51 protein-coding genes, 1 tRNA gene and 4 pseudogenes (2 of these 56 running past the window's edge) are annotated in these 56,910 nt (G+C 73.6%); 23 read left to right on the top strand and 33 right to left on the bottom strand.

Annotation, left to right across the window (positions count from 1 at the left end):
• Together ACWCHM_RS02900 and ACWCHM_RS02895 are read right to left on the bottom strand one after the other, a co-directional pair.
• A protein-coding gene (locus tag ACWCHM_RS02900) for a hypothetical protein (protein ID WP_454221422.1) crosses the window boundary here: on the bottom strand, positions 1-128 show its 5' end (the start). Its footprint begins 622 nt before the window's first position; 128 of the gene's 750 nt are visible here — the first part of the coding sequence; the start codon lies at positions 126-128; its stop codon lies off the left edge, out of view.
• On the bottom strand, positions 125-622 hold the full coding sequence (locus tag ACWCHM_RS02895) for a SigE family RNA polymerase sigma factor (protein ID WP_204958122.1): 498 nt from the start codon (positions 620-622) through the stop codon (positions 125-127). The genes ACWCHM_RS02900 and ACWCHM_RS02895 overlap by 4 nt, the downstream gene beginning before the upstream one ends.
• Positions 623-813: 191 nt before the next feature.
• On the opposite strand from ACWCHM_RS02895, the gene ACWCHM_RS02890 reads away from it, so the two are divergent.
• A complete protein-coding gene (locus ACWCHM_RS02890; RefSeq protein WP_454221421.1) occupies positions 814-1,605 on the top strand; it encodes a DUF3152 domain-containing protein in 792 nt (263 codons plus the stop codon).
• 97 nt (positions 1,606-1,702) lie between these two features.
• Entirely contained in the window at positions 1,703-4,669 is a 2,967-nt protein-coding gene (locus ACWCHM_RS02885) for an Hsp70 family protein (RefSeq protein WP_454221420.1), read from the top strand.
• Between the two features lie 91 nt (positions 4,670-4,760).
• Here the strand turns inward: ACWCHM_RS02885 and ACWCHM_RS02880 are convergent, their stop codons facing one another.
• Positions 4,761-5,558, bottom strand: a complete 798-nt coding sequence (locus ACWCHM_RS02880; RefSeq protein WP_454221419.1) for a S1 family peptidase — start codon at positions 5,556-5,558, stop codon at positions 4,761-4,763.
• A gap of 284 nt (positions 5,559-5,842) precedes the next feature.
• Positions 5,843-6,382, bottom strand: a complete 540-nt coding sequence (locus ACWCHM_RS02875) for a hypothetical protein (RefSeq protein ID WP_204958118.1) — start codon at positions 6,380-6,382, stop codon at positions 5,843-5,845.
• A gap of 123 nt (positions 6,383-6,505) precedes the next feature.
• Here ACWCHM_RS02875 and ACWCHM_RS02870 point away from each other — a divergent pair, with 123 nt between their 5' ends.
• Positions 6,506-6,835: a hypothetical protein gene (locus ACWCHM_RS02870; RefSeq protein ID WP_204958117.1), complete on the top strand. Its 330-nt coding sequence runs from the start codon at positions 6,506-6,508 to the stop codon at positions 6,833-6,835.
• Positions 6,836-6,884: 49 nt separating this feature from the next.
• Here ACWCHM_RS02870 and ACWCHM_RS02865 read toward each other — a convergent pair whose 3' ends face one another.
• The 3 genes from ACWCHM_RS02865 to ACWCHM_RS02855 all read right to left on the bottom strand — a co-directional run bounded on the left by ACWCHM_RS02865 (position 6,885) and on the right by ACWCHM_RS02855 (position 9,390).
• Entirely contained in the window at positions 6,885-7,370 is a 486-nt protein-coding gene (locus ACWCHM_RS02865; protein WP_281894895.1) for a ribose-5-phosphate isomerase, read from the bottom strand.
• 73 nt (positions 7,371-7,443) lie between these two features.
• Positions 7,444-8,646: a DUF1015 family protein gene (locus ACWCHM_RS02860; RefSeq protein WP_454221418.1), complete on the bottom strand. Its 1,203-nt coding sequence runs from the start codon at positions 8,644-8,646 to the stop codon at positions 7,444-7,446.
• Positions 8,647-8,766: 120 nt separating this feature from the next.
• On the bottom strand, positions 8,767-9,390 hold the full coding sequence (locus ACWCHM_RS02855; RefSeq protein ID WP_204958114.1) for a mycothiol-dependent nitroreductase Rv2466c family protein: 624 nt from the start codon (positions 9,388-9,390) through the stop codon (positions 8,767-8,769).
• Between the two features lie 223 nt (positions 9,391-9,613).
• Here ACWCHM_RS02855 and pepN point away from each other — a divergent pair, with 223 nt between their 5' ends.
• Entirely contained in the window at positions 9,614-12,160 is a 2,547-nt protein-coding gene (gene pepN / locus ACWCHM_RS02850; protein ID WP_421490528.1) for an aminopeptidase N, read from the top strand.
• A gap of 177 nt (positions 12,161-12,337) precedes the next feature.
• On the opposite strand, the gene ACWCHM_RS02845 is transcribed toward pepN, so the two are convergent.
• Both ACWCHM_RS02845 and ctaJ read right to left on the bottom strand, forming a co-directional pair.
• A complete protein-coding gene (locus ACWCHM_RS02845; protein WP_204958113.1) occupies positions 12,338-12,751 on the bottom strand; it encodes a DUF5130 family protein in 414 nt (137 codons plus the stop codon).
• A complete protein-coding gene (gene ctaJ, locus ACWCHM_RS02840; RefSeq protein ID WP_435872827.1) occupies positions 12,738-13,040 on the bottom strand; it encodes an aa3-type cytochrome oxidase subunit CtaJ in 303 nt (100 codons plus the stop codon). The genes ACWCHM_RS02845 and ctaJ overlap by 14 nt, the downstream gene beginning before the upstream one ends.
• 389 nt (positions 13,041-13,429) lie before the next feature.
• Between ctaJ and ACWCHM_RS02835 the strand changes: the two genes are divergently transcribed.
• The gene (locus ACWCHM_RS02835; protein WP_454223003.1) at positions 13,430-14,365 is read left to right on the top strand and encodes a poly(ethylene terephthalate) hydrolase family protein; all 936 of its coding nucleotides are present in this window, start codon (positions 13,430-13,432) and stop codon (positions 14,363-14,365) included.
• Positions 14,366-14,429: 64 nt separating this feature from the next.
• Here ACWCHM_RS02835 and ACWCHM_RS02830 read toward each other — a convergent pair whose 3' ends face one another.
• Genes ACWCHM_RS02830 through ACWCHM_RS02820 form a run of 3 tightly spaced genes read right to left on the bottom strand, consistent with a single transcriptional unit; the run spans position 14,430 to position 16,033 of the window.
• Positions 14,430-14,858, bottom strand: coding sequence for a PIN domain-containing protein (locus ACWCHM_RS02830; protein WP_421490327.1), 429 nt, complete (start codon positions 14,856-14,858; stop codon positions 14,430-14,432).
• Positions 14,855-15,073 carry a type II toxin-antitoxin system VapB family antitoxin gene (locus ACWCHM_RS02825; protein WP_088646603.1) on the bottom strand — a complete coding sequence of 73 codons (219 nt, stop codon included), beginning with the start codon at positions 15,071-15,073 and terminating at the stop codon, positions 14,855-14,857. Before ACWCHM_RS02825 ends, ACWCHM_RS02830 begins: the two co-directional genes overlap by 4 nt.
• 57 nt (positions 15,074-15,130) lie before the next feature.
• On the bottom strand, positions 15,131-16,033 hold the full coding sequence (locus ACWCHM_RS02820) for a tryptophan 2,3-dioxygenase (RefSeq protein ID WP_204958112.1): 903 nt from the start codon (positions 16,031-16,033) through the stop codon (positions 15,131-15,133).
• A 146-nt stretch (positions 16,034-16,179) separates the two neighbouring features.
• On the opposite strand from ACWCHM_RS02820, the gene ACWCHM_RS02815 reads away from it, so the two are divergent.
• The 3 genes from ACWCHM_RS02815 to ACWCHM_RS02805 all read left to right on the top strand — a co-directional run bounded on the left by ACWCHM_RS02815 (position 16,180) and on the right by ACWCHM_RS02805 (position 18,126).
• Complete coding sequence (locus ACWCHM_RS02815; protein ID WP_204958111.1) at positions 16,180-16,641, top strand: Lrp/AsnC family transcriptional regulator; 462 nt, start codon at positions 16,180-16,182, stop codon at positions 16,639-16,641.
• Between the two features lie 87 nt (positions 16,642-16,728).
• Positions 16,729-17,253, top strand: coding sequence for a hypothetical protein (locus ACWCHM_RS02810; protein ID WP_204958110.1), 525 nt, complete (start codon positions 16,729-16,731; stop codon positions 17,251-17,253).
• A gap of 48 nt (positions 17,254-17,301) precedes the next feature.
• On the top strand, positions 17,302-18,126 hold the full coding sequence (locus ACWCHM_RS02805) for a class F sortase (protein ID WP_454223001.1): 825 nt from the start codon (positions 17,302-17,304) through the stop codon (positions 18,124-18,126).
• An 87-nt stretch (positions 18,127-18,213) separates the two neighbouring features.
• Here ACWCHM_RS02805 and ACWCHM_RS02800 read toward each other — a convergent pair whose 3' ends face one another.
• Positions 18,214-18,759: an HNH endonuclease gene (locus ACWCHM_RS02800; RefSeq protein ID WP_204958108.1), complete on the bottom strand. Its 546-nt coding sequence runs from the start codon at positions 18,757-18,759 to the stop codon at positions 18,214-18,216.
• Between the two features lie 248 nt (positions 18,760-19,007).
• Here ACWCHM_RS02800 and ACWCHM_RS02795 point away from each other — a divergent pair.
• The 3 genes and pseudogenes from ACWCHM_RS02795 to ACWCHM_RS02785 all read left to right on the top strand — a co-directional run.
• Positions 19,008-20,096: pseudogene (locus ACWCHM_RS02795) on the top strand (mechanosensitive ion channel family protein); the annotation flags it as partial.
• A 444-nt stretch (positions 20,097-20,540) separates the two neighbouring features.
• Complete coding sequence (locus tag ACWCHM_RS02790; protein ID WP_204958107.1) at positions 20,541-21,908, top strand: MFS transporter; 1,368 nt, start codon at positions 20,541-20,543, stop codon at positions 21,906-21,908.
• Between the two features lie 51 nt (positions 21,909-21,959).
• A complete protein-coding gene (locus tag ACWCHM_RS02785) occupies positions 21,960-22,382 on the top strand; it encodes a globin (protein WP_281894887.1) in 423 nt (140 codons plus the stop codon).
• 40 nt (positions 22,383-22,422) lie between these two features.
• Here the strand turns inward: ACWCHM_RS02785 and ACWCHM_RS02780 are convergent, their stop codons facing one another.
• From ACWCHM_RS02780 to ettA, 4 genes are all read right to left on the bottom strand, one after another.
• Positions 22,423-23,004: a type III secretion system chaperone family protein gene (locus ACWCHM_RS02780; RefSeq protein WP_204958105.1), complete on the bottom strand. Its 582-nt coding sequence runs from the start codon at positions 23,002-23,004 to the stop codon at positions 22,423-22,425.
• A 131-nt stretch (positions 23,005-23,135) separates the two neighbouring features.
• Positions 23,136-23,831: a hypothetical protein gene (locus ACWCHM_RS02775; protein WP_454221417.1), complete on the bottom strand. Its 696-nt coding sequence runs from the start codon at positions 23,829-23,831 to the stop codon at positions 23,136-23,138.
• On the bottom strand, positions 23,828-24,274 hold the full coding sequence (locus ACWCHM_RS02770; protein WP_088646587.1) for an acyl-CoA thioesterase: 447 nt from the start codon (positions 24,272-24,274) through the stop codon (positions 23,828-23,830). Before ACWCHM_RS02770 ends, ACWCHM_RS02775 begins: the two co-directional genes overlap by 4 nt.
• 2 nt (positions 24,275-24,276) lie before the next feature.
• A complete protein-coding gene (gene ettA, locus ACWCHM_RS02765) occupies positions 24,277-25,953 on the bottom strand; it encodes an energy-dependent translational throttle protein EttA (RefSeq protein WP_204958103.1) in 1,677 nt (558 codons plus the stop codon).
• A 326-nt stretch (positions 25,954-26,279) separates the two neighbouring features.
• Here ettA and ACWCHM_RS02760 point away from each other — a divergent pair, with 326 nt between their 5' ends.
• Complete coding sequence (locus ACWCHM_RS02760) at positions 26,280-27,680, top strand: alpha,alpha-trehalose-phosphate synthase (UDP-forming) (RefSeq protein ID WP_204958102.1); 1,401 nt, start codon at positions 26,280-26,282, stop codon at positions 27,678-27,680.
• 41 nt (positions 27,681-27,721) lie between these two features.
• Positions 27,722-30,283 carry a trehalose-phosphatase gene (otsB, locus tag ACWCHM_RS02755; RefSeq protein ID WP_204958232.1) on the top strand — a complete coding sequence of 854 codons (2,562 nt, stop codon included), beginning with the start codon at positions 27,722-27,724 and terminating at the stop codon, positions 30,281-30,283.
• 157 nt (positions 30,284-30,440) lie between these two features.
• On the opposite strand, the gene cobA is transcribed toward otsB, so the two are convergent.
• From cobA to cobC, 4 genes and pseudogenes are all read right to left on the bottom strand, one after another.
• Complete coding sequence (gene cobA, locus ACWCHM_RS02750; RefSeq protein WP_204958101.1) at positions 30,441-31,745, bottom strand: uroporphyrinogen-III C-methyltransferase; 1,305 nt, start codon at positions 31,743-31,745, stop codon at positions 30,441-30,443.
• Positions 31,742-32,461: pseudogene (locus ACWCHM_RS02745) on the bottom strand (nicotinate-nucleotide--dimethylbenzimidazole phosphoribosyltransferase); the annotation flags it as partial. The pseudogene ACWCHM_RS02745 and the gene cobA, both read right to left, overlap by 4 nt.
• Positions 32,462-32,617: 156 nt before the next feature.
• Positions 32,618-32,989 (bottom strand): annotated as a pseudogene (locus tag ACWCHM_RS02740) (nicotinate-nucleotide--dimethylbenzimidazole phosphoribosyltransferase); the annotation flags it as partial.
• Positions 32,989-34,125, bottom strand: coding sequence for an Rv2231c family pyridoxal phosphate-dependent protein CobC (gene cobC / locus ACWCHM_RS02735; RefSeq protein WP_204958100.1), 1,137 nt, complete (start codon positions 34,123-34,125; stop codon positions 32,989-32,991). The pseudogene ACWCHM_RS02740 and the gene cobC, both read right to left, overlap by 1 nt.
• A gap of 166 nt (positions 34,126-34,291) precedes the next feature.
• On the opposite strand from cobC, the gene ACWCHM_RS02730 reads away from it, so the two are divergent.
• Positions 34,292-36,424 (top strand): transglycosylase domain-containing protein, encoded by a 2,133-nt coding sequence (locus tag ACWCHM_RS02730; protein ID WP_204958099.1) that lies wholly within the window; start codon positions 34,292-34,294, stop codon positions 36,422-36,424.
• A gap of 40 nt (positions 36,425-36,464) precedes the next feature.
• Here ACWCHM_RS02730 and ACWCHM_RS02725 read toward each other — a convergent pair whose 3' ends face one another.
• Positions 36,465-38,036, bottom strand: a complete 1,572-nt coding sequence (locus tag ACWCHM_RS02725) for a cobyrinate a,c-diamide synthase (protein ID WP_454221416.1) — start codon at positions 38,034-38,036, stop codon at positions 36,465-36,467.
• Between the two features lie 17 nt (positions 38,037-38,053).
• Between ACWCHM_RS02725 and ACWCHM_RS02720 the strand changes: the two genes are divergently transcribed.
• Positions 38,054-38,869 (top strand): SURF1 family cytochrome oxidase biogenesis protein, encoded by an 816-nt coding sequence (locus tag ACWCHM_RS02720; RefSeq protein WP_454221415.1) that lies wholly within the window; start codon positions 38,054-38,056, stop codon positions 38,867-38,869.
• Between the two features lie 455 nt (positions 38,870-39,324).
• Positions 39,325-40,029 (top strand): hypothetical protein, encoded by a 705-nt coding sequence (locus ACWCHM_RS02715; protein ID WP_454221414.1) that lies wholly within the window; start codon positions 39,325-39,327, stop codon positions 40,027-40,029.
• Positions 40,030-40,051: 22 nt separating this feature from the next.
• Here ACWCHM_RS02715 and ACWCHM_RS02710 read toward each other — a convergent pair whose 3' ends face one another.
• From ACWCHM_RS02710 to ACWCHM_RS02695, 4 genes are all read right to left on the bottom strand, one after another.
• Positions 40,052-41,641 (bottom strand): ATP-dependent DNA ligase, encoded by a 1,590-nt coding sequence (locus ACWCHM_RS02710; protein WP_454221413.1) that lies wholly within the window; start codon positions 41,639-41,641, stop codon positions 40,052-40,054.
• Between the two features lie 103 nt (positions 41,642-41,744).
• Positions 41,745-41,951: a hypothetical protein gene (locus ACWCHM_RS02705; RefSeq protein ID WP_088646578.1), complete on the bottom strand. Its 207-nt coding sequence runs from the start codon at positions 41,949-41,951 to the stop codon at positions 41,745-41,747.
• Between the two features lie 77 nt (positions 41,952-42,028).
• Entirely contained in the window at positions 42,029-43,381 is a 1,353-nt protein-coding gene (locus ACWCHM_RS02700) for a M20/M25/M40 family metallo-hydrolase (protein WP_454223000.1), read from the bottom strand.
• Positions 43,382-43,417: 36 nt separating this feature from the next.
• Positions 43,418-44,128 (bottom strand): uridine kinase family protein, encoded by a 711-nt coding sequence (locus ACWCHM_RS02695; protein WP_421490318.1) that lies wholly within the window; start codon positions 44,126-44,128, stop codon positions 43,418-43,420.
• A 113-nt stretch (positions 44,129-44,241) separates the two neighbouring features.
• Between ACWCHM_RS02695 and ACWCHM_RS02690 the strand changes: the two genes are divergently transcribed.
• A complete protein-coding gene (locus tag ACWCHM_RS02690) occupies positions 44,242-44,643 on the top strand; it encodes a rhodanese-like domain-containing protein (RefSeq protein ID WP_204958228.1) in 402 nt (133 codons plus the stop codon).
• 226 nt (positions 44,644-44,869) lie between these two features.
• Here ACWCHM_RS02690 and ACWCHM_RS02685 read toward each other — a convergent pair whose 3' ends face one another.
• The 3 genes from ACWCHM_RS02685 to ACWCHM_RS02675 all read right to left on the bottom strand — a co-directional run bounded on the left by ACWCHM_RS02685 (position 44,870) and on the right by ACWCHM_RS02675 (position 48,413).
• A complete protein-coding gene (locus ACWCHM_RS02685; RefSeq protein ID WP_454221412.1) occupies positions 44,870-46,414 on the bottom strand; it encodes a cobyric acid synthase in 1,545 nt (514 codons plus the stop codon).
• On the bottom strand, positions 46,411-47,406 hold the full coding sequence (locus ACWCHM_RS02680; RefSeq protein WP_454221411.1) for a cobalamin biosynthesis protein: 996 nt from the start codon (positions 47,404-47,406) through the stop codon (positions 46,411-46,413). The genes ACWCHM_RS02685 and ACWCHM_RS02680 overlap by 4 nt, the downstream gene beginning before the upstream one ends.
• A 158-nt stretch (positions 47,407-47,564) precedes the next feature.
• Positions 47,565-48,413, bottom strand: coding sequence for a single-stranded DNA-binding protein (locus ACWCHM_RS02675; protein WP_454221410.1), 849 nt, complete (start codon positions 48,411-48,413; stop codon positions 47,565-47,567).
• 396 nt (positions 48,414-48,809) lie between these two features.
• On the opposite strand from ACWCHM_RS02675, the gene ACWCHM_RS02670 reads away from it, so the two are divergent.
• A complete protein-coding gene (locus ACWCHM_RS02670) occupies positions 48,810-49,232 on the top strand; it encodes an HPF/RaiA family ribosome-associated protein (RefSeq protein WP_204958093.1) in 423 nt (140 codons plus the stop codon).
• 101 nt (positions 49,233-49,333) lie between these two features.
• Complete coding sequence (locus tag ACWCHM_RS02665) at positions 49,334-50,344, top strand: alpha/beta hydrolase (RefSeq protein WP_454221409.1); 1,011 nt, start codon at positions 49,334-49,336, stop codon at positions 50,342-50,344.
• Here the strand turns inward: ACWCHM_RS02665 and ACWCHM_RS02660 are convergent.
• On the bottom strand, positions 50,315-51,031 hold the full coding sequence (locus ACWCHM_RS02660; RefSeq protein WP_454221408.1) for a hypothetical protein: 717 nt from the start codon (positions 51,029-51,031) through the stop codon (positions 50,315-50,317). The two genes, ACWCHM_RS02665 and ACWCHM_RS02660, sit on opposite strands and share 30 nt — an antisense overlap.
• Before the next feature lie 151 nt (positions 51,032-51,182).
• Between ACWCHM_RS02660 and ACWCHM_RS02655 the strand changes: the two genes are divergently transcribed.
• The 3 genes from ACWCHM_RS02655 to ACWCHM_RS02645 all read left to right on the top strand — a co-directional run bounded on the left by ACWCHM_RS02655 (position 51,183) and on the right by ACWCHM_RS02645 (position 54,687).
• Positions 51,183-51,255, top strand: a tRNA-Arg gene (locus ACWCHM_RS02655).
• Positions 51,256-51,396: 141 nt separating this feature from the next.
• Entirely contained in the window at positions 51,397-53,115 is a 1,719-nt protein-coding gene (locus ACWCHM_RS02650; protein ID WP_281894853.1) for an ArnT family glycosyltransferase, read from the top strand.
• Positions 53,116-53,265: 150 nt separating this feature from the next.
• The gene (locus tag ACWCHM_RS02645; protein WP_204958089.1) at positions 53,266-54,687 is read left to right on the top strand and encodes a hypothetical protein; all 1,422 of its coding nucleotides are present in this window, start codon (positions 53,266-53,268) and stop codon (positions 54,685-54,687) included.
• A 103-nt stretch (positions 54,688-54,790) separates the two neighbouring features.
• On the opposite strand, the gene ACWCHM_RS02640 is transcribed toward ACWCHM_RS02645, so the two are convergent.
• Positions 54,791-55,360, bottom strand: a complete 570-nt coding sequence (locus tag ACWCHM_RS02640; protein ID WP_204958088.1) for a TetR/AcrR family transcriptional regulator — start codon at positions 55,358-55,360, stop codon at positions 54,791-54,793.
• Between the two features lie 78 nt (positions 55,361-55,438).
• Between ACWCHM_RS02640 and ACWCHM_RS02635 the strand changes: the two genes are divergently transcribed.
• Positions 55,439-56,392: a ketopantoate reductase family protein gene (locus ACWCHM_RS02635; protein ID WP_454221407.1), complete on the top strand. Its 954-nt coding sequence runs from the start codon at positions 55,439-55,441 to the stop codon at positions 56,390-56,392.
• Between the two features lie 141 nt (positions 56,393-56,533).
• Here ACWCHM_RS02635 and ACWCHM_RS02630 read toward each other — a convergent pair.
• Together ACWCHM_RS02630 and ACWCHM_RS02625 are read right to left on the bottom strand one after the other, a co-directional pair.
• Positions 56,534-56,818 (bottom strand): annotated as a pseudogene (locus ACWCHM_RS02630) (hypothetical protein); the annotation flags it as partial.
• 8 nt (positions 56,819-56,826) lie between these two features.
• Positions 56,827-56,910 carry the 3' portion of a hypothetical protein gene (locus ACWCHM_RS02625; RefSeq protein ID WP_204958087.1) on the bottom strand. The gene runs 93 nt beyond the window's last position, so the window shows 84 of its 177 coding nt (coding positions 94-177); its start codon lies off the right edge, out of view; the stop codon is at positions 56,827-56,829.

The following is a 56,910-nucleotide window of genomic DNA, read 5'->3' as shown; positions in this document are numbered from 1 at the left end:
GCTCCGACGAGGCGGCGGCGTCGGCGCAGCCGCCGGCCGTCGCGCATGATCGCGGTCAGGTCGAGGTCCTCCGGGTACGGCTGTTCGGTCGCCCGCATCGCCAGGCGGAACTGCTCCAGCTCGGTCATCGGCAGGTCCCCTGGGTCGCCGGGGTCCCGGTGGCGCGCAGCTTCTGCAACGCCCGGGAACCGGTGCTCTTCACCGTGCCCAGCGAGACCCCCAGTTCGCGCGCCACCTGTGCCTCCGGTAGGTCGAAGTAGTAGCGGAGCACGACGATGGCCCGCTCGCGGGGGCTGAGCGCGCCGAGGATGTCGAGCAGCCAACGGCGGGTGGCCACGTCGTCGGCGACGTCGCCGCGCCGCTGCTCGGGCAGGTCGTCGGTGGGGTACTCCCGGATCGGCCGCCGCCACCCGTCGACCAGGTGGTTGACCAGCACCGTACGGGCGTACCCGTAGGCGTCCTCGTCGCGGATCCGGGACCAGGACGCGTACGTGCGGACCAGGGCGGTCTGCGCGGCGTCCTCGGCCTGGTGGTGGTTGCCGGTCATCAGGAACGCGGCGTGCCTGAGCCGCCCGGAGGCGGACCTGGCGAACTCGACGAACTCGGCGTCACCCCGGGCCATGCCGGCCCCTCCCGTTTGCCACGCCGGACAGGACGGGCGAAGGCACCGAAAGGTTGAGTCCCGACGGGATCAACTGTTCCGGCGGACCGCCCGTCCTTCCCGCTGCCCGCCGCCGCCCGGCGGTGGGCGGAGGAGGCACCATGGCGACGAAGGGTAGCCCCCGCCGCGGCGGTGGCCCACGGGGACGGCCGGTGACGGCGCTGCTGACGGTGGTCTGGCTGACCGGCTGCGGGCTGCCGGCGGCGGGCCGACCGGCGGCGACGCCCGCCTCGGCCCGGTCGGCGGGGCCGCCCTCCGTGGCCGGGACGGCGGCGGTAGCCGATCCGCCGGGCCGACCGGTCGGGTCGGCTGGCACGGCCGGGCCCGCCCCGGTCAGTTACCCGGCGGACGGGGCCAACCGCTGGCAGGTCGCGGCCGGTGAGCCGGCGACGCCCCGGGGCCCCGGCCGGTTGCTGCGGTACCGGGTGGCGGTGGAGCGCGACATCCGGGGGCTGCCGGTGGCGCAGTTCGCCGCCGAGGTCAGCGCGACGTTGACCGCCCCGCAGGGGTGGACCACGGGCGGGACGCTGCGGCTGTGGCGGGTCGGCCCCGGCGGCCCGGCCGACTTCACCGTCCACCTGGCCACCCCGGGCACCCGCGACGAGCTGTGCGGGGGCACGGCGGAAGGCTACACCTCGTGCCGCAACGGCGACCGGGTGGTGATCAACGTGGCGCGCTGGGTGAAGGGGGTGCCCGGGTACGGCGCGGACCTGGCCACCTACCGACGGTACGTGGTCAACCACGAGGTCGGGCACCGGCTCGGCCACGGCCACGAGCGGTGCCCGGGGCGGGGCCGGCCGGCTCCGGTGATGCAGCAGCAGACGCTGGGCCTGCACGGGTGCACCGCCAACGCCTCGCCGTACCGGGCGGGCAGGCGCTACTCGGGACCGTCAGGCGCGTACGCCGACCGGATTCCTCCGCCCGAGCCGGGCCGCGCGGGCTGACCGCCGCCAGGCCGGGTCGGCCGGACCGGCCGGGGGCGGCGGGGGCTGCGTACCATGCGGGACCGGGCATCCCCTCGTCCGGTGGAGGTAGCGACGGATGGCAGGCCAGCAGGACGGATACGCCCTCGGCGTCGACCTGGGCACGTCCAACACGGTGGCCGTGCTGCGCTGGCCGGACGGCCGGACCCGACCGTTGCTCGTCGACGGGCAGCCGATCCTCCCCTCCGGGGTCTACGCCGACACCGAGGGCCGGTTGCACGTCGGCCGGGACGCCCAGCGGCTGGCCCAGGCGGACCCGACCCGGTACGAGCCCAACCCGAAACGTCGGGTGGACGAGCCGACCGTCCTGCTCGGTGACCGGTCGTACGCCCCGGCGGAACTGCTCGCCGCGACCCTGTGGGCGGTCGCCGAACAGGCGGTGGCGACCGTGGGGTTCCTGCCCCCGGCGGTGCTCACCTACCCCGCCGCCTGGGAGGCTCCCCGGCGGCAGGTGCTGCACGACGGGTTGGCGCTGGCCGGTTGGCCGTCGGCCGCCGAACACACCATGTCCGGTCCGGTGCCGGTGGGCACCCGGCTGCTGCGGGAACCGGTGGCGGCGGCCCGTTACTACACGGAGGTGCTGCGGCGGCCGGTGCCGGTGGGTGAGTCGGTCGCGGTGTTCGACTTCGGCGGCGGCACCCTGGACGTGGCGGTCGTCCGTAACGAGGGCGCCGACCCGTGGGGCGACTCGGGTTTCACGGTGATCGCCACCGGCGGGATGGCCGACCTCGGCGGGCTGGACCTCGACGCGGCCCTGCTCGCCCGGGTCGGTGAGCTGGTCGGCGACGGGCAGGCGGAACTCTGGGCCCGGCTGACCCGACCGGAGACGACCGGGCAGTGGCGGGACCGGCAGCAGCTCTGGGACAACGTGCGCGGGGCGAAGGAGATGCTGTCCCGGGTCACCGTGGCACCGGTCGCGGTGCCCGGCCTGGAGACCGCCGTCCCGCTCAGCCGGGCCGAACTGGAGCAACTCGCCACTCCCCTGCTCACCCGGGCGGTCACCCGCACCCGGGAGGTGGTCGCCGAGGCGGGCCTCACCCCGGACCGGCTGGCCGGATTGTTCCTCGTCGGCGGTTCGTCCCGGGTGCCGCTGGTGGCCCGGCTGCTGCACGCCGAGCTGGGGGTCGCGCCGACCGTGCTGGAGCAGCCCGAGCTGCCGGTGGCCGAGGGGGCGCTCACCGACCTGCCGCTGCCCCGGCCGGACCGGCGTCCCGGGCCGGCCGGCGCGGCCGGGGCCGCCCCGGCGCAGCCGCCGGACCCTGCGGCACAGGCCCCGCCCGCCCCGGCACAGGCGTCGGCCGCTGCGGTGCACGGCGTTGCGCCGGGGGCACCCGACGCCGCGTCCACCCCGGTCGGGTCCGGTGCAGGCACAGCCGCCACCCTGCCGGTGGGCGCGGCGCCCGCCGGCACGGGCCACACCCTCCTGCCGGGACCGGGTGCCGCCCGGCCGGCCGGACCCGGCGCGACGCTGGTGGCCGGGGCGGGCACTCCGCTCGGTGGGACGCCGGTGGCCGGGGCGGGTGGGACACCGGTGCCGATCCCGGGCGGGATGCCGCCGGGCGGGACCGTGCCGGGTGGCGTACCGGCCCAGGGGTATCCGGCGGGCTGGCCCGGCGTACCACCGGGGGCGGTGCCGCCGGGGACCGGTGCCGGCCCCGCGACGTCGGTGCGGCGCGGGCGTCGCCGGCTGTGGATCGGGCTCGGTGCGGGCCTGGCGCTGCTCGGCGTGCTCGGCGCGGCGGCCCTCTGGTTCACCCGGGACCGCTACCCGGCGTTGGAGTTCCACACCCTCACCGAGGTGGCCCGGCCCGCCGCCGCCGCCGACCGGCCGACGGCGATGTTCACCGCCGTGTTCGGCGACCGCGCCTACCTGGCCTACCAGCTTCCCGACGACCGGCTGACCGTGGTGGCGGTCGACGCCGGCACCGGGAAGGCGGCGTGGCGGACCACCGTCGCGGCCGACAGCGGACGGTGGGCCGGGGTCCGGGCGGTGCCGGGGGCGGTGCTGGCCGTCGCGGAGGCGGCCGGCGACAGCACCCCCCGCGACGTGGTGGTGCTCGACGCCGGTGACGGCGCGGAACGGTGGCGGTTGCCGGTGCACGGCGACGACGCGGTGCACGTCACCGGGGAGAAGCTGGTCTGGGTGGACCGCGCCGGCGCCCGCCTGGTCGGGCTGCGGTTGCGCGACGGCCGGCAGGACTGGACCCTGGACAACCCCCGCAGCGAGTACGGCGACACCCGCACCACGGTGCTGCGGGTGGGCACCGCGCAGAGCGTGGCCGGTCCCGCCGGGTTCGACGGCTCGTCCGACGCCCCCTGGCTCGGCGACGCCGACCAGCTGGTGCAGGTGGGGGCGGACCGTTCGGTCCGGGTGCTCGACATGGACAGCGGCAAGGTGGTGAGTCGCCGCGACGGGGTCGCCGACGTCAGCGACCGGATGGTCGCGTACGGCGACCGGTTGTACCTGGTGGCCGAGGACCGGGGATACAAGCTGCTCGGTTACGACCTGGGCAGCTTCGCCGAGCCGACGGTGCTCTACAGCGCGGGTGAGCAGCGGCGGGTCACCGCGCTGGTGGCCTGCGGCGAGCACCGGGCCTGCCTGCTGGAGGTGCCGGAGGCCGACACCGAGCGGACCGAGGTGGTCGCGGCCACCGAGGGCAAGGGCAGTCGCCGCTGGCCGGCGCCCGGCGGCCAGGGCCTGGTGCCGGTGGGTGAACACCTGCTCGTCCGGCGGGAGTCGCCGAAGACCACGGTGACCCTGTTCGACCCGGCCGGGAAGGCGGTGCTGACCGACCGCAAGGGCACGGCGGTCCGGGTCGACGCGGGTAACGTGCTGGTCTTCGCCGAGACGCCGAGCAGCGTCGAGGACGACCGGAGCCTGGCCGGGGTGTCGAAGTCCGGCGCGCTGACCGAGACGGGGCAGCTCCAGGGCGTCCGCAGCGAGTCGTGCGGGTGGAACACGTCGGTGATCGTCTGCGGGGCAGAGCGGGACTTCGTGCTGTACCGGTTCGCCGGGGACGGCTGACGGGCGACCGCCGGGGCCACCGGACACCACTGCGCCACCGGCTGCCACGGGGGCGGTCGGTGGCGCAGCGGCCCGGGGGGCGGTCGGTGGGTCAGCCGCCGAGGCTGGCCGCGGCCGAGGCGATCGACGCGGCGAACGTGCTGACCTGGGTGTAGACGCCGGGGGCGTTGGGCCTGGCGCAGCCGTCGCCCCAGCTCACGATGCCCACCTGGATCCACGCGTTGGCGGCGTCGCGGCGGAACATCGGGCCGCCGGAGTCACCCTGGCAGGTGTCGGTGCCACCGCTGGCGTAGCCGGCGCAGATCTCCTCGGCCGGGATCAGCTCGCCGGGGTAGGAGGACGAGCAGCTGGCGTCGCTGACGAACGGCACGGTGGCCTTGAGCAGGTACCGCTGCTGGGCACCACCCTCCCGGGCGGCACCCCAACCGGCGACGGTGAAGGTGCCGCTGTCGTACGCGGTGGTGGTGGCGATGGGCAGGGTGGCCTGCGAGGTGACCGGGGTGGCGAGCCGGATGAGCGCCCAGTCCTTGCCGCTGCCGTTGTAGCCGGGGGCCCGGTAGACGTAGTTGGACTTGACCTGGATGCGGCTGCTCGACTGGAGGTCGACCGCGCCGAGGGTCGCGGTGATGGTGGTGTTCGTGCCGGTGCGGTTCACGCAGTGGGCGGCGGTGAGCACCAGCCGGGGGCTGTAGAGCGCCCCGCCGCAGCCCATGGAGAGCCGGACCATGAACGGGAACTCGCCCTGCGCGGCCCGGGTGCCGCCGACGACGGACGGGGCCGCGTCGGGGGTGGGCGCCGCGGTGGCCGGGGCGGTCAGGACGAGCGACCCGGCGGTGATCGCCACCATCGTGGCGGCCATCCGGCCGATGAGACTGCGCCAACGGTTCACAGGGCCTCCAACCCTCGGCGGCGCGCCTGCTTGGGGGCGCCGGTTCGATGGCGGGAGCCTAGATCGATCGATTGACGTGCATCAACATCCTGTTGGGGTCATACGATCGCGGCCGCGGCCCGACCCGGCACGCGGGATCACCCGGCCGGGCGGGGATGAAGCCGGAGCGGCGGGGTATGCCAGCGCCCGGCCTGGAGGAGTGTCGACCGGTGTCGCGGGCAATCCGCGACCGGACGCGGGCGGGCCGGGTCACCACCCGGCCCGCCCGCCGTACCGATGGCCGCTCAGTTGCCGGTGAGGAAGTTCCAGGCGTCCATCACCCACTGGGTCTGCTGAAGGTAGGCGATGCCCACCCCGGCCAGGAACACCCCGGTCACCAGGTGCGCGCCCCGGGCGCTGCGGCGTACCCGGCCGAGCTGACGTTCCAGGATCACCCGGCCGAGCAGCCGGGACAGCGCGAACAGGCCGACCGCCACCAGCAGGCTTAGCAGGAAGGTCAGCAGCGGGGTGCCCAGGTCGCCCCGGCCGGAGATGGCCCAGATGCCCCAGCAGACGAAGGCGAAGAGGGCACCGGCGGCGCTCCACTCGCCACCCCGGCGCAACTGCTCCACGTGCCAGCTCATCGGCCGGCGCGGTGCGGCGGGCTCGGCCCAGCCGGACTGGTCGTGGTCGACCACCGGGAACGGCTCGGTGCGCGGAGCCCGGGGCTGCCCCACCGAGGCGACACCCCGGCGGAACGGTTCCCGCTGCGGCGGCACCCCGACACCGGGCTGGGGCGGCACCTCGACGGTCCGCTCGGCCCACGGCTGTGTCTGGTCTGCCATCTCGTTTCCTCCCCATGACCGGTGCCGGCCGTCGACCGGTCCACCGTCTTCGAGGGTAGCGAGCGGACAAACTGCCGCGCCCGGCCCGGCCCGACAGGAGCCGTCGGGCGGTACGGTCGGGAGATGGTGGATGCGGAGCGGCGGCGACGTCGGCTACGGCACCAGCCGGAGCCGGCGGACGGGGGTGGTGAGCCGCCGACGGTGGCCACGGCCGAGGTGCACGACGGGCCCCCACCGCCACGGGCCCGGCGGGCCCCGGGCGGCGAGGACGGCGAGCGGGGCCTGCGTGGACTTGTCGGTTCCGGCTCGTCGCAGGTCAGCGTGCGCGCCGCGCTACGGGCCCGGGACGCGGCCCGCCCCACCGAGCAGGACCTGGCCGAGGCCGAGGAACGCCTGGTGATCATCCGACGGAACTGGGTGCCCCGGGAGGACCTGCCCCGTTCGGGCCGGTGACCGGGCCGGCCGGTGACCGGCCCGGTCGACGGATCGGGGCGGGCGGCGGTCAGGACAGGTCGGCGGGGGCGGGCAGCGGGGGCAGCTCGCGGGTGCGCTCGTACTCGGCCACCTGGGCGATCCGGCGGGCGTGCCGCTCGTTGCCGGAGAACGGGGTGGTGAGGAACGCCTCGACGATGGCGGCGGCCTCGTCGAGGGTGTGCTGGCGGGCGCCGACGGCCACCACGTTGGCGTCGTTGTGCTGCCGGCCGAGCTGGGCGGTCTCGATGCTCCAGGCCAGCGCCGCCCGGACGCCGGCGACCTTGTTGGCGGCGATCTGCTCGCCGTTGCCGGAGCCGCCGATGACCACGCCCAGGCTGCCCGGGTCGGCCACCACCCGGTCGCCGGTGTGCAGGCAGAAGGTCGGGTAGTCGTCGTCGGGGTCGAAGGCGTGCGGGCCCACGTCGACCAGCTCGTAGCCCTGCTTGGCCAGGTGATTGGCCAGGTGCACCTTCAACTCGAAACCGGCGTGATCGGATCCCAGGTAGACGCGCATACCGGGCAGTCTGTCAGGGCCGCGCCCCGGCCCGCCGTGGGGGCGGCGTGCCGGGGCGGATTCGTCACAGGATTCAGCGGGGCAGCTCGGCGACGACCAGGCCGCCGCGTGCCTTCGGGGTGAACCAGGTGCTCTTGCGGGGCATCTTCTCCCGGGCCAGGTTCACCGCGACGAAGTCGTCCACGGTCACCGGGGCGATCAGGACGGCGAGCTCCGCCCGGCCGGCGTCGACCTCGCCGGTGAGCCAGCTCGCCGGGTAGTCGCCGCCGACGTAGGTGATCCGCTTGTCGCCCGGGTCGAGGCCGAGGGCGTCGCGCAGCAGCAGCCGTTCCACCAGGGCGTGGTCGAGGTTCTCCAGCCGGGCGGCGGTCGCGTCGTGCGGCAGGGTCACCGCGTACCCCTGGCCGGCGAGGCGGAGGTGCACGGTGCCGCCGGCCGCCGGGACCTCGACCGGGCCGTCGAGGGGGCTGATCCGCGCGCCGGCGGTGCGCAGCCGGTCGAGCAGCTCGTCGGGGGTGCAGGGCAGCTCGCTGACCAGCCGGTTGTAGGGCTGGATGGCGACCGACGCCGGAGTGGTGACCACCGCGAGGAAGCGCGGGAAGCCACCGGTCTGCGCGGCCAGGCTGCGGTGGTTGCCGTCGGCGACCACCAGTTCGCCGCCGCCGGCCAGCGCGGTCAGCGCGTCCTGCTCGGGGCCGGGGCCGAGCAGCCAGATGGCGTGCGTGCGGCCGGCCTGGTCGGTGTCGGTGGCCGCCGGCGCGCCCGCCGCGTCGGTCGCCGCCGCGAGCGCGGCGTGCAGCTCGTCGCCGCGCCCGGTCTGGAGCAGGAGTACGGGCGAGAGCAGGTGACCCAGCGCCTCGGCCAGGGCGACCCGCTCCCGCACCTTGGCGATGAACACGTCCTCGTTGCGGATCACCAGGCCGGGCTCGTCGGCGCTGGTGGAGATCTGGTCGGTGTCGACCATGGCGAACAGCCCGTACGCCGGTTCCTCCCCCGGCGCGCTGATCCGGTAGAGGACCACGACCTGCTCGGCGGGGGTGTAGCTGCCGTCGTCCTTGGCCTCGGTGAGCCGGGCCACCGCGTCGCCGAGCGCGTCGGAGAAGGACTTCCCCAGGCTCTCCGGCGCCCGGTGGGGCATCTCGATGCCGAGGGCACTGTGCGGGTTCGCCTCGATGATCGCGGTGATCTCCGCGTCGTCGGCGAACTCGTCGTAGTTCTGCGCGCCGGTGCCGCCAGTGGTGATCCAGGCCCGGGTGATCGGATGCACGACCGTCATGGGGGTTGACGCTACCGGCGACGACGGCCCCCGCGACGCCGACCCCGCGCCGGGTCCACCAGATGAACCGTCGCGCCGGTGGGGCCTGCCCGGTCGGCGCGGGCCCCACCGGGGTGACGGTCAGTCGAAGATCGGGCCCAGCTCGCGGGACCGCTTCAGCTCGTAGAAGCCGGGGGTGCCGGCGACCAGCAGGACGCCGTCCCAGAGCCGGCCGGCGGCCTCACCCTTGGGCGACGGGGTGATGACCGGGCCGAAGAAGGCGACCTTCTCGCCGTCCGGGCCGGGGGCGTGTACCACGGGGGTGCCGACGTCGGTGCCGACCGGGCGCATCCCGGCCTCGTGGCTGGCCCGCAGCGCCTCGTCGTACTCGGTGGAGTCGGCGGCGTCGGCGAACGACGGGTCCAGCCCGACGTCGGCCAGCGCCGCGGTGATCATCTCCCGGCCCAGCTGCTCCTTGCCGAGGTGGATGCGGGTGCCCATGGCGGTGTAGAGCTTCGCCAGCGTCGCGCCGCCGTGCGCCTGCTCCACGGCGATGCAGACCCGGACCGGCCCCCAGCCCAGCTTCATCATCTCCTGGTACTGCTCGGGCAGCTCCCGGCCCTCGTTGAGGACCGAGAGACTCATCACGTGGTAACTGATGTCCACATCCCGGACCTGCTCGACCTCCAGCAGCCAACGGGAGGTGATCCAGGCCCACGGGCACAGCGGGTCGAACCACATGTCGACGGCGACACGTTCGGTCACGGTGGAATCCCTTCGTGACGTCAGGCACGCCGGCGGACCCGGCGCGGTTACCCGTCGATCCTCACCCCGAACGGCATCGATCGGTAGCGGAATGAGAGCGTGACGTCGACCACCGCAGGGTCGGTGCATGGAAGACTCGGCTCGGGTCGCCGCCACGAGCGGCCGGCAGGGGCTGGCGCAGCCGGAGGGCGGCGAGAGTGGGATGGAGACGAAAGTGCCAGGAGTGCGCAACCTGACCCAGGTCGAGGCCACCGAGCGGGCCCGCCTGCTGGAGGTCACCGGGTACGACATCAACCTCGACCTGTCAACCGCGGTGCAGGCCGAGGGCCGCACGTTCCGGTCGGTGACCGAGGTCAGGTTCCGCTGTGCCGAACCCGGCGCCGGCACCTTCATCGAGACGGCCGCCGAGTCGGTGCGCGCGGCGACGCTCAACGGCGAGCCGGTGGACCTCGCCGGCTGGTCGGCCGACAAGGGGCTGACGCTGACCGGGCTGGCCGCCGAGAACGTGCTCGTGGTGGACGCCGACTTCGGCTACTCCAACAGCGGGCAGGGCCTGCACCGCACCGTCGACCCGGTCGACGGGGAGACGTACCTCTACAGCCAGTTCGAGACGGCCGACGCGCAGAAGGTCTTCGCCTGCTTCGACCAGCCCGACCTGAAGAGCGTCTACACCTGGCACGCCACCGTCCCGGCGCACTGGCGGGTGGTGTCCAACATGCCCGTCGACCGGGAGGAACCGGCCGGCGCGGGGCTCAAGACCGTCCACTTCACCACCTCGGCGCGGATGAGCACCTACATCACCGCGCTGTGCGCCGGGCCGTACCACGAGGTGCGGGACAGTCACGACGGCATCGACCTGGGCGTCTTCTGCCGGGCCTCGATGGCCCCCCACCTGGACGCCGACAACCTGTTCCTGATCACCAAGCAGGGCTTCGACTTCTTCCACGAGCAGTTCGGGGTGCGGTACCCGCTGCCCAAGTACGACCAGCTGTGGGTGCCCGACTTCAACGCCGGCGCGATGGAGAACTTCGGCTGCGTCACCCACGCCGAGTCGCACTACCTGTTCCGCTCGCAGGTCACCGACTTCGAGTACGAGCAGCGGGCCAACACGATCCTGCACGAGCTGGCCCACATGTGGTTCGGCGACCTGGTCACCATGCGCTGGTGGAACGACCTGTGGCTCAACGAGTCGTTCGCCGAGTGGGCCAGCCACTGGTGCAACACCCACGCCACCCGGTTCTCCGAGGCGTGGACGACCTTCCTGTCGATCCGCAAGAACTGGGGTTACCGGCAGGACCAGCTCTCCTCCACCCACCCGGTCTACTGCGAGATGCCGGACCTGGAGGCGGTCGAGGTCAACTTCGACGGCATCACGTACGCCAAGGGCGCCAGCGTGCTCAAGCAGCTCGTGGCGTACGTCGGTGAGGAACCGTTCCTGGCCGGGCTGCGGGCGTACTTCGGCAAGCACGCGTGGGGCAACGCCACCTTCGACGACCTGCTGTCGGAGCTGGAGACGGCCTCCGGCCGGGAGCTGCGCAAGTTCGCCGCCCAGTGGCTGGAGACCGCCCAGGTCAACACGCTGCGTCCCGAGGTGACCATCGGTGCCGACGGCGGCTACGAGCGGGTGTTGGTCCGGCAGGAGGCCCCGGCCGGCCACCCGACGCTGCGCACCCACCGCATCGGCGTCGGCCTGTACGACCTGACCGACGGCCGGCTGGTCCGCCGGGAGCGGGTCGAGGTGGACGTCACCGGTGAGGTGACCGAACTGACGGTGCTGCACGGCCGGCCGGCCGCCGACGTGCTGCTGCTCAACGACGACGACCTGACCTACGCCAAGCTGCGGCTCGACGAACGGTCGATGGCGACCGTGGTGCAGCACATCGCCGGCTTCGACTCGTCGCTGGCCCGGGCACTGTGCTGGACGGCGGCCTGGGACATGGTCCGCGACGCCGAGCTGTCCACCCGCGACTACGTGGCGCTGGTGCTGGCCGGGCTGCCCGCCGAGACCGACATCAACCTGGTCACCGCCACCCTGCGGCAGGCCAGCACCGCGCTGATCTTCTACGCCGACCCGGCCTGGGCCCCGACCGGCTGGGCCGGGCTGTCCCGGGCCGCGAAGGACGCGCTGGCGGCGGCCGAGCCGGGCAGCGGCTTCCAGCTCGCCTGGGCCCGGGCGTACGCCTCGGCGGCCCGCGCCGACGAGGACCTGGCGACGCTGCGCGGCTGGCTGGCCGACACCGACGTGCCGGCGGGCCTGACCATCGACACCCAGCTGCGCTGGACGGTGCTGCAGTCGCTGGTGGCCAAGGGGGCGGCCGGCACCGCCGAGATCGAGGCGGAGCTGGCCGGCGACCGGACGGCCTCCGGTGAGCGGGAGGCCGCGTACGCGCACGCGCTGGTGCCGACCGAGGCGAACAAGGCGTCGGTGTGGTCCCTGCTGACCGGCCCGGACGCGCTGCCGAACTGGCGTAACCGGGCGCTGTTGCAGGGCCTGACCCACCCGACGCAGGTCGCCCTGACCGCGCCGTACCGGGAGCGGTACTTCGCCACGGTGGCGCAGGTGTGGGCGCAGCGCGACAGCGAGCCGGCGCAGGAGTTCGTGCAGCTGGCGTACCCGGCGTACCTGGTCGAGGAGGAGACGGTGGCGGCGACCGACGCGTGGCTGGCCGGCGACGGGCACCCGGCCTCGCTGCGCCGTCTGGTGGCCGAGGGGCGCGACGGGGTGGTCCGGGCGCTGAAGGCCCGCGCGCGGGACGCCCGCAGCAGCTGACGTCGAGGTGGACCGGCCCGGGGCCGGCGCGGGTGCGAGCCCACGCCGGCCCCGGGCCGTGCTGCGGTGCCGGCCCGGCGCGGGGGTGCCGGTGCACGCCGGGAACCCGTGGACGCGACGGAGCCCGGTCCGCGTGGTGCGGGCCGGGCTCCGGACGGTCGGGACGGGCGGCGGGGCTCAGGCCCGGCCGGCGTGGCTGGCGAGCTGGTCGAGGCCCTGGATGATGCCGCCGGCCAGGTCCCCGCCGCCGAAGGACGCCACCATGGACAGCGCGGCCAGCTTGACGTACGTGTCGGGGATGCGCTTGCGGGCGTACCGGCCGGTGACGACCTCCAGCTGACGCTGGTTGGGCGACACGGCGATCAGCACCGACCGGTCCGGCTCGGCGAGTTGGCGGTGCAGCCGCTCGGCGTGCTCCCGGACCGGCTCGTCGAGGCCGCCGACGTAGACCGAGAAGACCAGGCCGCTGCCCTGGTCGGCCAGGCGCAGCGCCTCGTCGATGCGCAGCAGTTGCCGGGTCGAGAACGGCCCGTCCAGCACCTCGGGCGGGGTGCCCGTACCGGTCTCGGCCACCTGCTCACCAACGGTCACTTGCGCCTCCGGTTCCACCGGCCGGCGCCTCGATGCCGGCCTGCTGCTGCTTGTGGCTGGTCAGCGCCGGCGCCTGGGCACCGGCGGCCAGGGCGGTGCCGGCCGAGTCGGCCAGCTGCTCCGGGCGGCCCAGGAACCAGACCGGCGTGAAGTCGAAGCGTCGGCCCGGCCGGTAGCGCTTGGCGCCGCCGCCGCTGCCGTGGTTGGCGGCGTAGACCAGCCCGACGATCACCAGCACCACCGCCGCCGGGATGCCGACGAAGATCAGCAACGTGTCAGTGACAGACAATCCCAACGCCCCCAGGCGGTAAGAGAGACCAGAGCTTCCGGGTCGGGTGGACGATCGTGACACCGTGCTCCCGACTCCGCTGCCATTCACGTTAGCGGAGCCGACGCCCCGCGAGCCTGCGGGGTGCCGATCCCACCTGTCACTCCAGTGTTCCAGCGGCCCCACGGCGGGGACGAGTCGGGTCACCCGGTCCCATCCTGCCGGTTCGGCACCCGATCGCGCCGGGGCGACACGACAGGCACGGGTGTGGCGTCCGCCCCATATTCCGCTGACATGACCCGGCCGGGATTGCCGGTCTCGGTGCCGGGACCCGGAGGATGGCCCGTACCGATCGGACGTTTTCGATCGATTCCGGTCCACCCACCCGCAGGGAGCCCCCCGTGCAACCCGTGCCTGCCCTCCACCCCCACCCCACCCGGCCCCGGTCCCGCCGGCCCTGGCCCCGACTGGTCACCCGCCCGCTGCTCGCGCTCGCCCTGGTCGGCGGCAGCGCGGTCGCCGCGCCCGCCGCGCCCGTCGACGTCCGGCCGGTCGCGGCGTCCGCCGCCAACCCGTACGAGCGGGGTCCCGCCCCGACGACGGCCAGCATCGAGGCCACCCGGGGCCCGTTCGCCATCGCCCAGAGCACCGTCGCGGCGTCCGCCGTGAGCGGGTTCCGGGGTGGCACGATCTACTACCCGACCAGCACCGCCGAGGGCACCTTCGGCGCGGTCGCGATCTCCCCCGGCTACACCGCCAGCCAGTCCAGCGTCGCCTGGCTCGGCCCCCGGCTGGCCTCCCAGGGTTTCGTGGTCATCACCATCGACACCCTCTCCGTGTACGACCAGCCGGCCTCCCGGGGCACCCAACTGCTGGCCGCGTTGGACTACCTGGCCGGCAGCAGCGCCGTGCGGACCCGGATCGACCGCAACCGGCTCGCGGTGATGGGGCACTCGATGGGCGGCGGCGGCAGCCTGTCGGCGGCGAACACCAGGCCCGCGTTGCAGGCCGCCATCCCGCTCACCGGCTGGCACACCGTCAAGAACTGGTCGTCGCTACGGGTGCCGACGCTGGTGATCGGCGCGGAGAACGACTCGACCGCTCCGGTGGCGTCGCACTCGGAGCCGTTCTACACCAGCATGCCGGCGAGCCTGGACAAGGCCTACCTGGAGTTGAACGCGGCCGGCCACTCCGCGCCGACCTCACCGAACGTCACCGTGGCGAAGTACAGCATCTCCTGGCTGAAGCGGTTCGTCGACGACGACACCCGCTACGAGCAGTTCCTCTGCCCCGCGCCCCGGGGCAGCGCGATCGAGGAGTACCGGGACACCTGCCCGCACTCCTGACCGCGTACCGGCCGGTCCCGTCGCCCCACCCGGCGGCGGGGCCGCACCCGTGGGGCACGGCGGATCAGGACAGCGTGCCCGGGGGCGCCACCCACTCCGAGCGCGGACCGCCGACCTCGGCGAGCAGGTCGAAGTCACGGTCGTAGTGGAGCACGGTGGCGGAATACTCGGCGGCGGCAGCCGCCACCACGACGTCCACCGGGCTGGCCGCCCGGTGGTGCCCACGGGCGGTCAACGCCAGTTGCAGATCACGTGCCCGGGTGGCGACGGCCGGAGTGATCGGCAGATCGATCATCAGTTCCGTCCGGCGGGCCCGCATCGCCATCGCGTCCCGGACATCGCGGGCGCTCCGTCCGTCTTCGAGGTCGAGCGGCAGACAGGTGGCCGCCAGCCGTTCCACCAGGAGCGCCGCGATGCGCTTGCCGACGGGCGGCTGGCGCAGGCGTCCCCAGGCGGACGTGTCGATCAGGTACAGACCGACCGGTGTGGTCACGCCGCGTCCCGGGTGCCCCGGGGTGTCTTGTCGTCTTCGAGCAGACCCGTCCAGTCGCGGTCGATCGCGAGGAGTTCGCGAACGGCCTCCAGCCGCTCGCTGCGCTCCGCCACCAGCCGGAGCGCAGCATGGATGGTGTCCTTCTTGCTCTTGGTGCCCAGTTCGAGGCGGGCCCGTTCGAGCAGTTCATCGTCGAGATCGATGACAGTTTTCATCGGCAGATGATATACCCCCGAGCGGGCCATATATAAGAACTGTCGGTCATCGGCGGGTCACATCGCGGTACGGGCCGACCACAGTTCGGGGAAGACCACCCGGGACATGCTGCGCTGCAACCAGGCCAGCCCGGCCGACCCGCCGCTGCCCACCTTGGCGCCCATGGTGCGCTGCACGGCCTTGACGTGGTTCCAGCGCCAGTCGCCGAACTGCTCGGCCACGTCGGCCAGCGCGTCGCCGAGCTGCCGCAGGTGGTTGTCCGGCCCGTCGTCGTCGTAGACCGCCACCCAGGCCGCCTCGATGCGGGGGTGCGGCAGGTGCTCGACGGCGACGTCCCGGTCGCGCAGCTCGGCGGGCAGTTCGTGTCCGTGCCGGTCGAGCAGGGCGATCACGTCGTCCCAGAGGCTCGGCGCGGCCAGCGCCGCGCGCAGGTCGTCGTAGATCTGGGCCTGGCGGCGGAAGGGACGGATCAGCGCCGGGTCGCGCAGCCCGAGCAGGAACTCCAGTTGGCGGTACATCGCGGACTGGAAGCCGGAGCCCTCGCCGAGCAGGTTGCGGAACCGGTTGAAGTCGGCGGGGGTCATCCAGCGCAGCCCACGCCAGGCGGCGTTGAGCCCCTCCAGGTGCAGGGCGGCCCGGCGCAGCGGGGCGAGCGCCGCCCACACCCGGTCGGCCCGCAGGTCACGCTGGGCCTGGCGCAGCTCGTGGCAGGTCAGCCCGAAGTACAGCTCCATGATCTGGCTGACCATCAGGAAGGACATCTCGCCCGGGTCGCTGCTCAGCGGCTGTTGGAGGGTGTGCAGGGTGCTGGCGTGCACGTACGCGTCGTAGGGCGTCCGGTCGGCGAACTCCAGGGTGGGCTCGCCGCCGTTGCGGGCGGCGCGGGCCCGGCGCTGCTGCGGGGTGGCCGGGCGTACCACCGGGTCCGGGGTGTGCGCCCGCAGGTCCGTCTGTTCCACCGTCTCGCCCCTCCGGTTCGGCTGTCCGAACATGATCTCCCGTCACGTACCCGTGGTGGAATGCCGCTTCGATGGAGCTGAGCGGCTGTCACTTCACGAACGGAAGGCGCTTCGCCGGGTTGACCTGCCGAAGATAAGGTAGGCGCGTGGACGAGATGGACTGGGCCCTGCTGCGCGAGTTGCAGGCCGACGCGCGGCTGTCGTACAGCGAGTTGTCCCGGCGGGTGCACCTGTCCCCACCGGCGGTCGCCGAACGGGTCCGCCGGCTGGAGGAGTCAGGCGTGGTCACCGGGTACCACGCGCACGTCGACCTCGCCCGCGCCGGCCGTCCCGTGGTGGCGCTGATCCGGATGTCCTGTTACGGCCCCCGGTGCATCCTGCACGACCCGAACGTCGCCGACTGGCCGGAGATCCAGGAGATCCACCGGATCACCGGCGACGCGTGCAGTGTGCTCAAGGTCGCCGCCGGTTCGATCGGGCAGTTCGAGGCGGTGATCGACAGGCTCGCCCCGTACGGACAGCCGTCCAGCACGATGGTGCTCTCCAGTCCGCTGCGGTGGCATCCGGTCACCCCGTTGCCGCCCGCCACCGACCCCGGGCGGGCCTGACTCCGGGTTTGCCCCCGGGCCAGCGGGAATGCAGCCCCGCACACCCGTCGCAGGATTCCGGCGAACCGTCGCCGGGAGGGGGGAATCATGCGGGGGCTCACTCTGCACCGTCGTGCCGTCCACGCCGTACTGGCGGTGCTCACCCTGGTCGGGGTGTTCGTCCTGACGGCGGCCGCCCCGGCGCGCGCCGGGGAGAACACCTTCGTCGAGGTCACGCCGAACACCGCGCAGGCCGGCACCCGGGTCAACGTCCGGGCGAGTTGCGACAACGCCAACAACCAGCAGGCCACCGTGCACTCGGACGCCTTCGGGCGGGTGGTGCTGCGACCCGACAACGGTTTCCTCACCGGCGCGGTCACCGTCCCGGGCAACAAGCAGCCCGGGGACTATCCGGTGGACCTGCGGTGCGCCAACGGCAACACCGCCTCGACCATGCTGACCGTGCTGAACATGGCCCAGCCGAGCAAGGGCCCGGCAACCGGCGGCGGCGGGACGGCGGGTGACCGGGGCAGCGGTTCGCTGCTGCTGGTCGGTGGCCTGGCGGTGATGGCCGTGGCGGCCGGGCTGGGCGTCTTCGGCGGCAACCGCCGGCGGACCCGGCCCGGCGCCTGACCACCTGTCGTCATGGCCCGCACCCGTTCCCGGCCGGCCGGCCACCGGTTGCGGGCGGCGGCCCGGCGTACCGTCCGGGTCGCCGCCGGCAGCCGGCGTGCCGCCCACCTGATCGCCGCCCGCACCCGCCGCGCCGCCCGGCGTTTCCGCCGGGTCGCCGGCCAGGCGTTCTCCGCCAGCGTGACCACCACCGACCCGGTCACCCAGGCGCGTCCGGTACGCCCGGTGCCGCGCGGCCCCGCGTTCGGCGGCCGGCTCGCCGGGTCCGGGCCGGGCCTGCCGGTGCTCGCCGTCGCCGCGGTGATGCTGCTGATCGTGGCGATGCTCGGGGTGGAGCGGGTCACCGGGATCAGCGTCCTGCCGGACCGGTTCGTCGCCGGGCTGCGTCCCCCGCCGAAGCGGTTCCCGGTGCTCTCGGGCAGCCCGCCGACCCAGATCGCCATCTCCCGGATCGACGTGCGGGCCCCGGTGCACCAGGTCGGCATCGCCCCGGACGGCAGCATCGACGTCCCGGCCGCCGCCCGCGCCCAGGAGGCCGGCTGGTACGACCAGGGCCCCACCCCCGGCCAGTACGGTCCGGCGGTGATCGTCGGGCACGTGGACACCACCACCGGGCCGGCGGTCTTCCACGGGCTGCGGGAACTGCGCGACGGCGACCGGATCGAGGTGACCCGCGCCGATCGCCGGGTGGCCGTCTTCGAGGTCGACCAGGTGCAGCGGTACGGCAAGGAACGGTTGCCGGTCGACGAGATCTTCGGCGACTTCAGCCGCCCCGGCCTGCGGCTGATCACCTGCGGCGGGCGCTGGATCGGCGGCGGGACCGGCTACGCCGACAACGTCGTGGTGTACGCCACCCTGGTCCGGGCCCGCTGACCCGCGCCGGGCCCCGAGCGCCCCCGTCGGCCACGCCCGGTCAGGCGGCCCCGGCCCCGAGCAGCGGTCAGCGGCCCCGCGCAGCAGTCAGGCGGCCTCGGCTTCGCGCAGCGGCTCCCGCAGGTCGAGCCAGTCCGCCCAACGCGGGTCGGGCGCGCGGTGGCCGAGCACCCGCCAGGCGTTGCCCTTCGGGGCGGCCGGCAGGCTGTGCAGCCGCCACCCCAGCTCGGCGGGGGTCTTGTCGCCCTTGGTGTGGTTGCACCGGGCGCACGCCGCGACCACGTTCTCCCAGGCGTGCCGGCCCCCACGGCTGCGCGGGAAGACGTGGTCGATGGTCTCGGCCGGGCCCCGGCAGTAGGCGCAGCGGTTGCCGTCGCGGGCGAAGATCGCCCGGCGGGAGAGCCCGACGTGGGTGCGGTAGGGCACCCGGACGAACCGGGTCAGCCGCACCACCGAGGGGACGGGGAGCGCATCGTGGGCGCTGTGCAGGATGCCGTCGCCGTCGGCGACACAGACGGCCTTGGCGGAGAGCACCAGGATCGCGGCGCGACGCACGGACACGACACACAGCGGCTCGTAGGTGGCGTTGAGGACCAGCGCGCCGGAGCCCACCGTGGGTCGTATGTCAGGCATCGTGCTCACCCTCCCGGTCCAGCCGCTCCCACCGCTGGCAGCGCCGGCCGGGCCCCGGGCAGCGGCGGGCCACGACCGACTCCGGCGGGATCACCGTCGTCCGTTGTGCCAATCGTCCCTGATCGGACCCACGATTGCACGCACTAATCCGGGGTACCCGCGGAACCCTCCGCGCGGTGTAGGAAGATGTCCGGTTCGGCACCGTACGATCACGGGCGTGGTGGGTCGGCCGCCGGCCGTCCGGCCCCCTGCGGTACGAAGACAGGGTGAGCGTCGTCAGCCTGTCGTCAGTCGTCCTGTCCGCCGCCCCGAGCCCGGCCCCGAGCGGCAGCCCGGGTTCCGGGGGCGGCTCGGGTGCCGACTGTCTGGGCAGCACCTCCTGCGAGTACCTGTACCGGGTGACCGGGTCGGCCTGGTTCGCCGAGGGCAGCTACTGGATCCTGCTCAAGCCGCTGCGGGTGGTGCTGATCCTGCTGCTGGCGTTCGTGGCCCGGTGGGCGCTGCACCGGACGATCAACCGGCTGGTCCGCACCACCGCGCACGGGGCGGTGCCCACGCTGCTGCGTCCGCTGCGCGAGCGGGTACCCAGCAGCACGCTGGATCCGAGCGAGTTCGTCCCCGAACGGCGTCGCCAACGGGCCGAGGCGATCGGCTCGGTGCTGCGCAGCATGGTCACCGCGTTCGTCTTCGGCATCGCGCTGCTGATGATCCTGCGCGAGTTCAGCTTCGACCTGGCCCCGTTGCTGGCCAGCGCCGGCATCGCCGGGGTGGCGCTGGGCTTCGGCGCGCAGAGTCTGGTGAAGGACCTGATCGCCGGGCTGTTCATGCTGATCGAGGACCAGTACGGCGTCGGCGACACGGTCGACCTGGGCGAGGCGACCGGGGTGGTCGAGTCGGTGGGGCTGCGGGTCACCACGGTCCGCGACGGTCGTGGGGTGCTCTGGTACATCCGCAACGGCGAGATCATCCGGGTGGGCAACAAGAGCCAGGGCTGGGCGCTGGTCGTGGTCGACCTGCCGATCGGGTTCGCCGGCACCGAGGAGGCCAACGCGGTGCTGCGGACGGCCGCCGCCTCGGTGGCGGTGGACCCGGAGCTGTCCGCCGAGATCGTCGAGCCGCCCGAGGTGCTCGGGGTGGAGCAGGTGACCGTCGACGGTGCGGTGATCCGTACGGTGGTCAAGACCACGGCGGACGGCCAGTTCGCGGTCGGCCGGGAGCTGCGCCGCCGGCTCGCCGAGGCGTTGGAGAACTCGGGCATCACCGCGCGGATCGCGGCGGCCCGGCTCTATCCGGGGCTGCCGCCGGTCGGCATGAGCACCGGCACCGGCCCGACCACCACCGGCACCAGCCCTGCGGTCGCCGGCACCCCCGCCGGCTCCACCGGCGTCGGCCCGGCGGACCCGACCGCCCCGACGACCGCCGGCACCGTCACCGCGGCCGGCCCGACCGGGCCGGCCGCCCCGACGGATTCGACGGCTCCGGGCACCCCGACGGGCCCCGGCGGTACCGGCGTCGGACGGGCCGGGGGGAGCTGAAACCGCAGCTCACGCCCGCGTGAACCGGCCCGATGGTCGGGGCTCGCGCGCCGGGCGGCCCCTCGGGTATCGTCCGTTCGTTCAGTCGGGCATGCGACGATCAATCCGTTCGCCCTAGTCAGTTGTCAGACGATCGGGCAGAATCCGGTGCACGCGTTCCCGGGAGCGTGATCACGTCATCGCTGATCCGCGAATCTGACGACGGGGCCCCGCCGGGCCATCACAAGTGGCCGGTGCCGGGGCACGATGGAGGCGACGGTGTCCGACGAGCGACCCGCCCCGGACCGGCCGGCCACCTTCCGTGAGGTGTTCGGGCAGGGGGAGTTCCGGGCGGTCTTCGCCGCCAGTGTCCTGTCCTGGGTCGGCGACTACGTCGCCAAGGCCGCCGTCACCGTGCTGGTCTACCAGGAGAGCCGCTCCGTCGCCCTGTCCGCCGCCGCGTTCGCGGTCAGCTACCTGCCGTGGCTGGTCGGCGGTCCACTGCTCGCCGCGCTCGCCGAGCGGTACCGGCACCGGCGGGTGATGGTGACCTGCGACGTGATCCGGATGCTGCTGACCGTCCTGATCGTGCTGCCCGGCCTGCCGGTCTGGGCGATCCTCGCGTTGCTGTTCGCCGCCACCCTGGCCAACCCGCCGAGCCAGGCGGCCCGCTCGGCGCTGCTGCCGGCGATCCTCACCGGCGACCGGCTGGTGCTCGGGCTGTCGCTCAACGCCAGCGCCAGCCAGGCCGCGCAGGTGGTCGGCTACCTGGCCGGCGCGGCGGTCGCGGCGGTCAGCCCGACGGCGGCGCTGCTGCTCAACGCGGCCACCTTCGGGCTGTCCGCCCTGTTCGTCCAGCTCGGCGTGCACGACCGGGAGCCGACGCTGAGTGCGGCGCACCGGACCCACCTGCTGCGGGAGACCGGCGAGGGGTTCCGGATCGTCTTCGGCACCCCCGTGCTGCGGGCGATCAGCCTGCTCGTGTTCAGCGCCATGCTCTTCTCGATCGTCCCGGAGGGACTGGCCGCCGCGTGGGCCGGCGAACGCTCCGGCAACGGCCTGGACTCGGGTGCCGCCCAGGCCGTCATCATGGCGGCCAACCCGGTCGGATACATCGTCGGCGGCCTGCTGGTCGGCCGGCTGGTCTCGCCCGCCGGCCGGCTCACCCTGATGCGACCGTTGGCGGTGCTCGCCCCGCTGGCCCTGGTGCCGGCGTTGCTGAACCCGCCCCCGGTGGTGGTCGCCCTGCTCGCGGCGGCCTGCGGCTTCGCAGTCGCCGGCCTGATCCCGACGGCGAACGGGCTGTTCGTCCGGGCCCTGCCCAACGGCTACCGGGCCCGCGCCTTCGGTGTGATGGCCACCGGCATCCAGGTGATCCAGGGTGGTGCGGTGCTGGTCACCGGCATGCTCGCCGACCGGTTCTCGGTGCCGGTGGTGGTCGGGGTGTGGAGCGCCGCCGGGGTGCTGCTGATGCTGTTCACCGCGCTGCGCTGGCCGGACCGGGCGACCGTCGACGCCGCCGTGAAGGCCGCCGACCTGGCTAACGCCGGCACCGGGTCACCGGCGGGCGGGCGGCCCGGGTCGGCGACGCGCCGGCCCGGGGAGCGGGCCCCCCGGCGGCACGCTGTGATGTGATCGGCCGGTGGGCGGCAGTCGTGGCGTCGCCGTACCTGGCAGGATGGAACGGTGGATTCCGCAGGCGACCTCCGGCCCGTTCCGTCGACTACCTTCTTCGACGCGGTCGGTGGTGAGCCCACCTTCCGGCGGCTGGTCGACCGGTTCTACGCCGGCATCGCCGCCGATCCGCTGCTGCGCCCGATGTACCCGGAGGGCGACCTCGGGCCGGCCACCGAGCGGATGACGCTGTTCCTGATGCAGTACTGGGGCGGCCCCAACACCTACTCGGCCCAGCGGGGGCATCCCCGGCTGCGGATGCGGCACGCGCCGTTCCGGATCGGCCCCGCCGAGCGGGACGCCTGGCTGCGCCACATGCGCCGGGCGGTGGACGAGTTGGACCTGCCGCCGGAGCACGCCGCCACCCTCTGGGACTACCTGGAGCGGTCGGCCTACTTCATGGTCAACGTGATGGAGGACCCGTCCGTCGGCTGACCCGGCCGCCCGCGTCGGCGCGGCCGGGGCCTCGGGTGGCTCAGAGCAGGGCACCCTCGTCGTGCAGCCAGTCGACGAACGTGGTCGCCACGGCCGCGCCGCAGTCGAGCATCTCCACCAGCAGCGCGTCGTGTGCCCCGGCGCCGAGCGGCACCTGCAACTCGGCGTAGATGGGCAGCTGGCCGCGCTCGGTGGGGTCGCCGATGTACGCCTTGCAGAACCGGCGGGTGTGGTTCCACTCGTTGACCACCCGGTAGGCCCGGTCGGCCCAGTCCGGCGGGACGGTGGCGTGCGGGCGGGCCCGCATCACCAGGATCTCGTCCTCGGGGCCTTCGAGGGTCACCAGCACCGCGTGCCGTTCCCACATGGCCAGCAGGTTGCCGTCACCGTCGGCCAGGTAACGCACGTCGAGCAGGTCGAGCGCGTCGCACACCCGGGCCAGGGTGACCGGCGCCACGGAGGCCGGCCGGTCGGTCACGACGGGCCGATCGGTTGCGGGGCAGTCCTCCGCCGGTTGCCGGGGCGGCGGTGGCCCCACCCGGATGCTGTCCACCGAGACTCCGCTTCGAGTTTCCGGGTCGCCGCCAGCGGCGGGACCAGGGCGCCATGACCACCACGGCATCGCTCGCGCACCTCACTCCCCAGCGGATCCAATCGCCTACGGTGCGTTGGATCCGAGGATGGACGGTACCCGGACAGCCGGGTTGAGACACCCCCCCAACGACAGCCCCAAGCCGGAAGAATGATCCGGGGTCATACTTTCGGCTGATCCCGTGCCGGACGAATTGCGAGATCCGAAACTTTCCGCGACCAGGCGGCTCCGTATGGTCCCACCAGTCCCACCCACCGGCCGGCCACCCGGACCTGGACCTCCCCCGCCGCGGTGACCTCGGCCGGGCCGAGGAACCCCATCCGGACCAGCCCCTGCACCAGCCGTTGGGTGATCTCCACCGGGTCGGCCGGGTCGGCGTCGGGAGTGACGGTCACCGCCACGTGGTCGAGCAGCGCCTCCCGCAGTATCCGCTGCCCCACCGCGCGCCCGCGTACCCCCTCGGTGGCGGCGGTGCGCAGGGTGCCCGCCGCGGCCTCGGCGATGCGCCGTAGCTCGGCGGCGGGCAGCACCTCGACCGGGCGGCTCACCACCGGTGGCAACGGCCACCGCCACCGCTCGTCACGGCCGGGCGGCAACATGGTGTCGGCGTCGGCCAACCGGGCCAGCAACTCGGCCGCGTCCACGGTGACGTCGGCCGGGGCGCTCCCGGCCACCGTCCGGACCACCAGCACGTCCCACGGCAGCCGGCCCCAGAGGGCGGTACGGCCGACGCCGGGCAGCGGGCGTAGCCGGACCACCGTGGCCGGGTCGAGGCGGACCAGCCGGGCCAGGAAGGCCCCCGCGTCGTCCGCCCCGACCAACCCGTGCTCCGGCCGGACGGTGGCGCCGCCGTTCACGCCGCCCCGTCGGTCAGGGCCCACGACTCCAGGAATGCCCGTTCGTCGTCGCTGATCCGCCGGGGCCGCTTCTCCACCAGGTCGAACGGGACCAGCACCGAGCGGGCGGTGCTGGCCAGCACGTCACCGTCGTACAGCTCGTAGGCGACGGTGAACGAGGCGGCCCGGATGCGCTCCACCCACAGTTCGATCCGGACGGTCGGCGCGGCCTGGGCGGTGGCCCGACCGAGCGCGTAGTCGACCGGACGCAGGTAGTCGACCTCGTGCCGACGGATGACGACCCCGTCGGCGAACGAGCCGACCCCCCACGCCTTGCCCCCGGCGAACATCAACGCCACCCGCGCCTCCTCGTACAGGGTGAGGAAGCGCGAGTTGTTGACATGGCCGTACGCGTCCAGGTCGGACCAGCGCAGGGTGCAGTGGTAGACGAAACGGTCCGCCATGCTCAGTCGCGGGTCAGCTTGCGGTAGGTCACCCGGTGCGGCCGGGCCGCCTCCGCCCCGAGCCGGTCGATCTTGTTCTTCTCGTACGCGTCGAAGTTGCCCTCGAACCAGAACCACCTCGACGGGTTCTCGTCGTCGCCCTCCCAGGCCAGGATGTGGGTGGCGACCCGGTCGAGGAACATCCGGTCGTGGGAGATGACCACGGCGCAGCCGGGGAACTCCAGCAGCGCGTTCTCCAGGCTGGACAGCGTCTCGACGTCCAGGTCGTTGGTCGGCTCGTCGAGCAGGATGACGTTGCCGCCGATCTTGAGGGTGAGCGCCAGGTTGAGCCGGTTGCGCTCGCCGCCGGAGAGCACCTTGGTCGGCTTCTGCTGGTCCGGCCCCTTGAAGCCGAACGCCGCGATGTACGCCCGGGACGGCATCTCGACCTTGCCCACCATCAGGTAGTCGAGCCCGTCGGAGACGACCTCCCAGACCGTCTTGTCGCCGTTGAGGCCCTCCCGGTTCTGGTCGACGTACGACAGCGAGACGGTGGGGCCGACCCGGACCTCGCCGCCGGTCGGCTGCTCCAACCCGACGATGGTCTTGAACAGGGTGGTCTTGCCGACGCCGTTCGGGCCGATGATGCCGACGATGCCGTTGCGCGGCAGCGAGAACGACAGGTCGTCGATGAGCAGCCGGTCGCCGAAGCCCTTGCTGAGGTGGTTGGCCTCGATGACCGTGCTGCCCAGGCGCGGGCCCGGCGGGATCTGGATCTCCTCGAAGTCCAGCTTGCGGGTCTTCTCCGCCTCGGCGGCCATCTCGTCGTAGCGGTCCAACCGGGCCTTCGACTTGGTCTGCCGGGCCTTGGCGTTGGAGCGGACCCACTCCAGTTCCTCGGTGAGCCGCTTCTTCATCTTGGCGTCGCGGCGGCCCTCGACGGCCAGCCGGGCGGCCTTCTTCTCCAGGTAGGTGGAGTAGTTGCCCTCGTACGGGTAGGTCCGGCCGCGGTCCAGCTCCAGGATCCAGTTGGCCACGTTGTCGAGGAAGTACCGGTCGTGGGTGATCGCCATGACGGTGCCCGCGTACTTGGCCAGGTGCTGCTCCAGCCAGGACACGCTCTCCGCGTCCAGGTGGTTGGTGGGCTCGTCGAGCAGCAGCAGGTCGGGGGCCTCCAGCAGCAGCTTGCACAGCGCGACCCGGCGGCGCTCACCACCGGAGAGCTGGGTGACGTCGGCGTCCGGCGGCGGGCAGCGCAGCGCGTCCATGGCCAGTTCGAGCTTGGAGTCGACGTCCCAGGCGTCGAGGTGGTCCAGCTCCTCCTGGAGCCGGCCCATCTCCTCCATCAGCTCGTCGGAGTAGTCGGTGGCCATCTGCTCGGCGATGGCGTTGAACCGGTCCAGCTTGGCCTTGGTCTCGGCGACCGCCTCCTCGACGTTGCCGAGCACGGTCTTGCTGTCGTTGAGCGGAGGCTCCTGGGCGAGCATGCCGACGGTGTAGCCGGGCATCAGCCGGGCCTCGCCGTTGCTCGGCTTGTCCAGCCCTGCCATGATCTTGAGGAGGCTGGACTTACCGGCGCCGTTCGGGCCGACCACACCGATCTTGGCCCCCGGCAGGAAGTTCAGCGTCACGTTGTCGAGCACGACCTTGTCGCCGTGCGCCTTGCGCGCCTTTTCCAGGACGTAGATGAACTGGGCCACGGTGCGGGCTACCTCCGTCGATTGCTGTCGTCTTGGGCTGCGGCTCGGCGCGGGCTGCGACCTGCGCCCGCCGCCGCCGGCCGGGAGCCGGCCACGCGCACGCCACCGTCAATCCTGACAGGTACGGCCCGCCGCGCCCACATCACCCCGCCCGGCATCGTCCGCATCACTACCGCTACCGCTGAGCTGGCGATGTTGACAAGATCACGGTACGGGTTCAGCAGGCGTGGGACGGGTAGGTAACTGCGGCACGGGGTCCCAGACGCCGCAGCTACGCTCAGTACGCTCATCGCGGTGGACCCGTCAGCACCCGGAGGTGGCCGATCGTGACCGTCCGTAGCTCCTTTGTCGTTGTGGCCAACCGACTGCCGGTCGACGAGGTGAGCACACCCGAGGGACGACAATGGCGGCGCAGCCCCGGCGGGCTGGTCACCGCGCTGCACCCCGTCCTCGCCGAGCACCGGGGCACCTGGGTCGGCTGGGCCGGTGGCACCGGCGCCGCCCCGGAGCCGTTCGACCTGGAGGGCATCCGCCTGCACCCGGTGCCGTTGAGCGCCGAGGAGTTGGAACGTTACTACGAGGGTCAGTCCAATGCGACAATCTGGCCGCTCTATCACGACGCGGTCGAGACACCCGCCTACAAGCGCCGTTGGCGGGAGGCGTACCGGCTGGTCAACGCCCGGTTCGCGGAGGCGGCGGCGGACGTCGCGGCCGAGGGCGCGACGGTCTGGGTGCAGGACTACCAGCTCCAGCTCGTCCCGGCGATGCTGCGCGAGCTGCGGCCGGACCTCAAGATCGGCTTCTTCCTGCACATCCCGTTCCCGCCGATCGAGCTGTTCATGCAGATGCCGTTCCGCACCGAGATCCTGCGCGGCCTGCTCGGCAGCGACCTGGTCGGCTTCCAGCAGCGGCTGGCCGCGCAGAACTTCGTCCGGCTGGCCCGGCACCTGCTCGGCCTGCGCTACGAGGGTCAGATGATCCAGGTCGACGGGCGGCAGGTGAAGGCCGGCGCGTTCCCGATCTCGATCGAGACCAGGGAGATGGAGCGGCTGGCCGAGGACCCGGCGATCCAGGCCCGGGCCAAGCAGATCCGCGAGGAGCTGGGCAACCCGAAGACGATCATCCTGGGCGTCGACCGGCTCGACTACACGAAGGGCATCGAACTCCGACTCAAGGCCTTCCGCGAACTTCTTGCTGACGGAAAGTTGACAGTTCCGGACGCGGTTATGGTGCAGGTGGCCACCCCCAGCCGGGAGCGCGTGGAGCACTACCAGGCACTACGGGTCAAGGTGGAACGCGAGGTTGGTCGGATTAACGGCGAATTCGGCAGGGTCGGCGTGCCGGCGGTGCATTATCTGCATCAGTCGTACAGTCGCAGCGAACTGGCCGCGATGTACGTCGCGGCCGACGTGATGATGGTGACCCCGCTGCGAGACGGAATGAACCTGGTGGCCAAGGAGTACGTCGCATCGCGCGCCGACCAGGGCGGTGCGCTCGTGCTCAGTGAGTTCGCCGGCGCGGCCACCGAGCTGCGCCAGGCGTTCCTGTGCAATCCGCACGACCCCGACGCCGTCAAGGACGCCCTCCTGCGGGCTGTACACGTAGAGAAGCCGGAGGCCCGTCGACGCATGCGGATCATGCAACGTCACCTGCGCACCCACGATGTGGGGCACTGGGCGAAGTCCTTTCTGACCGAGTTGGGCGCACCGGGGACGGAGGCCGAGTGAACGCCCCCACCGCCGAGATCATCACCCCCGCCGCCGGGACGATGGACCCGGAACTGCTGGCCGCGATCGGACGCATCGCCCGCGTACCACAGCTCCTGGTCGCCTGCGACTACGACGGCACGCTCGCGCCGATCGTGGAGGACCCGAGCAAGGCGGTGCCGCTGCCCGAGTCGGTCGCCGCCGTCCGGGCGCTGGCCTCGCTGCCGCAGACCACCGTCGCGGTGGTCTCCGGGCGGGCGCTGCGCGACCTGGCCGCGCTGTCCCGGCTGCCCAACGAGATCCACCTCGTCGGCAGCCACGGCTCCGAATTCGACATCGGCTTCGTCGAGCGGCTCTCCCCCGAGCTGGTCGCCGTGCGCACCCGGCTGCGCGACGCGCTGCGCGAGATCGCCCAGGCCCACCCGGGGGTACGGCTGGAACGCAAGCCGGCCAGCGTCGCGGTGCACACCCGCGGGGTCGAACCGCAGGTCGCCGCCGCCGCCGTCGAGGCCGTCCGTAACGGCCCCGCGACCTGGGACGACGTCACCGTCACCCAGGGCAAGGAGGTCATCGAGCTGTCGGTGGTCGCCACCCACAAGGGCACCGCGGTCGACCAGCTCCGCACCCAGCTCTCGGCCAGCGCGGTGCTGTTCATCGGCGACGACGTCACCGACGAGAACGCCTTCGGCACCCTGCGCGGCCCCGACCTGGGCATCAAGATCGGCCCCGGGGACACCCAGGCGCACTACCGGGTGGCCGAGCCGGTCGAGGCGGCCCGCGCGCTCGGCCTGCTGCTGGAGACCCGCCGGCACTGGCTGTTCGGCGAGCGGGCGGTGCCGATCGAACGGCACTCGATGCTGGCCAACGGCCGTACCGTCGCGCTGCTCACGCCCGAGGCCAAGGTGAGCTGGCTCTGCCACCCCAAGCCCGACTCGGCGGCGATCTTCGCCGACCTGGTCGGCGGCAGCCCGGCCGGGCACTTCACGGTCGGGCCGGAGCGCGGCGGCATCCCACTGGGCCAGCGCTACCGCAGCGGCACGATGACCGTGGAGACCCGCTGGTCGGGGCTCACCGTCACCGACTGGCTGGACCTGCCCGCCCGGGAGACCACGCCGGACGGCCCGGCCGTCATCACCGGCGACTCCACCCTGGTCCGGGTGCTCACCGGCTCCGGGCGGGCCCGGATCGAGTTCGCCCCGCGTCCCGAGTTCGGGCAGGTGGCCACCCAGCTCCAGCCGATGGACGACGGCCTGCTGGTGCTCGGCTCCAACGAGCCGGTCGCGCTCTACTCCCCCGGGGTGACCTGGCAGGTCCGCACCGACGGCGGCTACGAGACCGCGCACGCCGTGGTCGACCTCTCCGCCACCGGCGGCCAGGTGGTGCTGGAGCTGCGCTTCGGCACGCACAGCCTGGAGGACCACGCGGTCGGCATCCACGAACGGCAGGCCAAGGCCGAGCAGCCCTGGAAGGAGTGGGTGGCCTCGCTGCGGCTGCCCGCCACCGCCCGGGACCTGGTCGCCCGTAGCGCGCTCACCCTGCGCGGCCTCTGCCACGAGGCGACCGGCTCGATCCTGGCGGCGGCGACCACCTCGCTGCCGGAGGAGCTGGGCGGCGTCCGCAACTGGGATTACCGGTACTGCTGGCTGCGGGACGCGGCGATGACCGCGCGGGCCCTGGTCGACCTCGGCTCGATCGAGGAGGCCGAGGCGCTGCTGCGCTGGGTGGACGGCTGCATCGAGCGCACCGGCGGGCACCCCGAGCGGCTGCACCCGCTCTACACGGTGGACGGCTACGAACTGGGCGCCGAGGCGGTCATCGACACCCTGCCCGGGTACGCCGGCTCCCGGCCGGTCCGGGTCGGCAACCTCGCCAACCACCAGCTCCAACTCGACGTCTTCGGCCCGATCGCCGACCTGATCGCGGCCGTCGCCGACGCCCGGGGTTCGGTGCGCGACGACGAGTGGCGGGTGCTGGACAACATGGTCGAGGCGGTCCGCCGCCGCTGGCACGAGCCCGACCACGGCATCTGGGAGGCCCGCCTGCCACCCCGGCACCACATCTTCTCCAAGGTGATGTGCTGGATGACCGTCGACCGGGCCCTGCACGTGGTGCGTCAGCACGGCGGCGAGGACAAGCCGGAGTGGGTCGAACTGCGCGACCGGATCGGCGCCAACGTGCTGGAGAACGGCTGGCACGAGGAGGTCGAGGCGTACAGCGTCGCGTACGGCGACGAGGACATGGACGCCTCTTCGCTGTGGATCGGGCTGTCCGGCCTGCTCCCGGGGGACGACCCGCGTTTCCTCTCCACCGTGCTCAAGATCGAGGCGGATCTGCGCAGCGGCCCGGTCGTCTACCGCTACCACTGGGACGACGGTCTGCCGGGCCGGGAGGGCGGCTTCCACATCTGCACGGCGTGGCTGATCGAGGCGTACCTGCGCACCGGTCGGCGTACCGACGCCGAGGAGCTGTTCGCCCAGATGGTCGACACCGCCGGCCCGACCGGGCTGCTCCCCGAGCAGTACGACCCGCTGGCCGAGCGCGGGCTGGGCAACCACCCGCAGGCGTACAGCCACCTCGGGCTGATCCGCTGCGCCCTGCTGCTGGACAACATGCTCAAGCAGTAGCGACAGCCCCACCCGCCGCCACCTCGACCCACCCGGGCCGAGGTGGCGGCATCCCTCGCAAGATCGACTCAGTTGGGCCGAGGTAGCGCCATCCCGTGTCCCGGATGCCGCTACCTCGGCCCACAAGGGGTGGATCAAGCCGGACGGCCCGGCAGGGTCAGGGCGTCAGGGCGTCGACCACGTCGCCGATCACCACGATGGCCGGGGGACGCAGGCCCGCCGCGCCCACGTCGGCCGCCACCGCGCCGAGCGTCGACCGCAGACTGCGCTGGCCGCCCGTGGTGCCCTCCTGGATCACCGCGACCGGGGTGGCCGCGTCCCGGCCGTGCCGGGTCAGGGTGTCGGCGATGGCGGCCAGGTTCTTGAGCCCCATCAGCACCACCAGGGTGCCCCGCAGGCCGGCGAGGGCCTCCCAGCGCACCAGGGAGACCGGCGAGTCCGGGGCGACATGCCCGGACACCACGGTGAACTCGTGTGCCACCGCCCGGTGGGTCACCGGGACACCGGCCGCCGCCGGCACCGCCACCGCGCTGGTCACCCCGGGCACCACGGTCACCGGCACGCCGGCCGCCGCGCAGGCCAGCAACTCCTCCCCGCCCCGCCCGAAGACGTACGGGTCGCCGCCCTTGAGGCGTACCACGACCTTGCCGGCGAGCGCCCGGTCGACCAGGATCCGGTTGATCTCCTCCTGGGCGCGCGACGGACCGTAGGGGATCTTCGCGGCGTCGACCAGTTCGACGTCGGGACGCAACTCGTCCAGGAGCAGTCCGGGCACCAACCGGTCGGCGACCACCACGTCCGCCTCGGTGAGCAGCCGCCACCCCTTGACCGTGATCAGCTCCGGGTCACCCGGCCCGGCACCGACCAGCGACACCCGACCGACCGGGCCACCCGGCCGGATCGTGGCGTCACCGGACCCGGCCGGCGTCGGTGCCGGCGGGCCCGCGAGGGGCGCGTCCGCCACCGGTTCACCCGGGTCGACTTCCCCGGGGTCGACGAGGGGGCCCGTCCGGGCGGCGAGCAGCTCCCGGACGGCGTCCCGGACACCCATCGCCCGTTTCGGGTCTCCCCCGCCCAGCACGGCCACGGTCACCGGCCCGTGCCGGGTCACCGCCGGGGTCCACGCGGTGGCCGCCGTCCGGTCGTCGGCCCGGACGCAGAAGATCCGCCGTTCGGCGGCGACGGCGCTGACCGAAGCGGCGGCGAGCGGATCGTCCACCGCGACCTGGACCAGCCACGCCCCGTCGAGGTCGTCGGGGGCGAACCGGCGCGGCCGCCAGTGCAACCGTCCGGCGTCGACGTGCGCTTGCAGGGCCGGGGTCACCTCGGGGGCGACCAGCAGCACGTCCGCGCCGGCATCCAGCAGGGCGGGTACCCGCCGGCTGGCCACGGCACCGCCGCCCACCACGACCACCCGGCGTCCGGCGAGCCGCAGGCCGAGGGGGTACGGGTTGGTGCTCACTTCTCGGAGACCCCCGCCGCGTCGAAGGTGGCGACCTCGTGCAGCACCCGGACCGCGCCGGTGACCACCGGCAGGGCCAGCAGCGCGCCGGTGCCCTCGCCGAGGCGCAGGCCGAGGTCGACGAGCGGGTCGAGGCCGAGGTGCCGCAACGCCACGGTGGCCCCCGGCTCGGCGGAACGGTGCCCGGCGACCATCGCGCCGACCGCGTCCGGGGCGAGGGCGGCGGCGGCGAGCGCGGCACTGACCGCGATCACCCCGTCGAGCAGCACCGGCACCCGGCGGGCTGCCGCGCCGAGGATCAGCCCGGTCAGCGCCGCGTGCTCCAGGCCACCGACGGCGGCCAGCACCCCCAGCGGATCGGCCGGGTCGGGCCGGTGCCGCTGAAGCGCCGTACGCACCACGTCGACCTTGCGCCGGTACGTCGCGTCGTCCACCCCGGTGCCCCGGCCGGTGGCCGCCTCCGGGTCAGCCCCGGTGAACGCGGCGACCAGCGCGGCGGCCGGCGTGGTGTTGGCGATCCCCATGTCGCCGGTGAGCAGCACCCCCGCCCCGGCGTCGAGCAGCTCACCGGCGATCCGGATGCCGGTCTCGACCGCCGCCCGCGCCTCGTCCCGGGTGAGCGCGGCGGTGACAGTCATGTCCCGGGTGCCGCGCCGCACGTTCGCGTCGACCAGGCGCGGCGGTGCCAGGGTGCCGTCGGCCGGGGCGGGCGCGGCACAGGCAGGCGCGGCGCTGTCGGGCGCGGCACTGTCGGGCGCGGCACTGTCGGGCGCGGCACTGTCGGGCACGGTGGCGGCTGGCACGGTGGCGGCTGGCACGGTGGCGGCTGGCACGGTGGCGGCTGGCACGGCGGCGCTGTCGGGCACGGCGTGGGTGGGTGGGAACGGCAGCGGCGCGGCCACGCCGACGTCGACCACGGTGACCGAGGCGCCGGCCTGACGGGCGAACGCGTTGACGACCGCCCCGCCGGCCAGGAAGTTCCCGATCATCTGGGCGGTGACCTCCTGCGGCCACGGGCTGACCCGCTGGGCGTGCACGCCGTGGTCACCGGCGAAGATCGCCACCGCCGCCGGTTCGGGCAGCGGCGGCGGGCAGACCCCGGCCAGGCCGGCCAGGCGTACGGACAGCTCCTCCAGCGCACCCAGCGAGCCCGCCGGCTTGGTCAGTCGGGCCTGGAGGTCCCGGGCGGCCGTCATCGCCACCGGATCGGGCGGGCCGATCTCCGCGATCGTCGTCTCCAGCATCATGCCTCCAGGATCTCCGCCAGTACCTCGATGAACGCATCCGTGGTGGCCGGGTCACGGACGGCGATCCGCAGCCAGTCCGGCCCCAGCCCGGGGAAGGTGTCGCCGCGTCGTACGGCCCAGCCCCGGTCACGCAGCGCCTGGCGTACCCGGTCGGCGTCGGGCCGGTGGACCAGGACGAAGGCGCTGGCCGGGCGGCCTGCGACGCGTACCCCGGGCAGGGCCGACAGGCGGCGCACCAGGTGGTCGCGGTCGGCGGCGAGCCGGGCGGCGATGGCGCGCTCGGCGGCGACGCCGGTCGGTGACGCGACGGCGGTCGCGGCGGCCAGCGCCGGGGTGGACACGGCCCACAGCGGCTGGACGGCGGCCAGCCGGGCCACCAGGGCGGACTCGCCGAGCAGGTAGCCGATCCGCAGCCCGGCCAGTCCCCAGGTCTTGGTGAGGCTGCGCACCACCACCAGGCCGGGCAGGTCCCGGCGGGCGGCGAGGGACTCGGGTTCGCCGTCGACGCCGGGGGCGGCGGTGGTGTCGGCGAACGCCTCGTCGACGACGAGCACCCGGCCGGGCCGGGCCAGGGCGGCCAGGTCGGCGGCGGGGTGCAGCACCGAGGTCGGGTTGGTCGGGTTGCCGATCATGACCAGGTCGGCGTCGGCCGGCACCCGGGCCGGGTCGAGCCGGAAGTCGTCGCCCGGGTCGAGCAGGAGCCGTTCGACCCGGTGGCCGGCGGCCCGCAGTGCGGCCTCCGGTTCGGTGAACTGCGGGTGCACCACCACCGGGCGGCGTACCCCGGCCAGGGCGCGGGCGAGCAGCACGAAGCCCTCGGCGGCACCTGCGGTGAGCAGCACCTCCGCCTCCGGGCGGCCGTGCCGGGCGGCGACGGCGGCGCGGGCCGGCCGGGGGTCGGGGTAGCCGGCCAGGTCGGCGAGGGCGGCGGTGAGCGGATCGGCCAGCCAGTCCGGCATCGGGTCCCGGCGGACGTTGACGGCCAGGTCGACCAGGCCGGGGGTGGCCTCGGCGTCCCCGTGATGGGCGAGATCCGGTTCGGTGCCGGCCGTCGTCGGGCGCACCGCCTGCGGCACGGCGTCGTCGACGCCCGGACCGGTCGACGGCGTGACGCCGGTCAGTTGCCCATGCATGTCCGCGATCCTGCCGGGAAGCCGGCGCAGGGGACAGCCGATCCCGGGGTGGTCCACATCACGGCACACCGGACGCATCACCCATGGCCACCGTCCCGGCCGGCGAACACCCGAGGGTTCATGAATTTTTCTCATGTACGTATCGGAAATGTCATAACTTGACCAGGTGAGCAATCGACCCCTTGCTGCCGCTGGTCGTTCCGTTCCTCTCCTGCGTGCCGGGCTGATCGCCGGCATCGTGCTCGCCGCCGTCGCGTACCCGCTGGCCGCCGTGACCGGTCTGGGCGCCAAGGCCACCGCGCACGCCGTGGAGCACAAGACGAACATCCTGCGCACCGCCTTGCCCGCCGAGACGTCCTACCTCTACGCGCCAGACGGCAAGACGATCCTGACGATGTTCTACGAGGAGTACCGGCAGTACACCAAGTTGTCGGACATGTCGCCGAACATCCAGCAGGCCATCGTCGCCGCCGAAGACAACCGCTTCTACCAGCACCGGGGCGTCGACCCGAAGGGCGTCGCCCGCGCCTTCGTGGCCAACACCCGCTCCAGCGGCGTCTCCCAGGGCGCCTCCACCCTGACCATGCAGTACGTCCGGATGGCGCTGCGGGACAGTGCGCAGACGCCGCAGGAGGTCCAGGAGGCCACCCAACAGACCAGCCTGCGCAAGGTCAAGGAGATGCGGATGGCGCTGGACATCGAGAAGGAGCTGACCAAGGAGCAGATCCTGGAGCGCTACCTCAACTCGGCGTACTTCGGCCACCGGGCGTACGGCATCTACGCGGCGGCGCAGATCTTCTTCTCCAAGACCCCGGCCACCCTCACCCCGGTCGAGGCGGCCACCCTCGCCGGGCTGGTCAAGTCCCCCTCCGAGTACGACCCGCTCAGCTCGGACCAGAAGGAGGCCACCGGCCGACGCAACTACGTCCTCGACAAGATGTCCCAGCTCGGCTACCTGTCCCCGGACGCCGCCGCAGTGGCCAAGAGCGAACCCATCCGGACCCGGCCCACCACCCCGGCCAACGACTGCGCCTCGATCCCCGGCACGTACAACGCCTGGGGCTTCGCCTGCGACTACGTCAAGAACTGGTGGAGCGCGCAGCCCGCGTTCGGGGAGAACCGGCTGGAACGGATGGACAAGCTGCGCCGGGGCGGCTACCGGATCGTGCTCAGCCTCGACCCGAAGGTCCAGGCCGCCGCCGAGCGGAACGTCCGCGCCAAGGAAGGCGTCGACAGCCCCTTCGCCAACGGGATCGTGGTCGCCGAACCGGGCACCGGACGGATCAAGGCGATGGCGGTGAACCGCACCTACTCCCTGGACGTCAGCGAGAACGGGCCCAGCTCGAACCCCGAGGCCGACCCGAAGATGAAGGCGAACTACCCGAACACGGTCGCCCCGCTGCTCGGCGGCGGCACCCTCCCGGGCTACCAGGCCGGCTCGACGTTCAAGATGTTCCCGATGCTGGCCGCCCTGGACGCCGGGATGCCGCTGTCCACCGCCTTCGACTCGCCGTACCGCTACAAGTCCGCCGTGTACGACGGGTGGGCCCCGTCCAACGCCAGCGGGGCGATGACCGGCCGGCAGACCATGTGGTCCGGGTTCGGCAAGTCGGTGAACACCTACTTCGTCCAGCTGGAGGAGAAGATCGGCGCGGACCGGGGGGTGCACCTCGCCGAGCAGCTCGGCCTGCGCTGGCGTACCGACGTCGACAAGGAGCAGGCGTCACCCGCCAAGGCCAAGAAGTGGGGCGCGTTCACCCTGGGCGTCTCCGACGCCACCCCACTGGAGATGGCCAACGCCTACGCCGCGATCGCCGCCGACGGGCGGTACTGCGAGGCGATGCCGGTCAACTCGATCACCAACCGGGACGGCACCCCGGCAACGTACAAGACCGCAGGTGGCATCGAACGGGAGGTCGCCAAGCCCCGCTGCCGGCAGGTGGTCAACGCCGACGCGGCCCGTGCCGCCACCGACGCGGCGCGCTGCCCCACCGGTGACACCCCGGCCAAGGGCAGCTGCGGCGGCTGGTCGACGGCGGACAGCGTGCGCCGTACGGTGGGCCGCCCGGTGGCCGGCAAGACCGGTACCACGGACAGCACCCGGTCGGCCTGGTTCGTCGGGTACACCCCGGAGCTGGCGGCGGCGAGTTTCATCGCCGACCCGGACAACCCGTTCAACGCCGTCGGCGACGGGCAGTCCCAGGTGCCGGTCAACGCGGTCGCCCAGACCCTGCGTGACGGTCTCAAGGGCACCCCGACCCGCCAGTTCACCCCGCCGTCGGACGCCATCGTCGGCTGAGGCGGGGTCGGCGGGTGCCGGGCCGTGGCTGCCGGGCGGGTCAGGCCGGCGCGGCGACCCCCTCGACCGGCGAGGGCGTCGCCGCCGCCGTCACCAACCGGGCCGCGATCTCGGGGTACGCCGCCCAGTGCAGACCCAACTGGGAGGCGTGCACACCGCGCCAGACGAAGCCCTCCGGCGTGCCGCCCTCCCAACTCCAGGCGGCCCGCTGGCCGGACCGGGGGGTGAGCACCGCGCCGTGCTGCTTGTAGCCCACCACCGTGGCACCGGTACGGGCGACCGCGCTGTCGGACAGGGCGGTCGCCTCCCGGTAACCGACCACCAGGCCGTCCCGGCTCGCACCGATCGCGTCCAGCACCCCGCACATCGGCAGCCCGTCCAGCTCCCGGGCCAGCCACAGCAGGCCGGCACCCTCGGCGATCACCGGACGGCCGGTGCGGGCCAGTTCGGCCACCGCGATGCACAGCCGCCGGTTGGCCGACAGGTCCCGCGCGTACGACTCGGGCAGCGCGCCCCCGACGACCAGCGCGCGGGTGCCGGCGGGCAACGTCTCGTCGCGCAGCGGGTCGACGGTGACCACCTGGGCCCCGGCGGCCCGCAGCAGCTCGGCGGTCTCCGGGTGGCTGTAGCTGCCGCCGGGTCCGCCGGCGAGCGCCACCACCGGCGCGTCCCCCACCGACACGTCTCCCACCGGCACGTCTCCCACCGCAGCGGCGGACGCCGGCGACCAGGGCGAGACGGACAGTGTCGGGGCGGAGCGGGCCAACCCGAGCAGGCGTTCCAGGTCGACCGTCCCGGCGACCGCCTCGCCGAGCCGGCGCACCGCGCGCAACGCCTCGGCGTCGCGGCCGAGGACCGGCACCACGCCGTGCCGACGGGCGGGCAGCACCGGGGGCAGTTCGTGCCGGCGCAGCGCGCCGTAGACCGGCATCCCGACGTCGTCGAGTGCCTCCCGGAGCATCGCCTCGTGCCGGCCGGAGGCGACCTGGGTGAGGATCACCCCGCCCAACCAGAGCTGCTCGTCGTACGAGCGGAAGCCGTGCACCAGGGCCGCCACCGACTGGCCCATCGCCGCCACGTCGATGACCAGCACGACGGGGCTACGCAGCGCGGTCGCCACGGCGGCCGTGGACTCCGCCTCGGGCCGGCCCGCGACCGAGTCGTACAACCCCATGGTGCCCTGGACCAGGGCCAACGCGGCGCCCTGCGCGCCGTAGGCGAAGAGCGGCCCGAGCCGGTCGCCGCCGATCAGCCGGGGGTCGAGGGTACGGCCGGGACGGCCGGCGGCCAGGCCGAGGTAGGCGGCGTCGACGTGGTCCGGGCCGACCTTGAAACCGGCGACGTCGAGCCCCCGGTCGGCGAGAGCGGCGAGCAGACCGACGGACAACGCGTTGGTGCCGTGACCGGAGGACGGCGCGCTGAACACGAGGCGCGGCACGGCGGTCATCATCGACTCCTCGGTGGCGACGGGCGGTGGCTCGCGGACGGCCGGGAGGAACACCGGCGGCGATCCGCAGGCGTGACCATACCCGCCCCCGGCGACAGGTGGAGACCGCCGATCCGACGCCGTACGGGCCGGTGCCGGGCCGTCGCGCAGGGTGGCGTCGGTCATACGGGTAGCCTCGTGCTGTGTACCGGTTCCTGCTGACCCCACGCTGGCTGGGCATCCTGGCGCTGACCCTGGCCGCCGCCGCCGTCATGGTGCTGCTCGGCAACTGGCAGCTGGACCGTTACCGGGAACGCACCGCCGTCAACGAGCGGATCGACGCCGGCACCGCCGGCACCCCCGCGCCGCTGCGGTCGACGCTGCCGGCCCCCACCGGCGGCGCGGGCACCGTCGGCGCGGCCCCCGCCACACCGGCCGAGTGGAGCCGGGTCACCGCCACCGGCCGGTACGACGCCACGAACATCATCCTGGTCCGGGGCCGGACGGTGGAGAGCCGGGTCGGCTTCGAGGTGCTCGTCCCACTGGTGCTCGACGACGGCACGGCCGTGCTGGTCGACCGGGGCTGGGTCCCCCCGGCGCCCGGCGGCGCGCTGGCCATGCCCGAGGTGCCGGCGCTGCCGACCGGTCAGGTGACCGTCGTCGGCCGGGTGCACCCCACCGAGACCGGTGGCAACGGCGTGGACCGGCGCGACGGCCGGTTGGAGACCCGTCGGGTGACCGTGGACAAGCTGGCCCGGGAACTGCCGTACCCGCTGCACGGGGCGTACCTGCTGCTCGACGAGCAGACCCCGGCGAACGACCCGGCGTTCCGGGCGGTACCGATCGGGCACACGAACAACTGGCAGAACTTCGGCTACGTCGTCCAGTGGTGGTTGTTCGCCGCGATGACGCTCTTCGGCTACGGCTGGGTGGCCCGGCGGGAGGCCCGACGCGCCGCCGGCCTGGACGCCCCGAAGCCCCCCGTCGACCGCGCCGCCGAACCGGCCACCTCCACCTGACCCGCCTGACCCGCCGGGCCTGCGGACCCGGGCGAGCCTGCGGACCGGGCGGTTCCTGCCGGACAGTCGGTGCGGGTGCCGGCCGACCCGCGCCACGGCCCACCACCGCCGGCCCGCGCCGCCCCCACGGTCCCCCGCCGGCCGGCCCGGTGTCAGCCAGGCGGCGTCCCACCATGGGTGCGCGTCCTTTCGAGCTGATGACGTCACGACATCAACCGGTCGAGTGCCGGGGCCGCGCGACTCGGTCCACCACTCCCGGTAGCCTGCGACTCGTTCTCGTCATCACCTCGAAAGGACGCACGACAGGCACCCACCCGGCCGGGGCGACCGGCAGGCGATTGGTTGCACCGGGCCCTCGGCGGGCCGCCGGGCCCAGGTCCGAACCACGCGGGGACGCGGGGCGAAACCGGACGCTGTATGGTCCGCAGGATGTCCAACGCGCGTGAGGTGTCGCGGTGACCTCCGACCCCGCCCCGTCGTATCCGTCCGATCCGCCCACGCAGACGAGCCCCGCCTCCGACCCGTGGGCGTTGTCGCCGGACGCGCCCCCGCCCCCGGCGGCCTTCCCCGCGCCCCCGGCACAACACACACCGTCCACGGCCCCGTTCCCGACTGCGCCTCCCCTGGCGGCACCGGTGAACCCCGCCACCTCGTCGACGGCCGATCCCTACTCCGCACCACCCGCCCAGTTCTCCGCACCACCGGCCCAGTTCCCGGCACCACCCGCACAGTTCTCCGCACCGCCGGCCCAGCCGGGGCCATACCCGCCGCAGTTCACCCCGCAGCTGCCGGGGGCGGCGGCTTTTCAGCAGCCGGCGGCGGTGCAGATCGGCGAGATCATGGTGAGTCCGCCGGTGATCCGTACCCCGTCCGGGATGATGCCCCTGGCCGGTGCCACCTGGTACGTGACCGACCACTGGCAGCGGGAGGAGAAGATCGCCAGTTGGGCGATGGTCTGCGCCATCCTCGGCTTCTTCTGCCTCACCATCTTCAGCCTGCTCTTTCTGCTCATCAAGGAGACCCGTTACCACGGCACGGTGCAGGTGACGGTGACCAGCGGCGGCCACCAGTACGTGGCCCGTATCCCGGTCCTCGACCAGGGGCAGGTGCACCAGATCAACAACCAGGTCAACTACGCCCGTTCGCTGTCCGTGCTCTGACCGACCGTCCCACCGGCGCGGCTCAGCCGGTGGGACGCCCGGCGTGCAGCGCCCGGACCGTGTCGATGGTGTCCGCCTCGGCGGCCGACTTGTCGTCGCGGTAGCGCAGCACCCGGGCGAACCGGAGGGCCACCCCGCCCGGGTAGCGGGTGCTGGCGAGCACCCCGTCGAAGGCGATCTCGACCACCTGCTCGGGGCGGACCCGCACCACCCAGTCGCCACGCTCCACGGCCAGCCCGAGGAAGCGTTCCGTCTGCCAGCGCAGCAGGTCGTCGGTGAGGCCCTTGAAGGTCTTGCCGAGCATGACGAACTCGCCGGTGCGCGGGTCCCGGGCGCCGAGATGGAGGTTGGACAGCCAGCCCTGCCGCCGGCCGCTGCCCCACTCGACGGCCAGCACGACCAGGTCGAGGGTGTGCCGTGGCTTGACCTTGACCCAGGCGGTGCCCCGTCGACCGGCGTCGTAGGGCGCGTCCGGCGACTTGACCACCACCCCCTCCTGACCGGCGTCGAGCGCGGCGGCGAACACCGCACCGGCCTGCTCGGGGTCGTCCACCTCGGACCGGCCGACCAGCAACGACCCGTCGACGACGTCGGCGAGCCGGGCCCACCGCTGCCGGCCCGGCAGGTCGATCAGGTCGTCGCCGTCGAGGTGCAGCAGGTCGAAAAAGTACGGGGTGAGCGCGGTCGCCTCGGCCAGCGGGGCCACGTCGGCCGCACCGCTGGCGGAGGTGACCCCGGTCGCGGCGGCGGTGGCCCGGCGGGCCGCCCGGCTGGAGGTCTGCGGGAACGGCAGTGGACGCCCGGCGGTGTCCAACCCGATCGCCTCGCCGTCGAGCACGACGTCCCGGACCGGCAGGGCGCGTACGGCGTCGACCACCCCGGGCAGCCGGGTGGTGATCTCGTCGAGGCTGCGGGTGAAGACCGCGACGTCGTCGCCGGAGCGGTGCACCTGGATGCGGATGCCGTCGAGTTTGACGTCGACCACGGCCGGGACCCCGGTGGCCTGGAGCGCGGCGTCGACCGAGGGTGCGCTCTGGGCCAGCATCGGCGCGAGCGGGCGGCCCACCCGGAGCCCGAACCCGGCCAGCGCGGCGGCCCCGCCGGTGCGGGCGGCCAGCGCGACGGCCCGCAGGTCACCGGCGAGCAGCAGGGCGCGGCGGACCGCCGTCACCGGGACCTCGGCGGCCTTGGCGACGGCGTCGGCGAGCAGGCCCGCCTGGGCGCCCTGGCGCAGTTCACCCCGGAACAGGTCGACCAGCAGCCGCTGCTCGTCAGCGGTGGCGGCCCCGAAGAGGGTGCCGAGCAGGTGCCGGCGGCGGGCCTGGGAACCCGGACCGTGCACGGCGGCGATCTCGTCGATCGCCGCGTCGACGGCGGTCACGGTCAGGGTCGGCTCGGCGGCCGGCGGCGGCAGGTCACGCAGGCTGGCCCAGCCCACGCCGGTTTGCCGTTGGCGCAGCTCACCGGCGAGGTAGCCGGAGCCGACCGACACCTCGGACGGGTCGAGCGCCCGCAACGCGTCGGCCAGCAACTCCACCTTGGCCCGCCGGCCGGAGGTGGCCGCGACGGCCGCGGAGGTGGCTGCCAGGTCGAGGAACCGCACGCACCTCATCCTGCCAGCCACCCCCGACATCGCCCGGGTATTGCCGTACCCGGGCCGTCCCGATCCGGCCGTCCTCCCCAGTGGCGTCGGGTGTGGGCACCCGGACCACGGCTCAGACCGAGACGGGTTCCTCGATGCGCAGACCCCGGGCGCGGACGCCGTCGGCGACCCGGGACAGCACGCCGTCCAGGGCGACCAACACCGCCGAGAGCTCGCCGAGCTGTTCCTTGAGCGTGTCCTCGGGCCACGCGGAGACGTCGACGTCCCCCAGAGCGCTCACGGCGGCTTCCAGCCGCGTCATCACGTCGTTCGTACGCATGTTCGAAAGGCTATACCAGACTGCCGTCCGACACGCCGCGAACTGCGACATCGACCCCGAAGTTATGGTTCCGCGACCTAACCGGCCCGCCGACCCTGCTCGGCCACCTTCGCCAGCAGCAACGCCTCCGCCAGGCAGACCCGGGCGAACTCGCCGAGGTGCAGGCTCTCGTTGGGGCCGTGCGCCCGCGCGTGCGGATCCTCCACCCCGGTCACCAGGATCGCCGCCTGCGGGAACATCTCCTGGAAGGTGGCGATGAACGGGATCGAACCCCCGACACCGATGTCCACCGGCTCGGTGCCGTCCCAGGCGGCCCGGAAGGCGGCGCGGGCGGCGTCGAACATCGGCCCCGACGCGTCGATGACACACGGGTCGCCGTCGTGTTCCAGGGTCACCGTCACCCGGGCCCCCCACGGCGCGTGCTTCTCCAGGTGGGTACGCACCGCGTCGTACGCCCGCTTGGGGTCGTCACCCGGCGCCAGCCGTACGCTCAGCTTGGCCTTCGCCGCCGGGACCAGCGCGTTGGGTGCCTCGCCGGTGGCCGGGGCGTCGATGCCGAGCACCGCCACCGCCGGTCGGGTCCAGAGCCGGTCGGTGATCCGGCCGGTGCCGATCAGCGCGACTCCCTCGGCCAGCCCGGCCTCGGCCCGGAACCGGTCCTCCGGATAGTCGACGGCAGCCCCCGCCCCGGCGGTCAGGCCGTCGACTGCCACGTCCCCGGCGTCGTCGTGCAGGGTCGCCAGCAGGCGGACCAGCGCGGTCAACGCGTCCGGCACGGCCCCGCCGAACATGCCGCTGTGCACCGCGTGGTCCAGGGTGCGCAGCTCGACGAACAGGTTGACCACGCCGCGCAGCGAGGTGGTCAGGGCCGGCACGCCCACGTCCCAGTTGGTGGAGTCGGCGATCACGATGACGTCCGAGGCGATCTCCTCGCGGTGCTCGGTGAGCAGCCGCTCCAGCGAGTCGGAGCCGTACTCCTCCTCGCCCTCGATGAACAGCACCACGCCGACCGGGAGCCGGTCGCCGAAGGCGCGCAGGGCGGCGACGTGCGCCATGATGCCGGCCTTGTCGTCGGCCGCGCCGCGCCCGTAGAGGCGGCCGTCCCGCTCGACCGGCTCGAACGGCTCGGACTCCCACAGCGACAGGTCGCCGACGGGCTGCACGTCGTGGTGGGCGTACATGAGCACGGTGGGTGCGCCGGGCGGGGCGGGCTTCGTCCCGATCACGGCGGGCTGGCCGCCCGACCGCACGATCCGCACGTCGAGACCGCAGCCGCGCAGCAACTCGGCGACCGCCTCGGCGGAGCGCTCGACGTGCGAGTGGTCGAACCCCTCGAACGCGATGCCGGGGATGCGGACGAGACGTTCCAGGTCGGCACGGACCCCGGGCAGTTCCCGCGCGACGGCGTCCCGTACCTCGGACTCGGACATGATCGGTGAGGTCATGACCGGCATCGTATGCCGGCCTTACCGCGAGCCACCCGGCGAGCCGGAACCCGCGGTCGGGCCGGGCCGGCGACCGGCCGCAGCCGCCGGCCCGGGAGCACCGGTGGGTGCCGGGCGGCGGACGTAGTAGCGCTCCCCATCGTGCGGCAGGGTCGGTGCGCCGTCGACCACCAGGTCGACCGCGTCGGTGGTCCGGTCGGCCGCGAAGTGGGCCGCCTCCCCCGCGTGCCAGCGGCGCAGTTCCGCCAGCAGGTGCGCACCGTCGCGGTCCAGCGCGCGCCGCAACCGCACCGGCTCCGGCGCGGTGACCTGCACCGACAGGGTCAGCTCCGGGCGGATCGCCGCCCGCGCCGCGCTCACCCCCTCCAGCAGCAGCACCGGCGCGACAGGCACCGGCACCGCGCGGGGCAGGAACGCCCGACGCACCCAGCTGTACCGCCGGTAGGAACCCGGTCGCCCGGCCCGCAGCGGGGTGAGTACCCGGTCCTCCAGCCGGGTCCAGAAGGTGAACTGGTCGTCCCAGCCGTCGAGCAGGTCGTCGGTGTGCACCACCGGTGGCCGTCCGCCGTCGGGCAGGCCGGCCAGGGCGTCCGCGAGGCGCGCGGTGAAGACGCTCTTGCCCGCGCCGCTGGGCCCGTCGACGGCCACCAGTCGGGTACGCCCCAGCCGCGCCGGCCCGGCGAGCACCCGCCGGGCCAGCGTCGCGTACGCCTCGACCAGGGCCACCGTCACACCGGTGACGCTAGTGGGTGTCCCCCGTGAGCCTGGTTCCACCGTGGGGAGCGCGGTTCGTCGGGCGGGGCCCGTGGGTGCCGGGGCATGATCTGGACGTGCTCAATGACGTGATGAGTCCCGGCGTGGACGCCCTGCTGGAACAGGCCCGGGCCGGGCTGCGCCGGCTGAGTCCTCACCAGACGGTCGAGGCGGTACGGGCGGGTGCGCTGCTGGTCGACACGCGTACCGAGGGACAGCGCCGGGAGCAGGGGGAACTACCCGGCGCGATAGTCATCGACCGGACGGTGCTGGAGTGGCGGCTGGACCCGGCCAGCCGGTGGCGCATTCCCGAGGCGACCGGCTACGACCGGGAGATCGTGGTGGCCTGCCGGCACGGCTTCAGCTCCAGCCTGGCGGCGGCGGGCCTGCAGGCGTTGGGCCTGCGCAACGCCACCGACATGATCGGCGGTGTGCAGGGGTGGCTGGAGGCCGGCCTGCCGTTGTCGGACCAGCCCGCCGACGTGCGCGGCTGACGACCGGGCCCGGCACGACGACGGCCCGACCGATCTGCCTGGCCCGGACCGGCTGCCCAGCCGGTGCGGGCACGGGGCCGGTGCGGGCTCGGGGCCGGTGCGGGCACGGGGCCGGTGCGGGCACGGGGCCGGTGCGGGCACGGGGCCGGTGCGGGCACGGGGCCGGTGCGGGCACGGGGCCGGTGCGGGCTCGGGGCCGGGCTTCCGGCCGGTGCGGGCGGGGTGGTCAGCTCGTCGGTGGTGCGCCGGGTGGGATGAACGGCAGGTCGGCGGGGGCACCGGTCTCGATGAGCCGGCACAGCGCGGCGGTGTCGAGGTGTTCCTCGACCAGGTCGCCGAGCAGGTCGAGGGAGCGTTCGCGGGCGGCGTCGAAACTGGTGCCCGGTGCGACGGTGAAGCCGTGCCGACCGGCCGACCGGGCCACCTCGGTCAGGAACCGGCGGCGGAACCCGTCGGACTCGAACGCGCCGTGCCAGTGGGTGCCGTGCACCGCGCCGAGCCGCGCGCCCTCGGGCCGCCCGTCGGCGTGGTGCAGCAGTGGGGGCAGGTCCGCGTCGGCGGTGGAGACGTACCCGTGGTGGATCTCGTAGCCGCGTACCGGGACGTCCGGCGCGGCGGTGCCGACGGCGGGGCGGACGGTCTTGACCGGGTCGAAGGTGATCTCGATGGGGAGCAGGCCGAGGCCGGGGACACTGCCCCGGCGGCTCTCCACCTGATCGTGGATGGCGGTGGCCAGCATCTGGAAGCCACCGCAGATGCCGAGCAGCGGCCGGCCGGCGGCGGCGTGCGCGGTGACCGCCTCGGCGAGCCCGGTCTCCCGCAGCCAGGCCAGGTCGGCGACGGTGGACTTCGAGCCCGGCAGGACGACCAGGTCGGCGGCGGCCAGCTCGGCGGGCTCGACGGTGAGCCGGACCCGGACGCCCGGTTCGGTGGCGAGGGCCTCCACGTCGGTGGCGTTGCTGATCCGGGGCAGCCGGACCACGGCGACGTCGAGCCAGTCGGTGCCGTGCGGGGCGGCGGGCCGGCCGAGCACCCGGCCGTAGGCGAGCGAGTCCTCGGCGTCGAGCCACAGGTCGAGGTGCCAGGGCAGCACCCCGTAGGTGGGCCGGCCGGTGACCCGGTGCAGCATGTCGAGCCCGGGGCGGAGCAGCCCGAGGTCGCCCCGGAACTTGTTGATCACGAAGCCGGCGATCAGGGCCTGGTCGGCGGGGTCGAGCAGGGCCACCGTGCCGAACATCGAAGCGAACACGCCACCCCGGTCGATGTCGCCGACCACGATCGTGGGGAGCCCGGCGTGCCGGGCGAGCCCCATGTTGACGTAGTCGCCGGCCCGTAGGTTGATCTCGGCGGGGCTGCCCGCCCCCTCGCAGATCACCACGTCGTACGTCGCCCGCAGTTCGGCCAGGGCCGCGTACGCCGTCTCGGCGAGCTTCGGACGCAGGGCCCGGAAGTTGCCGGCGGTGACCGTGTCGACGGCCTCGCCGAGCAGCACCACCTGACTGGCCAGGTCGCTGCCGGGCTTGAGCAGCACCGGGTTGAACCGCAGGTCGGGGGCGAGCCCGCAGGCGGCGGCCTGCATCGCCTGGGCCCGCCCGATCTCGCCGCCCCGCCCGTCCGGGCCGACCACCACGGCGGAGTTGTTGGACATGTTCTGCGCCTTGAACGGGGCCACGGCGACGCCCTGCCGGTGCAGCCAGCGGCAGATGCCGGCGGTGAGCACGCTCTTGCCCGCGTCGGAGGTGGTGCCCGCGACGAGCAGCCCGCCGCTCACCGGCGACGCCCCCCACCCCACAGCGTGCCACCGGTGGCGGCGACCAGCCGACCCCCGGTCGTCGGCCAGGCCGCGGCCAGCGCGAGCGCGGCCAGGCCGACCGTGCCGGAGAGCCGGGCGGCCCGCTTGAGGTGCCGCGCCTCGGGGCGTGGGCCGTCGCCGAGGAACGGCCGCACCTCGGACCGCCCGAAGTAGACGTTCCGGCCGCCGAGCCGGACGCCCAGCGCACCGGCCATGGCCGCCTCGCACTGACCGGCGTTGGGGCTGGGGTGGTCGTTGCGGTCCCGACGCCAGACCTGCCAGGCCCGTCCCCGGTCGCCGTGCACGGTGGGTGCGGCGGCCACGGTGAGCAGCCCGGTCAGTCGGGCCGGCACCAGGTTGAGCAGGTCGTCGAGCCGGGCGGCCGGGGTGCCGAACCGGGCGTAGCGCGGTGAGCGGTGCCCGACCATAGCGTCGAGGGTGTTGGCCGCCCGGTAGCCGAGCAGGCCGGGCAGCCCGGCGAGGGCACCCCAGAGCAGCGGCGCGACGACGGCGTCGGAGGTGTTCTCGGCCACCGACTCGACGGTGGCGCGGGCCAACTCGCCCTCGTCGAGCCGGGACGGGTCCCGACCGCAGAGGTGCCCGAGCCGGTGCCGGGCCGCCGGCAGGTCACCGGCGCGCAGCGCCGCGCCCATCACGGTCGCCTCGTGGCGCAGGGTCCGCCCGCCGAGCACCGTCCAGGTGCCGGCGGCCACGGCCAGGGCCCGGACCACCGGGTGCCGCCGGGTGGCCCGGCTGACCGCCGCTCCGAGCAGCACCGGCCCGCCCACCGCGACGGCGGTGAAGAGCGCCCCCGCCCGGCGGTCGGCGCGGTAGACCCGCCGTTCCAGGGCACCGGCGGCCCGGCCGAAGCCGGCCACCGGATGCCAGCGCCGAGGATCGCCGAGCAGGCTGTCCAGCGCGTACCCGGCCAGCAGCCCGACCGTGTCCGCCGTCGCTGTGCGTCGCCCCACCCGTCACCACCTCCGGCCGGCCAGCCTAGTCGTACGGCGGGGTGGCCACGTCGCCGTCGCCACCCCGCCCCCGTCCGTACGAACCGGGACCCGTGTCCCTTCCCCGGCACGGGTCCCGGAGCGCGCCCACACCCGGTGCGGGCGGCTGCGGGGCGATCTCAGGCCGGCACCGGGACCCGACCCCGGCCCCGCCTGCCCCGGCCTGCCGGACCGAGCGCCACCTCGCCCGGGGTCGGGACGACCGCACCTTCCGCACCGGCCGCCCCCTCGCCGCCCGGTCCGTCGTCCTCCGTACGGCTCCCGCCGCCCGGTCCGTCGTCCTCCGTACGGCTCCCGCCGCCCGGACCGCCCGCGTCGCCCGGCCGGTCCCCGCCGTCCGACCGTGCCGCCGGCTCGTCGTCGGGCAGCGGGGACAGGTCGTCGTCGGGTTCGTCGTCGAACGGGTCGGCCGCCGGCACGTACCCGCCGGCCGACAGGTCGTCGCCGGCCTGCGGGAGCCCGAAGCCGGGCAGGTCGAAGTCGTCGTCGAGGGGACGGTCGTCCGGCCCGACAGGGACCTCGTCGGCCGGCACCGGCTCGGTCGGCTCGCCGTGCACCCGCTGGGCCGCCGCCGCGTCCTCCACCGTGCTGGTGGCCATGCTCGGCCGGTTGCGCAGGAACCGGGACCGGCCCCGGGACAGGTCGTGCCCGACCGCGACCGCCTCCAACTCGTAGAGCACCCGGTGGTTGCCGGCGTCGTCGGTCCAGTCGCGGGTGTAGAGCCGTCCCGCGACCACCACCGGGTCACCGACCATGACCGAGGCGGCCACCCCCTCGGCCAGCTTGCGCCAGCAGTTGACCCGGACGCGCAGACTGTTGCCGTCCACCCACCGGCCGCTGTCCCGGTTGAGGCGGCGGGCGGTCGAGGCCACCTTGAAGTTGGCGACCAGGGTGTTGCTCTGCGCCGTACGACGCCACTGCGGCGCGGTCAGCACGTTGCCGACGATCGTGACGTAGGTATCGAACATCGTCCCCTCCCAGGGGCCTGTGGATGCGGTGGCGAGTCGACTCGGGACCGAGCCTGGCCGGTACGGCACGGTGGGGCGAGCCCCCGACCCCGTCCTGTGGACAACCGGAGTGCCTGTGGACGATCACCTGATCAAGGTCCCGGTGTGCTAGGCCATCAGGCCCTGGGGTGGCCCGACCTGCCGGGGCGAGGATCACAGGGCGGAGCCGATCCCACCCCTCGGGTCACGACGACACGGGGAAGGTGGCGTCACCCGGAGTGAGGTCGACCCCGGCTGGGTAAAGAGTTGATCACCCAGGCACCACCAGGCACGACGTCCGACGAGAAAGGCAACGCTGATGATTCGGACCCCGTTGCGTACGACCGGCTCCGTCCGCACCGAGCGGGAGGTGCGGCGATGAGCGCGGTGGCGAACCCGGCGACCGTGGCCGAGTGCCTGCGGATGGGCGCGGGCTTCTCCCAGGGCGACCGGAACTGGATCGTCGAGCAGTTCGGCACCCTGGACGCCCGGCTGGCCGCCTTCCACGCCGACGCCACCGAGCTGGAGGTGTCGGTCAAGGACCGGGAGGCGCGCGGGCAGAAGGTCACCCTGGAGTGCTGGATCGCCGGCCGGCAGAAGATCGTCACCACGTCGAGCGAGGAGGACCTGCGGGCCGCCCTCAACGACGCCCGCGACGACCTGCGCCGCAAGCTCAACGACGCCAAGACCAAGCAGGAGCCCCGGCACAACAAGCACATCCGGGAGATGGCCCAGCCCGTCCCCGCGCCGGATCTCGACGCCGACGACACCGCCGGCCGGCTCGACGCCGAAGCCGTCTGACCGACCATCGGGCCGTTCCCCTCCCACATCCGAGGGGAACGGCCCGATGCGGCACCGTGGGGGGCTACCGCCCGGTAGCCTGCGGGCGTAGCGTCGCGGTCGTGGAACAGGACGTGCTGGGGCCGCCGTACGAGCGGCAGACGATCGACCTGGGCACCGACGACGAGGGTCCGGTGGTCGCGACGCTGGTCCGACGGCGTGCCGACCGCCCGACCGGCCGGGCGGTGCTCTATGTGCACGGCTTCGTCGACTACTTCTTCCAGACCCACCTGGCCGACTTCTACGCCGAGCGCGGCTGGGACTTCTACGCCCTCGACCTGCGCAAGTACGGTCGCAGCCTGCTACCCCACCAGACCCCGAACTTCTGCCGCGACCTGAGCGACTACTTCCCCGAGCTGGACGCCGCCACGACGGTCATCCGGGACGAGGACGGCCACGACACCCTGCTCGCCATGGGCCACTCGACCGGCGGCCTGCTCATCTCGCTGTGGGCACACGCCCGTCGCGACGCCGCAGCGGTCGACGGGCTCGTCCTGAACAGCCCCTTCTTCGACCTCAACGCCCCCTGGCTGGTCCGTCGACCCCTCGCGGCCGCCGTCTCCCGGCTGGGCCGTCGCGCGCCGCACCGCATCCTCCCCTTCGGCCTGGGCACCGTGTACGGCGAGAGCCTGCACGCCGACCATCGGGGTGAGTGGACGTACGACCTGGCCTGGAAGCCGCTCGCCGGGTTCCCCGTCCGGGCCGGCTGGCTGGCTGCGATCCGCACCGCCCAACGGCAGCTCCGCGCCGGGCTGGACATTCCCGTCCCCGTGCTGGTGGCCTGCTCGACCCGGAGTTTCCGGGGCACCCGCTGGCACGACTCGGCCGCCCTGGCCGACGCGGTGCTGGATGTGGAGCACATGGTCCGCTGGGCACCCCGGCTCGGCCGGCACGTGACGGTGGCCCGCTTCGACGGCGGCAAGCACGACCTGGTGCTGTCCGGTCCCGCCGTCCGTGAGCAGGTCTTCACCGAGGTCGGCCGCTGGGCCGAAGCCTTCCTCGGTGCCGGCCCGACCCCGACCACCCCCACCGCCACCCCCACGTCAGGCTCGACGTTCGCCACCTCCGGGTAGGGCGGCGAGGACCCGGTCGAGGGTCGCCACCGGGTGTCCGTCCACGGACTCAACCTCCACGGCCGGTGCTGCCTCGGCGGGCAGGAGCACGCCGAGGCAGCGCAGACCGATCTCCCCGGCGGCGTCGGGACGTACCCCGAAGACGGGAGCGCCGACGTAGCCGGCGGGCAGCGCGGCGGTGATCCGCAGCCGGTCGCCGTCGCGGACGGCCCGCTCGACGGCGACCTCCAGCGGTCGGCTGCCGTCGCCGCCGACGCCGAGGGCCAGCACGATCGCGGTGACCGGCCCGGCGGCGAACGCGGCGAGATCGTCCGCCGTGACGGCCACCGCGGCGGGCACCGGCTGCACCCGCCACCGCCAACCATGCCCGCCGGCGTACCCGTGCAGTTCCCTGGTGGGCAGGGCTGCCACGCCGACCTGCGGGTCCCGGGTCCAGCCGGTCGGAAGGTCCGCCAGCGGCAGCGACCCGCCCGCGACGCCGGCCGGCTCGGTGACGCTGGGCCGCAGGCCGAGCCGCTGCGCCTGCCCGGCGACCACGTCCGCGGTGAGCAGAAACTCGCCGGCCGGATGGCTGAGGAAGAAGGCGGTGCCCGGGTCGCCGGCCGTGTCGACCGGCAGGATGGCCCGACCCAGGAGCTGGCACAGCTCGTAGGCGACCTCGTCTTCGGCCTCGGGTTCCAGCAGCACGGACCCGAGGGTACGGCCCGCCGCGCCGGGCGGAAGAGGGGTGCCCGGATCGGGGGTGCCGTGGGACGCTGATCACGCGTGTCCGGATGCGACCCGTTCCGCCGTGCGGCGGGGGGTCGGCGGTACCCTCTTGGCGCGACACGTACGCCGCGCGCCCGTAGCTCAGCGGATAGAGCAGGGGACTTCTAATCCCAAGGCCGCAGGTTCGAATCCTGCCGGGCGCACAGGTACTTTCCCCTTCTGACCAGCTCGCGTGACGCCGTCCGTGCGGCTGCCCCGCAGCGATCCGTACCCGTCGTGCGCTGTGGCAGAATCGCCCGGGTGCCGCCCAACGGGCATGTGGACGCCGTCCGGAAAGGGGGGCCGTGGCAAAGCTGGTGGAAAGGAACAGCCCCGACGGGCGGGTGGGAAACGCGGGAGAGACGGCAGCGGGCTCCACTGCCGGGCTTGGTCTGCGGAAGTCACTTGCGTGCCGCGCGGCAGCAGTCGTCGGCCTTGCGGGCGTCCTCTACCGGGCGATTCTGATAGCTGTGGACGTTCCACCGGCCAACAGCGACGAGGGTACCGCCGGCCTGGCCGCTCTGCACATCGGAGAGGGCCGGGAGTGGCCGACCTTCTTCTACGGCCAGGACTACATGGGCACCTTCTATTCCTATCTTGCGGCCCCGTTGGTGCAGGTGTTCGGCACCCACTGGTGGGCCCTCCGGCTGCCGGCACTCGTCTTGTACGCCGTCTTCCTCGTCCTCGTCTTCCGGTTGACGCGCACCCTTTATTCTTCCTGGTTCGCGGTATTCGTCACGGGAGTCATGGCGTTCGGGTCCGACCGGGTGGTCAAGGATCAGATCATCGGGGCGGGCGGCTATTCCGACGTAGCCACCGCCGTTGCCGGTCTCATGCTGGCATCCGCACTGCTGGTCCTGCGGCCGGCGAAGCGGCGGACGACGCTCGTCGTATGGGGGTTGCTGGCCGGCTACATCGTCTGGACCCACTGGCTCGCCCTGCCGTACGTTGCCGCCGCCGTCCTGCTCGTGGCATGGGTGGGGCGAGCAGGGATGACGATCCGTGGGGTGGCCCTGGCGGTCTGCGGGTTTCTCCTCGGCGCAGCGCCGCTGATCGTGTTCAATCTTCGTCTCGACCGCCCCAACTCGTTTTCGGTGTTGCTGTCCCTGAGCGGCGCCACCGAGCCGGCCGCCTGGTCGGACAGGTTGCACGGCGCGGTCATCGTCGGCCTACCGCTCAGTTCCGGGTTGTGTGCGCCGAGCCGCTGTGCCACCTGGCAACTGTGGTGGGGACCGACCTATCTTGTCCTGCTGGTCGCGGCAACGGCCATCGCGGTCGCCGCATTACGTCGCGCCGACGACGGTGAATGTCGCGTGCACGCCAGCCGGCTGGCGCTCATCGCCGGTGCCGCGATGACCCTCGCCGCGTATGTCGCCAGTTCCTCGTCGGCGATGACGCCCGTGGAGAGCGCCCGCTATCTTCATTACGGGATGGTGTCGCTGCCAGCTGTTCTCTGGCCGCTGTGGGTGGGTGCGACCGCCCTGGTCGGCAGGGTCGGGTCCAGCGTCTCCGCCGATGATGGCGGAATCCGGCGACGGGTGACCGGTCGGAGCCGCAGCCGCGCATTCCTGGCCGCCGGTTGTGTCACGTTGGCCGGTGCGCTTTTCGCGGGCCTGTCGATCGCCACCGGGCAGCTGATCGTCCACCGGTCCCGGTACGCCGGGCAGGCCGACAATGAGCAGCAGCTTGTGGACAGTCTGCGGACGACCGGAGTCGGCCACGTCTATTCCGGGTACTGGACGTGCAACCGGCTCGCCTATCGTAGTCGGGAGCAGGTGCGGTGCGCCGTCCTCGACGATGACCTGTCGCCTGGTCTCGATCGCTATCGGCCGTACCGGGACCAGGTCCGCGCTTCCGCCCGGGTGGCCTACGTCCTTCCCGCGTCGAGCGCGATGTCGGACACCTTCGCCCGGTCCGCCCCCACGCTCGGCGTCGATGTGGTTTCCCGCTACGAGGTCGGCGGCTACCAGGTGTATGTCTGCCACACCCGGCGACCCCCTGCACCAGTGGTGACCGATCGGTGACTGCACGTCACCAACCGACAGGCAAGCGCATACCCAGGACCTGGGAATGACCTTGTTCACCATCCATCCACATTGATGTATGTCACGGAGCTCGTTTGGATGGACACGCACCGTCAACCGGCGGTGCCCGCCACCAATCGAGGAGCATCCTTGCCCCGGTCCCCGTTCCGGACCCGACGGCCGCGTACCCTCGCCGCCGTCACCGCCGCCACCCTGGCCACCGCCCTCGCGGTGCTCTCCGCCCCGACACCCGCCCTGGCCTGGGGGCCCGGCACCGAGCCGGCCCAACCGTACGCGCAGCCGAGCATGCCCACCGTGCCCAAGCGCGGCTGCCAGTCCACCGTCGCCAATCCGGCGGCACCGACCGGCGCGACCCCCGCCGTACAGGTGATCTACGCGTGGCACGACGGCGTCGGCAACAACTACGAGGCCAACGTCGAGTACATCGCCAAGGTGGTGGACCGGATCGACTGGGCGCTCGACGAGTCGACCAACTACGACCAGCACTACAACTTCAGCTGCCGTACGGGCTACGACACCAGCACGTACGCCGGCTACGCCCGCGCCCTGGTCGTGCCCGAGAAGATCGACGCCGGGGCGAACCCGAACACCCCCGCCAGCACGGTCCGCAGCGACCTGATCTCCGCCGGATACCAGGACAGCAACCGGATCTACCTGGTCTTCACCGACTTCGCGTCGAACTCCGACGCCTACCAGTGCCCGACCGGCGGCAACTCCAGCGGCGTGCACTGTTCGGCGGTGACCGAGTCGTGGACCACCGGGGTCGCCGGGCACGAGCTGCTGCACGTGCTCGGTGCCGGGCACGCCTGGATGGCCGAGACGGGGGCCTCCTACGTCCCCGACATCATGTACGGCTGGTGGGACAACTGGAACACCGATCCGGGGTTCCGCAGCTACTACGACCCGAGTGAGCTGTCGGCCAGCTTCTACATCGACCCGAGCCCGTCGACGGCGAAGGTGAACGTGGCGAACCACCCGATGCTGACCGCCCCGGTCTGCTGCGACGTGGGCGCGAACAACGACCTGCTCACCGCCGAGCAGCGGACGGTCGAGGCGGCCACCCCGGGCAGCAGCACGTCGACGTTCACCACGTCGGGCGGCTGGCACCAGGTGACGCCCGCCTGCGGCATCTCGACGAACTCCTGCACCTACTTCGACGGTCGCCGGTCGGTCCAGCTCAACACCTACACCGGGCCGTCCAACACGTCGTCGATCTCGCTGACGAACCGGGCGACGGTCACCGCCGGCCGGACGTACAAGCTGTTCACCCGGTTGCGCAGCGGCACGGCGGTGAACACGCAGCTCCAGCTCGCCTGGTACAACTCGGCCGGCACCCTGTTGTCGACCAGCACCGGAGCGACCGACACGCTCGCCAGCAACTGGCTGGAGTACCGGACGACCGCCACCGCCCCGGCGAACGCGGCCAGCGTGCGGATCACCGTGAACGTGCCGCCGCAGTCCACCACCGGCAACCAGGCCATCAACCTGGACAGCCTCCAGCTCAACGACTGTACGGCGAACACCGGCGGCACCTGCCGCTACGACACCTGAGCCACCGGCCGGGTACGGGCGGCCACGAGCCACCCGTACCCCGCCCCGGCCTCCTGCGCGGCCCGCGTTCCCCCGCCACCGGCGGTGGGGGCGCGGGCCGCGCTCATCGTGCCGGTCGGCGCAGGCCGTCGAGGACGAGGGTGATCACCCCGTCCGCGTCGGGCCGGTAGGCCGGGTGGCCGTACGCCGCGCAGATGCCCTGGATCGCCATCATGACCGCGCCGGCCCCCACGTCGTCGCGGATCTTCCCGGCCCGGACGGCGGCGGCCAGCAGGTCGGTGACGGCCCGGCCGAGGGCCTCGGCGCCCTCGGCGAGCGTGCCCGAGTGGGCAGCCATCAGCGTGGACAGGGTGCGGGCGAGGCCCTCGTGGGCGTGCAGGTGCGCCACCATACCCCGCAGGAAGGACTCCAGCGCTTCGTCGGCGGGCAGGGTGGCCTGCGCCTCGCGGGCCCGTTCGCACATCGCGTCGAGTTCTTCCCGGTAGACCGCCTCGGCCAGGGCTTCCCGGGTGGGGAAGTGCCGGTAGAGCGTGCCGGTGCCGACGCCGGCCAGCGTGGCGAAGTCGTCGAAGCGCAGGTCGTAGCGGCCCTCGGCGAACAGTTCGCGGGCCTTGGCGATCAGGGCGTCGCGGTTGCGGCGGGCGTCGGCGCGCAGCGGCTTGGCGTCGGTCATGTGGGGGCCTCGCGTTGACAAGTGGAGACTGTCTCCATATTTTGGAAGTGGAGATGGTCTCCGATTATAGCTCCCGAGGTGCTTGTGAAGATCCTGATGTTCGGTCGTGGCGTGATCAGCGCGACGTACGGGTGGGCCCTGGAACGGGCCGGGCACCACGTGGAGTTCTACGTCCGCCCGGGGCGGGCGGCGGCGTACGGGGAGGCGATCGACCTCGACCTGCTCGACGCGCGGCGGCGACCCTGGGGCCGGCGGGTCGCCGAGAAGTGGCCGGTGCGCTACCGCGAGACGCTGGAGCCCGACCACGACTTCGACCTGATCGTGCTGAGCGTGCAGCACTACAACTTCGCCGAGGCGGCGGCCTTCCTCGGGCCCCGGGTGGGCGCGGCCACGGTCCTCGTCTTCAACAACCTGTGGGTGGAGCCGCTGACCGCGACCGCGCACCTGCCCGCCGACCAGGTGGCCTGGGGCTTCCCCGGGGCCGGCGGCGGTTTCGGCGACGACGGCGTGCTGCGCGCGTCCCTGCTGCCCGTGGTCTTCCTCGGCACGCTCGACCGGCCGCCGACCGACCGCGAGCGGGCCGTGCGCCAGGTGTTCCGGGCGGCCGGGTTCCGGGTCCGGGAGAACGCCGACTTCCGTGGCTGGCTGTCGGTCCACTTCGTCCAGAACGCCGGCCTGCACACCCAGAGCCTGCGGCGGGGCACCCTGTCCGCCCTGACCACCGGTGACCTCCGCGAGGCGATCCGCGCCACCCGCGAGCTGCTGCCGCTGATCGAGGCGCGCGGCGTCGACCTGCGGCGGCACCGCGCCGAGCTGCTGCCCTTCACCGCACCCGTCTGGGTGGCGGCACCGGCGATGTCCCTGCTGATCAACCGCTTCCCGCCGATGCGCCGGGTGACGGCAGCGCACGCCAACCCCGAGGAGCTGCGCGCGGTCTGCCGCGACACCCTGGCCGAGGCACGCCGGCTGGGCATCCGGGTCCCCCGGCTGGAGGCGGCCGAACCCTACTTCGCCGCCACCACGACCCCCTGACTCCCGTCACCCGCCACCGGCCGCACCCCGTCCACCCGGCGGCCGACGCCCGGCCGACGCACCGGCCGCATTCCGTCCACCACCCGTCGACCGGCGCTCGGGCGACGCCCCGGCCGCAGCCCGCCCACCGTCCGCCGGCGGCACCCCCGCCGGCCGGGGCCCCCGCCGCATGTTCGGCGTCACCCCCGCCCGGCCCGGTGCGCGCGGCACCGGCGCGGGCCGCACCATCACCAACCCCGCCGGCCGTACGAAGATCGAGCGCCGGAGCACCGCGTCCCCCTTGGCGTCGAGCTGGTAGACGTCGAGCCAGCACCACCCGTCGTAGGTGATCCAGTCGAGCACCCGGATCACCCGGCACCTGATCGGCCTGACGAACTGCACACTGGCCGCCCGGCCCACGTCCACCAGGTCACCCGCCTTCGGCAGCGGCGCGTTCACCGCCACCCCCAGACGTGCCGGAACCTGCGCCACTGCCTGATCCGGTGCCGGGCGGCCTCCGCCACCGGGCAGAACCCGGC

This window comes from Micromonospora sp. SCSIO 07396 (assembly GCF_053667945.1).
This window is presented reverse-complemented; position numbering and strand designations above follow the sequence as displayed.

Coding starts and splice junctions, on each gene's coding strand:
- ACWCHM_RS02885 (WP_454221420.1), top strand. CDS start 1,703: ATGGCAGGCCAGCAGGACGGATACGCCCTCGGCGTCGACCTGGGCACG.
- ACWCHM_RS02705 (WP_088646578.1), bottom strand. CDS start 41,951: ATGCGTACGAACGACGTGATGACGCGGCTGGAAGCCGCCGTGAGCGCT.
- ACWCHM_RS02780 (WP_204958105.1), bottom strand. CDS start 23,004: ATGCCGTGGTGGTCATGGCGCCCTGGTCCCGCCGCTGGCGGCGACCCG.
- ACWCHM_RS02675 (WP_454221410.1), bottom strand. CDS start 48,413: ATGTTCGATACCTACGTCACGATCGTCGGCAACGTGCTGACCGCGCCG.
- ACWCHM_RS02860 (WP_454221418.1), bottom strand. CDS start 8,646: ATGACGGTCGTGCATCCGATCACCCGGGCCTGGATCACCACTGGCGGC.
- ACWCHM_RS02825 (WP_088646603.1), bottom strand. CDS start 15,073: ATGAAAACTGTCATCGATCTCGACGATGAACTGCTCGAACGGGCCCGC.
- ACWCHM_RS02640 (WP_204958088.1), bottom strand. CDS start 55,360: ATGACCGACGCCAAGCCGCTGCGCGCCGACGCCCGCCGCAACCGCGAC.
- ACWCHM_RS02710 (WP_454221413.1), bottom strand. CDS start 41,641: ATGAGGTGCGTGCGGTTCCTCGACCTGGCAGCCACCTCCGCGGCCGTC.
- ACWCHM_RS02865 (WP_281894895.1), bottom strand. CDS start 7,370: ATGCGCGTCTACCTGGGATCCGATCACGCCGGTTTCGAGTTGAAGGTG.
- ACWCHM_RS02870 (WP_204958117.1), top strand. CDS start 6,506: ATGGTGGATGCGGAGCGGCGGCGACGTCGGCTACGGCACCAGCCGGAG.
- ACWCHM_RS02790 (WP_204958107.1), top strand. CDS start 20,541: ATGGAGGCGACGGTGTCCGACGAGCGACCCGCCCCGGACCGGCCGGCC.
- ACWCHM_RS02670 (WP_204958093.1), top strand. CDS start 48,810: ATGAGCGCGGTGGCGAACCCGGCGACCGTGGCCGAGTGCCTGCGGATG.
- ACWCHM_RS02800 (WP_204958108.1), bottom strand. CDS start 18,759: ATGCCTGACATACGACCCACGGTGGGCTCCGGCGCGCTGGTCCTCAAC.
- cobC (WP_204958100.1), bottom strand. CDS start 34,125: ATGCATGGGCAACTGACCGGCGTCACGCCGTCGACCGGTCCGGGCGTC.
- ACWCHM_RS02725 (WP_454221416.1), bottom strand. CDS start 38,036: ATGACCGACGCCACCCTGCGCGACGGCCCGGCACCGGCCCGTACGGCG.
- ACWCHM_RS02810 (WP_204958110.1), top strand. CDS start 16,729: ATGCGGGGGCTCACTCTGCACCGTCGTGCCGTCCACGCCGTACTGGCG.
- ACWCHM_RS02875 (WP_204958118.1), bottom strand. CDS start 6,382: ATGGCAGACCAGACACAGCCGTGGGCCGAGCGGACCGTCGAGGTGCCG.
- ACWCHM_RS02700 (WP_454223000.1), bottom strand. CDS start 43,381: ATGTCCGAGTCCGAGGTACGGGACGCCGTCGCGCGGGAACTGCCCGGG.
- otsB (WP_204958232.1), top strand. CDS start 27,722: ATGGACCCGGAACTGCTGGCCGCGATCGGACGCATCGCCCGCGTACCA.
- ACWCHM_RS02895 (WP_204958122.1), bottom strand. CDS start 622: ATGGCCCGGGGTGACGCCGAGTTCGTCGAGTTCGCCAGGTCCGCCTCC.
- ACWCHM_RS02770 (WP_088646587.1), bottom strand. CDS start 24,274: ATGGCGGACCGTTTCGTCTACCACTGCACCCTGCGCTGGTCCGACCTG.
- ACWCHM_RS02690 (WP_204958228.1), top strand. CDS start 44,242: ATGAGTCCCGGCGTGGACGCCCTGCTGGAACAGGCCCGGGCCGGGCTG.